The organism is Flavobacterium bizetiae, from assembly GCF_024271895.1.
Classification (GTDB): Bacteria; Bacteroidota; Bacteroidia; order Flavobacteriales; family Flavobacteriaceae; genus Flavobacterium; species Flavobacterium bizetiae.
In genome coordinates, this window is record NZ_CP091861.1 from 5383917 (window position 1) to 5441587 (window position 57671).

Consider the following 57671-nt stretch of genomic DNA (forward strand, 5'->3'; position numbering starts at 1 on the left):
ACCTATCCTTATTATGACGGATTCGAAATTGGACAAATCTGGGGTTTAACCAGCGACAGACTTCTTCAGGCTGATGACGTAATTACCAATAACGGTAAAACAGTAAATGGTGTTGATTACTCTAAAACAATGGTGGGTAACTTTAAATACGGAGCAGGAGATGTTCATTATGTAGATCTTGATGGTGACGGAGTTATCAGCCGTGGTGCAGGAACTGCAGACGATCACGGAGATTTGAAAAAAATTGGTAATTCAACGCCACGTTACAAATATGGTATTACATTAGGTGGAAAATACCGCGGATTTGATATTTCTGGTTTCTTTCAAGGAGTTGGAAAACGTGATTACTGGGCTGCTTCAGATGCTGTATTGCCATTCTATCGTGCGCCTCAGCAAATGTATGCTAACCAGGCTGATTACTGGACACCAGAAAATACTGGAGCTTACTGGCCAAATCCATATTATGGAAATGAGGCGAATACTCTTGGTTCAGGTACTTCAGGTTCAAACAACTTTGTTACATCAACAAGATATTTGCTAGACATGTCTTATTTACGTCTAAAAAATGTTACTCTTGGATATTCACTGTCAAAAGATTTAGTAAAAAGAGCGCGCTTAGAGAAAGTAAGAATTTATGCATCAGGCGAAAACTTAGTGACTTGGGCAGACAAACGTCTTCCTGTTGACCCTGAAATTGATGAAGCAGAAGTGTTCTGGGGAAGAGCTTATCCTTATACCAAAACAATCTCTTTTGGTGTTGAGCTTGCTTTTTAATACTAACCATTCAAAACTTTTAAAATGAAAAATTCAAATATAAAATCAAAATTTCTGCTGATGTTTGCTACAGCTGTAGTAGCAACAACGGCGGTTAGTTGTTCAGATTATTTAACAGATGATCCTGCAGATAAATTTACAAACGAAAACTTTTGGCAATCAGAAGATAATGTAAAAACATTTTCATGGCTTAATTATGATACTTTTTATGGCTACGGAAATGGTACAACAATCGGACTTTCTTTTTTCTATTATCACGGAAGTGATTACAAAGTAGACGATAACTTATCAGCATTTACTTTTTATCAAATGCCGGTTACTGCTGCTACCACAAATGTTTACTCATGGAATGAATATTATACGCTTATTCGTCGTTGTAATTTGATGTTGGAAAAAATACCAACAGTGAGCATGTCTGCAGAGAAAAAGAACCACTATATTGGGGTTGCGAAATTCTTTAGAGCTTATACGTACTTTCGTTTAGTGCAAAAAATGGGAGATGTTCCGTATACTGACAAATATTTAGTTCAGGGAGATCCTGCAGTTTATGCTCCGGCAATGCCAAGAGCAGAAATTATGGATAAAGTAATTGCAGACTTAGAAGAAGCTGCAAACTTAATGCTTGTTTCAGACGATAAAAATGCTACTGTAAATAAATACACGGCTTATGCTGCTTTAAGTAATGCCTGTATTTATGAAGGAACGTATAGAAAATACCATTTAGGTCAGGATGGCAGCGCTTATCTTAACAAAGCAAAAGTAGCTTCATTAGCGGTAATGAACAATCCGGTTTATAAATTAAACGCCGACTGGAAATCACTTTACAATTCAGTTGAATTACTTGGTAATAGCGAAGTGATACTTACAAAACGTTATTTAACAAACGTATTGATGCACTCTTTACAAAACTATACCAATACATCTACAATTCAGTACGGTTTAACAAAATGGGCTGCTGATAGTTATGTAACGACAAACGGATTACCAATTCAACAAGTTGGAAACGCTCAGTATACTGGTGATGATAACGTAACTAAAACTTTTGCGAACAGAGATCCGCGTTTTGGAAAAACTGTAAACCCTGCAAACTACGGTTACAAAGGAAAACCTTTTGGTACTACGGCTTTAGTTTCGATGTCAGGATATGTATTCGAATTGTACAACAATCCTGCTACAACTGGTCCTGATGTTACAACAGGAGGACGTAACTATACTGATGCGCCAGTATTTACATTAAGCGAAGTATACTTAAACTATGCTGAGGCTTGTGCTGAATTGGGTACTGCAACAAATAATGATCTTGATATCTCGATCAATAAAGTACGTGCACGTGCAGGAATTGCAGCTTTGACCACTGACGGAAACAATGCTTCTGCCGGAAGTGTAGTAATCAACGATCCTAGAAGAACTTCAGCATTAGAACAAATCTCTGGTGTTGTAAGTCCGCTTATTTGGGAAGTACGTCGTGAGCGTCAAATCGAATTCATGAGCTGGACGACTTTAAGACAAGCCGATATTTACCGTTGGAAAAAAGGAGATTATCTTGATACTTCAAAAAATCCTGATGTAAATCTTGGAGCCAGAATTGGTACTCCGGTAGGATCACAAACGGTAGTAGATGGTAACGGATATGTGAAAATTTATCCTTCAAGTGCAAGAAACTTTGAAGCAAAACATTACTTAATGAATATCCCAACAAATGATATTGATTTGTATAAAGCTCAAGGTGTTACATTAAAACAAAACCCAGGTTGGTAATGCTTAGTTGCTAAACCAAAAAATAATACACTACCTCTGGGGATCAAAACCAGAGGTAGTATTTTAAAATTATTTCTTTGTAAAAAAGACAAACAATAATTGGACAAAAATAAAATTGCGGTCTAAAAATCATAGACCAAATCCTTCAAGAATACCACACAAACATCATCCAATCAAAAAAATCAGGCAATCCAATCAAATAATACTATAATTTTATTGAGTCAATTTTTGTCTTCTCACTACTAAACTGTAATTTAAAATGATAAAATTCATAGCAAAAAGTGTCTTTATAGCAGCTTCTATAATATACACACCGTCTTATTCTAACTCATTTCAAAAAACTGCAAAAAATAACATTCACGAAATTAAAGCTTCGACAATTAAAACCGGAGCCGATAATTACGAAAAATACCTGCCTTTATTAAAAGATAAAAAAGTAGGCATCGTTACCAATCAAACCGGAATTTTATCTGATAAAACTCATTTGGTAGATTTTTTATTAGAAAAAAAAGTGGCCGTACAAACCATTTTTGCACCAGAACACGGCTTTAGAGGAACAGCAGATGCCGGAGAACATGTGGTAGACGGAAAAGACCCAAAAACAGGATTACCCATCATTTCTCTTTACGGAGACAATAAAAAACCAAAAGCAGCACAATTGGCCGGAATCGATGTTATGATATTCGATTTGCAGGATGTTGGTGCACGTTTTTATACGTATATTTCTTCTTTGCATTATGTGATGGAAGCTTGTGCAGAAAACGGAATTCCGCTTATAGTTTTGGACAGACCTAACCCAAATGGCGGCATTGTAGACGGACCACTTTTAGAAAAAGAATTTACCAGTTTTGTAGGCATGCACCCTATTCCGTTGCTTCACGGTCTGACAATTGGAGAATATTCGAAAATGATCAACGGCGAAAAATGGCTTAAAAATGCGGTACAATGCAAACTAACTGTGATTCCTTGTGTAGATTACAAACGAGATATGCCTTATAGTTTACTCGCAAAACCATCTCCTAATTTACCTAATGACCAATCGATTAACTTATACGCAAGTTTATGCCTTTTTGAAGGAACAAACGTAAGTATGGGACGCGGAACCGAAAAACAATTTCAGATTTATGGTTCTCCTTTTTTAACGAAAACCAATTTTACTTTTACTCCAAAACCAAATTTTGGAGCCAAAGATCCGCTTTATAACGGAAAAGAATGTTTTGGAGAAGATTTAACTTCGTACCCAAAACTCACTCAATTAGAACTTAAATGGCTCATAAAAGCCTATCAAAATACAAGTGATAAAACGAAATTCTTCAATCCGTTTTTTACCAAACTTGCCGGAACAAAAAAATTACAACAACAAATTGAAAGCGGAGTTTCAGAAAATGAAATAAGAAAGAGCTGGCAGAAAGATTTAGAAACCTTCAAAAAAATGAGAAAAACTTACCTTCTCTATTAAACAATTGTTATTACACATAATTCTATGTTTGTTTTAAATAAGTGAAACGCCTTTTTTAAAGTAATAAACTGTGTTGCTATGTGTTTAAAAAAATGCCCAACGAGTAAAAATAGAACCAACTAAATTGCAAAATATCGAAACCGGTTATTCGAACAACTTTGGTTTCAAAAATCAAAAAAAGAAAAATGAAAAATAAAAATCCTGAAACTGAACAAGAATCTTTGTACAAAGACTTGGATCAAATGAGCGTGAAAGAACTTCTTACGAATATCAATACAGAGGACAAAAAAGTACCGCATATTATCGACGAGCAAATTCCTAAAATCGAAAAACTGGTTAAAGCCATTGTAAAAAAAATGCAATTGGGCGGTCGATTATTTTATATTGGAGCCGGAACTTCCGGACGAATTGGAATTCTTGATGCGTCAGAATGTCCGCCAACTTTTGGTGTACCGCACGATATGATTATCGGAATTATTGCCGGTGGAGATACTGCCATTAGAAAAGCCGTAGAAAATGCCGAAGACGATACTGAACAAGCCTGGAAAGACCTTGCCAAATTTGAAATCTCCAGCTTAGATTTTATTATCGGGATCGCAGCTTCCGGAAACACACCTTATGTTTTAGGCGCTTTGCAAAAAGCCAAAGAACACAATATTAAAACAGGAAGTATTTCCTGCATTAGCAACGGACTTATCGCTCAGGAAGCCGATTATCCAATTGAATTAATCGTAGGGCCTGAATTCCTTACCGGAAGTACAAGAATGAAAGCCGGAACAGCCCAAAAACTAACTTTAAATATGATCTCTACTTCGGTAATGATTAAATTAGGAAAAGTAAAAGGCAACAAAATGGTCGACATGCAGCTTTCTAACGAAAAACTGGTAAAACGCGGTATCAAAATGATTATGGAAGAGCTTGGAATTGAATATGATTTAGCCGAAGAATTACTGCAAAAACACAAAAGCGTAAGAGCCGTATTATTGTCGCAAACCAAAAACATGGAAAACTAAAATTTTTAATAGATTTATAGTCTTAAAATTTTAATTTATAAATTTCGAAATGCAACGAAAATCTGGCGGGTTTTAGAAACGGGTCAGATTTAATGAACATAACAAACCAAAACCACCCAACTATACAATGACACCAAGTACCATACTCCTTCTTATCATCATTTATTTCGGAACATTATTTTATATCTCGCACAGAGTGAGCAGAAAAGATGGCGGAAATGATGCTTTTTTTACCGCCAATAAAAACTCAAAATGGTATCTGGTTGCTTTTGGGATGATAGGAACTGCTCTTTCCGGAGTTACTTTTATATCAGTTCCCGGAGAAGTTGGTGCCCCAAGTGGTGAACAATTCAAATATTTTCAGTTTGTTTTGGGTAATGCAATAGGATTTATAGTAATTACAAAATTATTATTGCCTTTGTATTATCGTATGAATCTAACGTCGATTTACGGTTATATCGAGCAAAGAATGGGCTTTTACAGCTATAAAACTGCCGCTTCTATTTTCCTGATCAGCAGAACCGTTAGTTCGGCATTCAGACTTTATTTAGTGGTTATTGTATTGCAGCGTTTTGTATTTGATTTTTATAATATTCCGTTTGCTTTTACAGTCCTGATTTCTCTTGTACTTATTTTTTCGTATACCTACAGAGGCGGACTTAAAACGATTATTATTACAGATACTTTGCAAACGTTTTTTCTGGTAACATCGGTTTTTCTTACCATTTATTTCATTTGCGATCGTATGGATTTAAGTGCTATTGGCGCTTTCGAAGAAGTAAAAAACAGCAATTATTCTAAAATATTTTTCTTTGATGATTTTCTGGGAAGCAAATTTCATTTTGTAAAACAAATATTAGGCGGAATGTTTGTAACCATTGCCATGACAGGACTTGATCAGGATTTAATGCAAAAAAACCTGAGCTGTAAAAACATTGGCGAGGCACAAAAAAACATGTTCACCTTTACAGGAATCTTTGTTGTAATCAACATTTTCTTTTTAAGTGTTGGAGCTTTGCTTTATATCTATGCCAACAAAAACGGCATCGCGATCCCAACAGATTTAGTTACAGGAAAACCAAGAACCGATTTACTTTTTCCGGAAATCGCGCTGAACCATTTGGCTACAATTCCTGCCATTGTATTTTTGTTAGGAATCATAGCAGCAACATTTGCCACAACAGATTCGGCATTAACAGCATTAACGACTTCTTTTTGCGTTGACTTTTTAGGCATGGACAAAGCCGAAAATAGCCAGAAAAATACCGTTCGAACAAGACATATCGTGCACATTAGTTTCTCGGCATTGATTTTCTTTGTGATCCTTATTTTCAACTCGATCAACGATAGTTCTGTAGTGGGTATGATCTTCAAAGTGGCTTCGTATACTTATGGTCCGTTATTAGGATTATATGCTTTTGGATTGTTCCAGAAATCAAGACACGTAAAAGACAAATTTGTTCCCGTAATTTGCTTATTATCGCCTTTTTTTACGTATTTAATAAACGAAAACTCAGCAGCATTATTTGCAGGATATGTTTTTGATAATGAATTAATTGTACTTAACGGCCTTATCACTTATTTAGGATTATATCTGACAAGTTCACGCAGTACAGAAAAAATAAGTTTTTAAAACCACCTTGAAAACACAACCCTATTGATTAATCAATTGGCACTTTAATTAAGTTTCAATTGCCCAAAAAATAATAAACATGAAAGATTACATCATAAAAATCAGCCTTTGCGCTTCATTTTTATTTTTAATCACCAATTGTGGCGTTTCTAAAAAAGACAATACAGTTAAAGATTTAAAAACAGATCCTGTTACAAAAGATACGGTAGTTTACGTTGCTCCCAAAACATCAGAGAAAAAGACTTTTTTTAAAGACTCTGACAAAGAAACTGCCTGGGTCGACAGCATTTACAGTAAAATGTCACTTCGTGAAAAAGTAGGTCAGTTGTTTATGATTTCGGCTTATTCTAATAAAGATTCTGTACACGTAAACGAAGTCAAAAAATTAGTTCAGGAATATAAAGTTGGAGGAGTAATCTTTTTTCAGGGCGGTCCGGTTCGTCAGGCCAAACTAACCAATTTATATCAGTCGAAAGCAAAAGTGCCTTTGTTCGTAGGAATTGATGCCGAATGGGGATTGGCCATGCGATTAGATTCTACTTACCGATATCCTTGGAATATGACTTTGGGCGCGATTCAGGATTTAAAACTAATTGAAAACGTTGGACGAAACATGGCCAACGAAAACAAGCGAATCGGAATTCATTTTAACTTCGCTCCTGTTTTGGATATCAATACCAATCCTAAAAATCCAATTATCGGGAACCGTTCTTTTGGTGAAGACAAAGTTAATGTAAGCGAAAAAGCAATTGCTTTAATGAAAGGCGTACAAAGCCAAGGCGTTTTTAGTACCGGAAAACATTTCCCGGGACACGGAGACACCGCAACCGATTCTCACCATGCTTTGCCTTTGGTTAATTTTTCGAAAGAAAGACTGGAGCAAATAGAATTATATCCGTACAAAAGAATATTCGATGAAGGTTTAGTATCTGTTATGGTTGGACATCTTAATATTCCGAGTTTAGAACCAACTCCAAACCTGCCTTCTTCGGCTTCTTATAATGTGGTTACAAACCTGCTTCAGAAAGAATTAGGTTTCGAAGGTTTGATTTTTACCGATGGTTTGGCGATGAAAGGCGCCAGCAATTTTAAAGGTCCAGGAGATTTAGAAATTGCCGTAATTCTTGCCGGAAATGATGTTTTACTTTGTCCGGAAAATGTTCCCGTAGCCGTTCAAAAATTAGAAGCAGCTTATACTGAAAATGTAATTACTGAGGAACGTCTTGCACATTCGGTAAAAAAGATATTGCATTATAAATTCAAGGCCGGATTAAACAAATACAAGCCAATAGACATGGCGAATATTTACAATGATCTTAATCCGTCGCAAAATGATGCCTTGCATTATAAATTATACGAAAACGCCGTTACTGTTCTAAAAAATGAAAAGGAAATATTGCCTATCAAAAACTTAGAGAAGAAAATTGCTTACGTAAAATTGGGCGATGATACGAACAGTGCTTTCATTTCTACATTAAAAAAATATACCGAAATAACCGAAGTTAAAGACACCAATCTTGATAGCCTGAATAAGGAATTGAAAAAGTTTGACAAGGTGATTATCAGTTTTCATAAAGTAAATAAACCTTGGGAAAAGCAAGAATTTACATTAACCGAAATGCTTTGGCTAAAAGAAATTGCAAAGCGTAACGACGTAATTCTCGACATCTTTGCCAAACCTTATTCGTTATTGTCCATTAATAATTTTGATGATATAGAAGGTTTAGTGGTTTCTTATCAAAACTCAGATATCAGTCAGGTAGTTTCTGCTGAATTGCTTTTTGGAGCCATCGAAGCCAAAGGAAAACTGCCGGTATCGATCAATAATTTTTTCAAAGTAAATGAAGGATTATCTACAGAAAAATTAAATCGTCTGGCTTTTACCGCTCCTGAAAACGTGAATATGAATCCGGCGATTTTATCAAAAATTGATGCCGTGGCACAAAAAGCAATCGACGGAAAAATGGCGCCGGGAATGCAGGTTTTAGTAGCCCGAAAAGGAAGTGTTATTTTTCAGAAATCGTACGGAAATCAAACTTATGATAACGGTAAAAAAGTAAGCAATACAGATCTTTATGATGTTGCTTCGATCTCAAAAATGATTTCGACATTGCCAAATGTGATGCAATTGTACGATAAAGAAAAAGTAAATCTGGACACGAAACTAAAAGATATGGTGCCGTTTTTTGCTAAAACAAATAAAGAAAACATCATTTTCAAAGATTTGTTAACGCATTACGCGGGACTTCAGGCCTGGATTCCTTTCTATAAAGCAACTTTAGACCAACAAGGAAAACCTTCTGAAAAATACTATCGTAAAGTTGCCGGATCGAACTTTACAACAAAAGTAGCAGACAGCCTTTATATTCGAAATGATTATCACGACACCATCATGAAAATCATTGCCGATAGTCCTTTATCCCTTAAAAAAGAATACAAATACAGCGACTTTACTTTTATCATTTTAAAAGAATATCTGGAAAGAAAAACGCATAAAAAGCTGGAAGATCTGAGCAGGCAAAATTTTTACAGCACACTCGGGATGAACAATACACTATACAATCCGTTAGACAGATTTGATAAAAACAATATTGCCCCAACTGAGATTGATACGTATTTCAGACATCAGGTTATTCAGGGTTATGTGCACGATATGGCAGCAGCTATGGAAGGCGGAGTTGCCGGTCACGCCGGAATTTTTTCTAACGCGATGGATGTTGCCAAAATGATGCAATTGTATTTGCAAAAAGGAAATTACGGTAATAAAGAATATTTCTCGCCACAAACATTTGATGCTTTCAATACTTGTTATTATGCAGATAAAGGTGTTCAGAGAGGTTTAGGTTTTGATAAAAGAATAGGCAAAGACGGTCCAACTTGTGCTTGCGTATCTCCTTCTAGTTTTGGTCACACAGGATTTACAGGAAACATCGCCTGGGTTGATCCCAAAACAGAAATTGTTTATGTATTTTTATCCAACAGAACCTATCCCGGACTAAATGGCGACGAGAATAAACTAGCCAAAGGAAAAATTAGAGAAGAAATTCAGCAAATTATTCAGGAAGCGATAATGATAAAATAAATCAATTTAACCATATAAGAAATTTAAGAGCATATTAGTTTTGCTAATTTTTTAAATGAACTTATATTCCTTATATGGTTAAAAAAATTATAGCCAAAGAAGAATAATTCTATTTATAAAAAAACAATATCATGAACGCAAATCTGGAATCACTGTATAAAATTGCCCAAAAACCATCGCGAACCATTATCGGATTAATGTCTGGTACTTCATTAGATGGTTTGGATGTGGCTTTATGCGAAATTTCAGGTTCAGGCGAAAATACTCAGGTTGAATTAATTCAATTTGATACCGTTGATTATTCTGAAGAAGTAAAAACAGAAATCCGAAGTGTATTTGCAAAACAAACAATCGATTTTCAGCATTTGGTTTTACTAAATGAATGGATTGGGATTCTTCATGCTAATATTATTCTGGATCGTTTGAACCATTGGAAAATTCCGGCAGAAAAAATTGATTTGGTGGCTTCGCACGGGCAAACCGTTTTTCATGCGCCGAAGATTTTACATCAGCAGGAAAAATTTCCAAATGCCACTTTGCAAATTGGCGATGGAGATCATATTGCTGTAAAAACCGGAATTATAACCGTTTCCGACTTTAGGCAAAAACATCTTGCTGCTGGAGGCGAAGGAGCGCCATTGGCCGTTTACGGAGATTATTTTTTGTTTAGCAAAAAAGATGAAAACCGCATTATGCTTAATATGGGCGGTATTGCCAATTTTACTTATTTATCATCAACACACAATCCCGAAGAAGTTTTTGTGACCGATACCGGAACCGGAAATACCTTGATTGATGCTTTTACCCGACTTTATTTTCCGGATAAATCGTATGATAAAGATGCCGAAATTGCGAAACAAGGCAACGTAAATCCTGCTCTTTTAGAGGCTTTAAAGGCTGATGAATTCTTTTCGAAACCATTCCCGAAAACTACAGGTCCGGAACTTTTTAGTATCGATTATGTTCGAAAAGCGCAAACTCAAAGCCAAACTGAAAACATTACTATTGAAGATTTACTCGCCACATTAACGAAATTCAGTGCTGAAACTATTGCCGATGCCATACATTCGGCCATCAACAATACCACTTATTCTCCCGAAACTTTTACTGTTTACATGTCTGGCGGAGGTGCTCACAATCCATTATTAGTGGGCTGGTTAAAAGAACTATTGCCTTGTACATTTAAAAACACCGATGTTTTAGGAATTTCCGGCGATGCAAAAGAGGCCATATTATTTGCCATTTTAGCCAATGAAACCGTTTCTGGAGGCACTTCAGATTTTGGCCCAAGAAAAAGAATTCCATCTGTATCGATGGGGAAAATTTCTTTTCCGAACTAAAAATAAAACCTAATACAATTTTCTCTTTCAGATAAATTAACGAAACCAAAAAACAACCCCAACCAATGACAAAAGAACGTTTAATTTCACTAGATGTATTTAGAGGATTTACTATTTTATTGATGACAATCGTCAATAATCCCGGAAGCTGGGCCTCGATATATCCGCCTTTAGAACATGCTGAATGGCACGGCTGTACTCCTACCGATTTAGTATTTCCATTTTTTGTTTTTATAATGGGAACTGCGATTCCGTTTGCAATGCCGGTAAAACATTTTGATGCAGCTGTTTTTAATAAAATTATAGTTCGGTCGTTACGTATTTTTTGTTTAGGATTTTTTCTGGCTTTTTTCAGCCGATTCCAATTATTTGGTTTAGAAGGAATTCCTTTATTGATTTTGAGATTATTGATCACTTTTGCAGTGGCTTATGCTTTATTAGGAAACTTTAGTTTAAAAGTAAAAACCTATCTCGCAGTAGGAATATTTGCGATTTTAATATCCTTAGCCTACAGCGGAATCGAAGCTTTTGAAGACGTAAGAATCCCGGGCGTTTTACAACGAATAGGAATTGTATATTTCTTTACTTCTATTTTATATTTAAAAACAAACCTGAAAACACAACTTATCGTTGCAGCTTCTATATTAGTGATTTACTGGCTTTTGATGGCTTTTGTTCCGGTTCCGGGATTTGGTCCTGCCAATTTCGACAAAGGAACAAATTTGGCTGCGTGGTTAGACAATTTACTTTTAAACGGACATTTATGGGCTTCTAGCAAAACCTGGGATCCTGAAGGAATTCTGAGCACTTTGCCTGCTATAGGAACCGGAATTGTAGGGATGTTTATTGGACAAATATTAAATCTTCAGATTACCAAAATCGAGATTGTAAAGAAATTAGCCATCGCCGGAGTTTCTTTATTGATTCTGGGCTTACTTTGGAATACTTTTTTCCCAATTAATAAATCTCTTTGGACAAGTTCGTATGTTTTGTACACGGCAGGAATCGCCACAATATGTTTAACGATATTGTACTACATAATAGATGTTTCCAATTATACCAAATGGACAAAACTGTTTTTAATCTGGGGGGTAAATCCTATGATTGTGTTTTTCTTTTCAGGAATAATCCCGAGAGTTTTAGGGTCGATTAAAATTCAGAATCCTGAAATGGCTTCGGAAGAAATCAGTTTACAAACTTCTATTTACAAATTCGGGATTGCGCCTTGTTTCGAAAATCCTTTGAATGCATCTTTGGCTTATGCACTTTCTTATGCTGTTTTTTGGTCTTGCATATTATGGGTTTTCTATAAAAAGAAATTAATTTTTAAGGTGTAAGATTGGTACAATAAAAAATGTTCGCCACTAATTGCACGAATTTGCACGAATTTTTTATGACAATGATTGTCCTAGCCCCGATAGAAGTGGAAATCCTTTGTGTCCGCCGCGGCGGACACAAAAGATTGGAACGAATTGCTTCGCCAGTTCGCACTTTCAGGCTCGGGTGCGGGATTAGCTCCTAAAAAAACATATTGTTATAAATATATCGCTCCGCTGGAGCTTTAGATCAGGGATTTGTATACTGCTATAAATATGGCGCTCCTCTGGAGCTTGATTCACTAAAGAAATAGTCCCAGCGGGACGGTATATTTATAGAAATTTTATATTGATTATGAAGAAGAGCCCCAGCGGGGTGACATATTATCAATATGAAGAAAATAATACATGGAGTTATAATAAAGCTTTGAACAATGTATTTATTGCTTATTTAGCTCCTAATTTTTATTAAAAAAAACAACATGAGATTAAGGCAATTTATTTTTGGATTTCTTTTTATCGCACTTCTATTTTCTTGTTCAACTAAGAGAAAAGACAATCACTTCATAAAATCAAATGCTGATGAGGTTTTGGTGCGCCAGGATTTTAAAAAATATTTTGACGATTGCAATGCCGATGGCGCTATTGCGATTTATGACAATAAAAACCATAAATGGATTGTATCTGATACCGTTGCCACAAGAAAAGAAACATTGCCTGCTTCTACATTTAAGATTATTAACTTGCTTATTGCTCTGGAAACCAAAACAATTTTGAGTGAGAATGATATTGTAAAATGGCCCGGAAGTACCGATACGATAAAATACGATTATCGCTCCAATATTTACCACGATATATCTGTAAAAGAAGCTTTTGAAGTTTCGGCAGGATGGGCGTTTATCGAATTAGCAAAGAAAATTGGGAAGGATAATTACAAAAAATATTTAAAACGTTGCCATTACGGAAATCTTGATCTTTCGCAAACAGATCCGGACTTTTGGAATTTTGGTGCTTTTGGAATTTCACCTGTCAATCAGGTTGAGTTCCTGAAGAATTTTTATGACGAAAAATTGCCTTTCTCTAAACGCAACATCGACATTGTAAAAAAGGTAATGATAACGGAACAGAATCAAGAGTATACCATTCTTGCAAAAACAGGCTGGACCAGAGATAATGGCATCAATACTGGCTGGTGGGTAGGCTATCTCGAAAATAAAAACGGAACGTATTTTTTTGCCACGCGCCTATTGCAGGATCGAAAACAAAATAGTGCTAGTTTTGGCAATTGCCGAAAAGAGATTACAAAATCTGTATTTAGGGATTTGAATATAATGCAGTAAAAAGGAGTTCATCACTTTGTTTTGTTCCATCGGAACATTTTGTTGGTAGCCCAATAAATGCGGTATTTTTTCACGTTCCTTAGGAACGTTTGATTTTATAAATAATCATTGGTAAAAACATAGACATTTTCTCAAACGTCCAAATGGGACGATGTTTCTCACGATACATTTTTTTTCTACCGATGAGGTGTCCCGATGGAACACAATCTAAAAAACTAAAACTTTCGTTTTTGATAAGGTGTTCCTTCGCCATCTTCGCAATGACTTTTAAGACTTAACAGAAACATTGCCCAATTGTAATTGCACCATTGATAAAACTCTGTTAATTCTCGCCAATCAAAATGTTTGAGAACGACTGCCGTAACTCCGTCTTTTTCGGTCAGGTCGAATGAAATTTTTGTACCAATCCATTCCGGGTCAGAATCGACACATTCCCACAATATTCTTTTGTTGGGAGACAATTCTACTATCTTCATTTTTGTGGTATCATTATCGCCGAAATCAAACTCATTGACAAAGCCAACTTCCGGTTTTACAATGAGTTCTGTTGTCCAGACATCATGAAGTCCTTCTTGTGTGGTTAATGTTTTATAAACAGCTGCAATAGGTGATTTAATATAATTGATGTGCTCTATTTTTTCCATTTTCATGACTTTTTAGATTGGCAAATTCAAAGTTAATGAAAATTATATCGCTCCGACAATGGTGCTAATTTTGAAAATTTCACATGTAAATTTGCTTTGTTTAGGTATAAAAACGGGATTACTCTAAACCTAAATTGAGCAATCTAGTGCGCTTTTTTGATTATTATGAGGATTTATTTAAGTAACTTTAAATGAATTATAATAGCAAAGGCTATTTGAAAACAATTCTACCAAAGACAAAGTTGTACTTGCAATCGACTGTTTAAAATAAAAACATTATGAAAATGACTGTAGAAATAACATCGCCATACGATCAGAGTTTTATTAAAGAATTACCCTTAATAGGCAAAAATGAGATCGACAAAATACTGAATACTGCCCAAAACTTATTTATAGATCAATCGAAATGGATTCCGGCTTATAAGCGAATCGAAATACTGGAAAAAACAGCTGCAATAATGGCGGACCGAATCGAAGATTTATTAGTAACAGCGGTAAGCGAGGGCGGAAAACCTTATCAGGATTCTAAAGCTGAGGTACTTCGCGCCATAAAAGGCGTAAAATTAGCAGCAGAACATATCTCTCAATTAAAAGGCGAACAAATACCTATGGCACTTACTGATGCTTCTTTAAACAGAGTCGCTTTTACGTCAAAAGAGCCTATTGGAATTGTGGTGGCGGTGAGTGCTTTTAATCATCCGTTGAATTTAGCCGTTCATCAAATCGCTACGGCCTTTGCTGCAGGTTGTCCTGTAATTTTTAAACCTGCAACGGCAACGCCTTTGTCGAGTTTGGCGCTTCGTGAAATTTTAAAAGAAGCCGGATTACCTGAAGGATGGCTTCAGATAATATTATGCGACAATGAAGCCGCAGAATTATTGGTGACCGACCCAAGAGTTAATTTTTTCTCGTTTATAGGTTCTGCAAAAGTAGGCTGGTATCTGAAAAGTAAATTATCTCCGGGTACAAGATGCGCTTTAGAACATGGCGGAGCTGCTCCGGTTATTGTAGAAAGTGATGCTGATTTTAACGAAATGATTCCTGATCTGGTAAAAGGAGGTTTTTATCACGCCGGACAAGTTTGCGTTTCGGTTCAGCGAATTTATGTCAATCAGAAGATCGTTGAGCGTTTTATTGAAGCTTTTGCAGCAGCAACAACTAAATTAGTTACAGGAAATCCTTTGGATCAAAAAACTGATGTAGGTCCGCTTATTTCGCCTAAAGAAGTGAATCGCGTCGAAAAATGGGTAAATGAAGCGATTAAAAAAGGAGCTAAATTAATAACCGGCGGAAAAAGAATTTCTGACACTTTCTTTCAGCCCACCGTTTTATTTAATCCATCTGAAGATTCCAAAGTTTCTACTACCGAAATTTTTGGTCCCGTCGTTTGTATTTATTCTTTTACAAACCGCGATGAAGCCATAAAAAGAGCCAATGCGCTGAATGTTCATTTTCAGGCTGCCGTATTTACAAAAAATATAGATATTGCTTTAGAAACCGTTAAAAAACTAAATGCTACAGCGGTTATGGTGAATGATCATACGGCTTTTAGAGTCGATTGGATGCCATTTGGAGGTCGTGATGCTTCAGGAATTGGTATGGGAGGAATTTCATACGCCATAAACGAAATGACGAGAGAAAAACTAACCGTTTTTAAAAGCAAATTAATTTAAGTTTTAAATAAATTGATTGTAGTTATTAAACACATCGCTATGTGCATTTTAAATAAGTGAAACTCCTATTTTTAGTCAACAAAAATCTATGTCTATGTGTTTAAAAATATTTAAGCCAAAATAAAAATATGAATACAAACAAAGCAGAACAAAACATCGAAACCACCAAAAAAGTATTACCCATTATTTTGGCGACTTCGATCTTTATGCAAATGCTCGATTCTACCATTCTTAATACCTCGATAACGGCTATTGCCAAAGACCTGCACGAATCGCCGCTTGATATGCAAAATGCGATTATTAGTTATGTATTAACTCTTGCGCTTTTTATGCCGGTTAGCGGTTTTTTATCGGATAAATTTGGAACTAAGAAAGTCTTTATTTTTGCTTTACTGTTATTTAGCATCGGATCCTTATTTTGTTCGCTTTCGCAGAATTTAACTCATCTGATTTTTTCGCGTGTTATTCAGGGTATTGGAGGAAGTTTAATGACACCCGTTGGAAAACTGGCACTCATTAGAACATTTCCTAAAAAAGAATTATTAAAGGCAATGAATTTTGCTATTATCCCTGCCTTAATTGGTCCCGTTTTAGGTCCTTTGGTTGGAGGTTATATGGTCGACTATTTATCCTGGCATTGGATTTTCCTGATCAATATTCCGTTTGGGATTATTGGTATTCTATTAAGTTTAAAATACATGCCGGATTATAAATCGCCTATCATTGATTTTGATTTAAAAGGTTTCCTGATTTTTGCTTCGGCTTCGCTCCTATTATCGATTTCCTTAGAATTATTTGGCAATACCGTTCGTCTAACGCCCGTTTTATTGGTATTGATGTCCGGATTTTTAATGTTGTATTGGTATTATCGTCATGCCGTGACAGACAATAATCCTCTTTTTCCTTTAAATTTATTTCAGGTAAGAACTTTTCGTGTGGGTATTGTAGGCAATCTTGCGACGCGTTTGGGTTTTAGTTCGATTCCGTTGTTGTTGCCTATGATGATTCAGATTGCTTACGGACAATCGGCGGTAACTTCAGGGTGGATTGTCGCACCAATGGCTCTTACTGCCATGTTTGGGAAATCGGCCGTCATTAAAATTCTAAATACTTACGGTTATAGAAAAACCTTAATGGTGAATACTTTTATTATTGGAGTTTTAATTTGCGCATTGGCCATCCCTTCAATTCATACTTCTTTCTATTGGTACGTTCCTATTATTTCGGTTTTAGGATTCTTTAATTCGATACAATTTACCTCAATGAATTCTATTTCTATTGCCGATTTAAGGGTGTATCATACCAGTAGTGGCAATTCGTTAGTTTCTGTAAATCAACAATTAGCCATTGGTTTCGGAATTGCTTTTGGACTTTTGGTACTTAAAATTTTTCAGGGTGACGTAAAGCTTATTCATAACGAAATTCACAATGCTTTTCGATATACATTTCTGGTCGTAGGATTTCTGACTATTCTTTCAGGTTTAGTTTTTAGAAGACTTCATGATAAAGATGGTGACAATTTAAAATCAGCTAATTAATAAAAAATACAAAGCCCAATCTAATACGATTGGGCTTTATTATTTCCTGAAATTTAGAATTATTTAATTCCAGCCTCCGCCAAGTGCGCGGTATAAATTGACAACAGCATGCAGCTTTTGACTTTGATCGTCAATTCCTCTTAATTGTGCGTTCAGTAAATTTTGTTCGGCTGTTAAGACATCTGTATAATTGGTTGTCGAATTGTTCAATAATTCTTTATTAAACTCAACCGCTTTCAATAAAGCTTCTAGTTGTTTTTTTCTTTTTTCTTCTTTTAAAGCCGCGTTATCGTATTTAGACAATGCATTCGAAACTTCTTCGCTGGCTTTTAACATCGAAAATTCGAAATTATAAAGGGCTTCTTTTTGTAAAGATAATGCGGTTGCTAATCTTCCTTTGTTAATTCCTTTATTGAAAATAGGCTGCGCAAGTCCTCCGGCGATATTACCAAAAAGTCCTCCGTTGGTAAACCAGTCTTTTAATCCGAAACTTGAAAAACCTGCTGCTCCGCTAATCGTTAAAGCAGGATAAAAATAGGCTCTCGCTACATTACTTTCTTCAAATGCTGCTCTAAAATTATATTCGGCTTGTTGTACATCCGGTCTGTTTGCCAAAAGCTGCATCGGAACTCCAATTTTAAGATCGTATGTAAGCTGTTGTTTTTCGAGAGAACTTCGTTCGATTTTAGTGGGAGATTTTGCGAGAAGTACACATAAAGCATGTTCGGTTTCAGTTATCTTTTGTTCGATATCCGGAATCGCTAATTCTGCTTCATAAAAGTTGGCTTCACTCTGAACAACTGCAACTCCATTAATAATCGAATTTTCAAAAAGAACTTTGATTGTCTCAGCATCGGTTTCTCTGTTTTTAGCAGTCTTTTTAAGTACTTTTAATTGTTCATCAAGTACCAATAATTCATAATACGAATTAGCAATATTAGCGATCAATTGGGTTTGAACGGCACGTTTCGAAGCGTCTGTAGCCAATAAATTAGCGATTGCACTTTTCTTAGCACTTTTTAATTTACCCCAAACGTCGATTTCCCATCCCGCAGAAATTCCTAAATCGTATTGTGTCGATTGATCGAAAAGTCCAAACCCTTGCGGGAAAGCCAACCTGGATTCCTTAACCGAAACATTCCCGTTTACCGAAGGCAGAAAAGCCGCTTTACTCAACTTAACATTCACCGCAGATTGATTGATTCGTTCAACAGCAATCTTTAGATCCAGGTTCGCCGCCAATCCGTCAGAAATTAATTGTTGCAAGGCAGGATCGCTAAATAATTCCGACCATTTCATAGTGGCTATAGTGGTTGTATCGGTGCTTTCTTTTTCTCGATACGTTACTGATGTTTCGGGTTTGGCATAGGGTTTCGTGATCTTGCACGAAGTCCATATACTGGCAGTAATCAGTATTATGGCTATTATTTTATAATTGTATTTATTCATTTTAATATGTTTATTTCTTTTATTTAACTGGCTGGAATTTAACCGCAAAGAGCGCTAAGGTTTATTCGCAAAGTCCGCAAAGTTGGAATCCTTTTAATCTTTATAATCTGTGGCAAAAAAATTTAACCGCAAAGCACGCAAAGGTTTTACGCAAAGGCCGCTAAGTTTATTTTAATCTGAAAATTTCAGGCAAAGCTCACAAAGCTAGTTCAACGCAAAGCTTTGCGAACTTTGTGTTTTTATATAACCATCCACATAAAAAACTTTGCGTGCTTTGCGGTAAAATAATCGCAAAACGATCCTCTCTGAACCTTTGTCGATCCGTACCTTTGAACCTTTACTAATCAATTATTCTCGGTTCGTGATCCGGTACTTTTACTCCGCCCACTTTTTCCTGCAAAGACTGAAAAATGATAAATAGAACCGGAATTACAAAAACCCCAAATAAAGTTCCAATCAACATTCCGCCAACTGCCGCTGTACCAATAGATCTGTTGCTTAAAGCTCCTGCACCAGTAGCTATCATTAACGGAATCAATCCGAAGATAAAAGCAAACGAAGTCATTAAAATAGGTCGTAATCGGGCTTTCGCACCAAACAAAGCCGACTGAACAAGACCTCTTCCGCTTAAGCGATGTAACAAAGCAAACTCTACTATAAGAATGGCATTTTTTGCCAAAAGACCAATCAGCATAATCAAACTAATCTGAAGGAAAATATTATTGTCGACTCCAAACAAATTCGCAAATATAAAAGCTCCAGCAAGTCCTATTGGTAAGGATAACAATACCGAAAATGGCAAAATATAACTCTTGTACTGCGCACTCAATAAGAAGTAAATAAAGATCAGACAAAGTCCGAAGATTAAGGTGGTCTGGCTTCCGCTTGAAAGTTCTTCTTTAGTTAAACCGGAAAATTCATAAGCATAACCTCGGTCTAAAGTCTGCGCTGCCACTTCTTCAATTGCTTTGATGGCGTCTCCTGAGCTGTAACCGGCATTTGGCGCGCCCGTAACCGTTGTTGAAGTAAAAAGATTAAAACGGTTTATAAATTCCGGACCGTATGTTTTCTTCAAGGTTACAAATTCTGATATTGGTGCCATTGCTCCTTTATCTGTTCGAACAAAAACTTTATTGATGTCGCTTTCTTTGGCTCTGTAATTCGCGTGAGATTGTAACATTACCCTGTATTGTTTTCCGAATTTATTGATGTCTGAGGCGTAGATTCCTCCAAAATATCCCTGAAGCGTATTCAATACCGTTTTTACGCTAACGCCAGCCTCTTTACATTTTGCCACATTTACATTCACTTCCATTTCCGGGAACGTAATATTAAACGGATTGGTTGCATACATAATTTCTGGTCGCTTATTAATCGCTGCCATAAACTTTGCAATATTCTTATCAAAATCCTGATAACTTCCTCCGGTTCGATCCTGCAACTGAACTTCGAATCCGTTGTTGTTTCCAAATCCCTGTAAGGTTGGTGAGGCAAAGAAAATAATACTTGCCCCTTTTATGTGCGCTGTTTTTTCGAACAATTTAGCCACAACCGAATTAACATCCTGATCTTTTCCTTTTCTTTCTTTCCAAGGTTTTAATCTAATGAATAAAGCTCCGTAAGAACCTCCATTTCCGTGAATTAAATCCATTCCTGATAAGGTAGACGAAAGTTCTATTTCGGGAATACTTCTGGCGATACTGTCGATTTCTTTTGTGATTTGTTCGGTACGTTCTAATGTCGAAGAAGCTGGTAAAACTACATTTCCGTAAATCGCTCCTCCATCTTCATTTGGCACAAAACCTGTAGGCGTAGTTTTGATTAAAGCGTAAAATATTATTCCAAAAACTGCTATGGCCACTAATGAAATCCATTTTCTGCGAATCAGGAATCGGACTGATCCAATATACTTGCGGGTTATGGCATCAAAAGCAACATTAAAACTGGCATAGAATTTTGGTAAAAATCCATTATTGTGATTTGATTTTTCAGGATCATGTGGTTTTAATAAAATAGCACAAAGCGCAGGACTTAAAGTCAAAGCATTCACCGCCGAAATTAAAATGGCTACAGCCAATGTTAATCCGAATTGTTTGTAAAATACTCCTGCCGAACCTGTAATAAAAGTTACCGGAACAAATACTGCTGACATAATGAGGGTAATCGAAATAATCGCACCGCTAATTTCACTCATGGCATGAATAGTCGCTTTCTTGGCCGATTTTGCGCCTTGATCGAGTTTCGCATGAACGGCTTCGACCACGACAATGGCATCATCGACGACAATACCAATGGCTAAAACCAAAGCAAAAAGTGTCAATAAATTGATGGTAAATCCAAATAATTTCAGGAAAAAGAAGGTACCTATAATCGAAACCGGAACTGCAATTGCAGGAATTAATGTGGATCTAAAATCTTGCAGAAAAACAAACACCACAATAAAAACCAGAATAAAAGCTTCAATAATAGTATAAATTACCTTTTCTATCGAAGCGTCAAGAAAATCATTTGCATTTAAAAACGTATGATATTCTACTCCAGGCGGAAAATCTTTGGAAGCCTTTTTTAAGATATCTTCGCAGGCAATAATTAATTCTCTGGCATTTGATCCTGAAATCTGACTGATTTGTCCTCCCGAAGAAACTTTACCTTGTGTAATAAGCGAAGACGTATAATCTAAAGCCCCAAACTCAATATCGGCGACATCTTTTAATCGCAATAGACTTCCTTGCTTATCACTTCTTAATACGATGTTTTCAAACTCTTCCGGATTTTCAAGTCGGCCTGTGAATTTCAAGGAATATTGAACTGATTCTTTACTGTTTTCTCCAATTTTTCCAGGTGCTGCTTCAATGTTTTGTTCTTGCAAGGCTGCAATAATATCATCCGGAACTAAGCCTTGGTTTGCCATTGCATCCGGTTTTAACCAAATACGCATCGAATATTCGCGACTGCTGTAAATCTCGGCTCCACCAACTCCTGCAACACGCTTGAGCTCAGGCATAATATTGATCCTTAAATAATTATCAAGGAATTTTTCGTCGTATTTTCCGTCGTTGCTGTACAGCAAGAAACTCAAAGCTGTACTGCTCAATTGTTTACTGGTTGTAATACCGGCTTTAATTACTTCATTGGGCAATAAACTGGTGGCTTTGGCTACCCGGTTTTGCACGTTTACGGCTGCCATATCCGGATTGGTTCCCTGCTTAAAAAATATGGTTATGGCCGCGCTACCATTACTGCTGGCGGTTGAGGTCATATAACTCATGTTCTCAACACCGTTTATTTGTTCTTCTAATGGGATAATGACACTTTTTAAAACCACATTGGCGCTGGCTCCCTGATACGAGGCGTTTACAACAACTGTTGGCGGGGCAATTTCAGGATATTGTGATATGGGCAGAGAGGCTAATCCCAGCAATCCCAAAATCACTATTATGATCGATATTACAGTCGATAATACCGGATTTTCTATAAATTTTCTAAACATGATTTTTTATTTTTTTGAGGAAGAAATCGCTGCAATTTTTACTCCGTCTCTTAAATTTCCTATTCCTTCTGTCACGATAATATCTCCCGCTTTTACTCCTTCGGTAATGAGATAGTCTTTTTCGGTTGCTGTGTTTCTTATTTTTATTTCGGTGTTGTGCACGACGTTTTGTGCATCTACGGTAAAAACAAAAAAACGTCCCTGCAATTCGAAGACTGCTTTTTTAGGAACCAGAATTGCGGCTGCAAACTGTGTTGGAATAACAATTGTAGCACTTGCTCCGCTCCAAAGTTTACCTTCAGGATTTGGAAAAATGGCTTTAAAATTGGCTGATCCTGTACCTGCATTTAAAACTCCGCTCAACGTTTGAATTTTTCCTTTTGATAAATAAGTATTTCCATCGGCGGTAACGAGAGAAACATCGGGCATATTTTTTAATTTATCTTTTAATTGATTGCCTGAAAACTGATCTAAAAAGGAATTTAATTGTTGCTGACTTAAAGAGAAATAGGCAAAAATATTTTTGGTATTGGCAACTGTTGTTAAAGGATCAGGTGCCGAACTGCTGACCAAACTTCCTATTTTAAACGGCAAACTTCCCACTACTCCATTAATTGGACTTACAATATTGGTAAAGGCAAGTTTTGATTTTGCCGAAGATAAATCAGCATTTGCCTGACTTAACTCGGCTCTTTTTACACGTTCTGTATTTTTGGCTGAGGTTAATTCGTAGTTGTTTATAATTTTCTTTTCTGCTAAAGCAGCGGTTCTTTTGGTCTGAATAACGGCTGTTTCCAAACTGGCTTCGGCGGCGAGAACTGCTGCTTTTTTGTTGTTTACTTCCTGTAAATAACTATTGGCATCGATTTTAAACAACGCTTGTCCTTTGGCTACAGCCGAACCTTCCTCAACATAAACCTGCTCTATATATCCGTCTACTTTTGAGCGTATTTCTACGGTTTGCTCACCTTCTAAAATGGTGGGATATTCTACCGAAACATCGGCTTTTTGAGTCTTTAGCGTAAGCGTAGGATAGGATACCGGAGTTTCTGCTTGTTCTGTTTTTTTAGTCTCGCACGAAACTATCAAAAGTGTTCCTGCAAAGAGGATTGCTATTATTTTTTTCATTGTTTATTTTCTTTTATAAATCATTAAAGGAGAACCTGCTTCTCCCCACATTAGGGTTTGTACATATTTAGTTAACTGGCTTGTGGCCAAAACAAGGATTTCTTCGGGTATGGAGGAATTGGCTTTAAGCACTACTTTTTGATTGATGAATGCCGAAAATGCTATTCTTCTTATTCTTTCTGTCCACAAAAGATTGATATAATTTCCAGTTGCAGCATACACTACTATTGCTCCATGTGGCGCTAGTAATGAACTGATTAACACATAAGCCCAAAGGGGAACGATGGCATCATTTGAACAAAGAATTACGACATCTTTTCCTGTAAACTGAGTCCAGTCTATAGCGCTCATGGCTGAACGGAAGGCTTTTTCCTGTAATAGAAAATCGTCTATAAGAAAGGGCACGATATCGAATTTTATAACATCATTTTCATCGGGTTTGTAGAATCGTAAATCGAGTGTTTGTATGCCTGAGGCTTCTATTTTATTTATTATTTCCATAGTTGGATGATTAAAAAATTGAGGTATTTACTGCATTTTATTTTGTTGAATGGGGCTAATTTTTAGGCATAGGTATCCCCGGCCCAACCTGAATACTATTTTTTGTAGCGGGTTGAGTATGTTTTAATATTTAGCTAAAGTTTTGAGATTTTTAAAATCTACTGTAGAGAGGATGTCTTATTTATAGGTTTTCATCAATACATTCCAATACGGAACAATATTAACAGGTAAAGTCATCCTATCGTATAAGTTAAGGGGAGGTGATCGTAATTCTGGTACCATAATCTACAATTTGCATTAATAAATTCTGTAACTCGCAAGTTTGATTGCTTTTACGGCAATAATATCTCGCAATGGGCTTTGATAAGAAGGACAAAATTAATAATTTTGCATAATAAAACAACTAAATACTTGTTTTATTAATTTATGACTACAAATAAGATTTTAATGTTGCTCAAAATGCGAGGTTCTCTTACGGCTCTCGAGATTGCGCATGAGCTTAAAATAACGAAGGAAGGCGTTAGACAACAACTGGTTAAGCTTGTCGAGGAAGAACTTATTCATCCGCTGGAAGAATCTAAAGGTGTGGGAAGACCGCAAAAAACATTTAGTCTTACAGCCAATGGAAATGCGAAATTTCCGGATACGCATGCTGAATTGACTTTAAAACTAATTAACATTATTAGCTCGATGGGCAAAAACACCCTGGATGATGTTATTAATGTTTATGAAGAAGTAGGGAAAAAGAAGTATCATGAAGAAATTGACACGATCGACAATTTAGAACAAAAGATAGAAAAACTTGTCGAAATAAGAACTCGTGAAGGTTATATGGCCGAATATTCTAAGAATGACGATGGTTATCTTTTAGTAGAAAACCACTGCCCTATTTGTGCCGCTGCAACAATTTGTCAGGGCTTTTGCTCGTCTGAATTAAACACATTCCGGTCTGTGTTAGGAAACGAAGTAAACATAAATCGCATTAGTCATATTATTGCCGGAGAAAGAAGATGTGCGTATCAGATTACGGCAAATTAATCTGATTTTAGATATAGAACATTAAATAGAAAAAGCCTGTAAAACACTAATTTTACAGGCTTTTTCAGTCAACAATTAAATATAATTAAATTCTAAGATAATACAAGATTAATCTGGGTTTGCCAGGATTTTATACAACTCGGCATTCGAAATATAATACTGATTTTCGATGCTAATCTGTGATAGTTTTGCACTTACCAGATTGTTTTCTCTCGAATTGATCAGGAATATGGAGCTTTCGCCAAAGGAAAACAATTTCTCCTCTGAGTTAAGCATGGTCACGTAATCTTTGACCAGATTATCAATAACGTTTTTTTGTCTTTTTAAGGAAGCAATTTCTGTTTGCTGCGCTTTTATTTTATTCTTTAATTCTAATCTTTGCTGATCGATATCAAACTTTAAATCCTGAATTTTAAGTTTGGCAAGTTTAAGTCCTCCTCTTTCTTTTCGTAAAAAAATCGGAATACTAAAATCAATATTGAACTTATAATCATCGGCATTAAAAGAATTAAAATAAGACGGTTCTGAAATATAATTATACCCCACATTCAGCTTTGGCAATAATGAATTTGCTTTGAGTTGTCTGTTGATTTCGAGCATCGACATTTTAGTTTCCAGCGCCTGAATTTTAGGATGTGCCTCAAATGTTTCTGAGTTGACCATCATCGTTGAGGTTTTTAATGTTTCTTCTAATGTCTGAATTAAATTCTGTTCCGGTTTGACATTATCTTCTAATTCAACGGGTACATTTTCGATCCATAAATAATTAGAAAGATTAAGTTTGGCTTTGGCCAGTTTCAGGTTTCCGTTTTCTACATTCAGTTCCCTGTTTCTTACCGTAATTCCGGCTTCGACACTATCTATTGCTGGCGAATCGCCCAATTCTATCAATTTTTTTACGCCATTAAAACGTGTACTGGCAAAACCGAGATAACTTTTATAAAGTTCGGCTTCGTTGTAACTTTTTCTCCATTCAAAATAAGCTTCACTGGCTTTGTACAAAACTTCGATGGCTCGCAGTTTTCGCTGTGCATCGCTTAGTTTCAACTGCAATTTTCCTTCGCGTACATCTGCCATTCTCTGGTTGATGAACATTCCCTGTCCTAAAGCTACGCTGATTCCCAGAGAGGTTAATCCGGCTTCAGGCGTACGATTTTGCGGATTGTAATATTGTCCGTCTGTTTCGTCAAAACCGGCTTTAATTTCGACACCATACCAGGTTGGAATTTTAAAACTGCTGTTTAATAATGAATAATATTCGGTTCCTTTAAATTCTTTTTTATTGTAATCTACTTCAATTTTCGGATCAAATCCTCCACGGGCCACCATAAGCATTGCCTGAGCGCTGCTTACTTCAAGATTGGCTTGTTTTACCAATGGATGGTATTTTTTTACGTATCCTAAAAACTCGCTATAACTTAATTCTTCTTTATTAAAATCCTGACTATAGCCTTTTACGATGCTTAATAAGAATAAAAAAGAAAACAATTTTATAACGGTTCTCATCTTATTTCTTCTCCTTTCCATTTGTTGCTTTTTCATCTGTCTTATAATAATTTGGAGGAAAACCATTCAGGTTACGCCATATTTCGTACCATACCGATACGGTTTCTAACAGGGCTATACTTTGTGCACCGGCACCTATGCTGAGTTCTTTTGGCCATTTTTCTTCTTTGTTTCCATCGGGAGCAATTAGTACTCTGTATTTCCCGTTAGGACTTATAAAATTTTCGATGGCTACAATTTTACCTCCAAAAGTTCCGTAAGACAATCCCGGCCATCCTGAAAATACGATTCTTGGCCATCCGTCAAACCAAACACGTACATCTGCACCGCGATGCACCAACGGAAGATCGATAGGATCTACATAAGTTTCTACTGCTATGTCATAAGTGGCAGGCATAATGCTTACAATTGGCGTTCCTTCTTTTATAGTTTCGCCAAGCCCCGTTAATAAAGCACGGTTTACATAACCGCTTTGAGGTGCTGTGATGTAGTACATTCCGTTTCTTATGCTGTAATTGGCATATTGATTCTCTAACTTATTGACCTGAGCTTCTGTATCATATTGTGTACTTAAAGCGGTAAACTTATCACTTCTTGATTTCGAAATTTTCTCAGAATACTCCGCTTTGATTCTATTGATCTCGACTTTAGCATTTATCAATTCATTTTTACTGCTCAAAAATTTATTTTGCTGTGTAATAATATAAGCTTCGGATTCCTGCAATTTTAATCGTTTTTGCTCGACATCGGTCATTGGTTTTAGGCCTTCTTTGTTAAGTGCAGTAGAACGATTAAATTGTGTTTGGGCGATTCTTAATTGTGTTTTTACAGCTTCAAGATCCATACTGTCGCTTTTAATTTTCAGCTGGGCTTGTTTTATTTTATTTTGTGCTTGTTGTAATTTTAATTCTCTTTCGGCATTCAGCGAGGTCGCCTGATCGTTAAGGGAGGTTACTTTGTCGCCATAAGATTCTACAGCCAATTTTTTAGCATCGACCTGTTCTTTGGTATTCCCCACTAAATTGGGATCTAAGTAATCTTCTTTAGTCTCTGAAATAAAAAGAATTGTATCTCCTTTTTTTACAAAATCACCTTCTTTTACAAACCATTTTTCTACCCTTCCGGCAATAGCGTTATGCACGGTTTGTGGCCTTTGATCCGGTTTTAAAGTTGTTACAGATCCGCTTCCTGAAATATTTTGTGTCCAGGGCAGGAATAAGCAGGCAACGCCAAACAATAAAAATCCTACAATGACTCTGTTTAAAATTTTATAATGAGGTCTGCGGGCAACGCTGGTTATCGAAGCGTATTTTCCCGGAGTAATAAGTACATGATTATCTTTAGATATATTGAGCATGATTAAAGCTTTATGTCGTTAATAATTTTTCCGTCATCGATCGTGATCATACGGTCGCATTTGTTCATCCAGATATCATTTTTAGAAGTCAGGATAACCGTCCAGTTATGTTCATCAGAAAGTAAAAAATCAACAATTTTACCTGAAGTCATTTCGTCCATTTTATCAACGGGATCTTCGAGGAATAATATATTCGGTTTGTTTACAATGCTTCGTGCCAAAAGAATTTTTTGAACATCTGAAGCCGAAAGCTCACGTCCGCCCGGATGAATCTGATTTTCAAGTCCGTTAGGAAAAGTTTTAATGTACGGCGTAAGGCAAACATTGTCTAAAGCCCATTTTAGTTCATCATTATCAATAGTTTCGTTTCCAAAAAGAATATTTTCTCTGATGGTTCCGGCAAAAAGCGTATCACCTTGCAAAAATGTACCTGCTTGCGCTCTGTATGTATTTTCGTCGAGACGATTCATATAATTGTCCGTGATGTACATTGTACCGCTTTCTGGTTCCAGTAAACCTGAAAGTAAGCGTAACAGCGTACTTTTTCCGGCTCCGTTTGGTCCTCTTAAAATAATTTTTTCGCCCTGAGATATTTTCAGGTTAATGTTTTTAAGGGATTTTTTGTTGTGATCGGGATAATTGTAAGCAACACTTTCGGTTTCGATATTAATACCGGTATCGTTTACGGCTGAGGTTTGCGGAATACCTGAAATCTCCATATCTGTAACCTGACCAATTTTTTCTACAGAAGTCAATACATCATAAAAAGATTCTAATCCAAAAATTATTTTTTCTACCGAATTGATCAGCAATACGATCACAATTTCAGCTGCCACAAACTGCCCGATATTCATTTGATGGTGAATTACCAGAAAACCACCAATAGACAAAAGGGCAGCCGTAACAATAACTTTAAAAATAGTGAGCTGAATGTATTGTTTTTTCATTACCTGAAAATGCTTCTCACGATAGTTGATGTATTGGCTCACATAACCGTCGTTTCTGTTTAATGCATATTCGAAACCGCCTTTTCTTCTAAAACTTTCACGATTGCGTGCAATTTCCTGGATCCAGGCTGCTACTTTATACTTAAACTTAGATTCGTTCAGACTTGTTTCTAAACCGTCTTTGTACGAAAACTTAAAAATCACATAAAGGATAACGATAAATAAAAGTCCGATTACGGTAAAAAAGGAATGGTACAAAACCAGCAATATGATACCAAAACCTACTTGCAAAAAGGCAGCACAAAAATCCAGCAGCAGTTTTGCGGTTCCTTTTTGAACCATAAGCGTATCAAAAAAGCGGTTGGCTTTTTCTGGCGCGTACTCAGAATACATTTCTTTGAACTTAATTAAAGGCATTCTGTAAGCGAATTCAAATGAGGTGCGTACAAAAATTCTTTGTTGCAGATTCTCCACAATTCGAAGTTGTAAAATGATTAGTACTCCGCCAAAACCAACTCCAACGGTTACTAAAAATACCAATACTACCCACGAAACACTTAGTTGTCCGCTTTGAATAAAATTAATGATGGCCTGAATTCCTAAAGGCAGGGAAAGATTTACGAGACCCGCAAAAGCGGCGTAAAATATAATTTGATATACGTCGCGCTTATCAAGTGCCAGTAAATTATAAAAACGTTTTAATGGTGTCATGAATTTATATATAAATACAAGATTAATAGATAGAAAATTATGTACGATAAATACCGTATTAAGGATGCTAGATTTTCATTTAAATCTACAAAAAAAAAGTGAAATATTTACACAATCATCTCAGGAGGAGGCAAATAAATCTTGCCATGAAATGCAAATAAAAAGACGGGGTTGTCTGTATAATTTTTTGCTTTTGATGCGATCTGCAAATATAATCCCGGTAAAAAAGCGTCGAACGGAACCAGATATTCTAATAAAACAATTCCTTTTGCCAGTTTAGCGGTTTTAGTATCTTTTGTTTCATAGTCATCTAATTCTTCCGCAATTCTGTCGCATTTAAATATTTTTTTCAAGAAATTGCAGGTAATCCCTTTTACAGAATCTACCTCGGTATTATTATTTATGATCTGGCTGAAACTACTGGATATATTAATGCTGCTCATTAAAAAATAGCCAATTAGCAACGCCTGAAGGCATTTACACAAAAAACTATTTTTAATTTTATTCAACATCTATTAAAATACTATTACAAAAAAGAACTCTTGATCTCCATTTTTTTCTCTTGAAAACCAGTTCAGATTCAAGGTTCTTTTTCTAAAAAAACAATAATCGCGCAATTTAAATCTAAATTTTCGCTGCCACATTAGAGGAACATTAGAATTTCAAGACACTCAAACAAAACACTAATTATCAGTTATTTAAAAAACGTAGAATCTTTTATTTATTTGCTTTTTTTCGAAAACTTACTTTTTTATAAAAAAAAAGATACAAGATTTAAACTCCAATTTTCATGTAAAACCTGCGTTGTACAATGATTTCTAAATGCAAAAACCGCTTTTTTCAACAATAGGAAAAAGCGGTTTTTACCAGAAAATGATATCTTTTATTTTTTAGATAAAACTTCCATAATCTTAGTATAGATTTCGGTATTTTGGTAAACACCCGTAAAACTTTGCGCTCCCGGACCATAAGCAAAAACCGGAACCGGAACGGCTGTATGATCGTTGGTACTAAAACTTCCGTGTACGTAACCTTTTTCTATACTTCCGTCGATTAACGAAAGTCCACCCGTTTCGTGATCTGCGGTAACGATCAAAAGGGTTTCCGGATTTTTATCTACAAATTCCATGGCTTGTCCTACCACTTTGTCAAAATCAAGCATTTCGCGAACCACATATTCTACATTATTTTGGTGTCCGCCATAATCGATTTGTGCACCTTCGGCCATGATAAAAAACGGATTTTTAGTTTTGGTAAAAGTTGAGGTGGCTTTCGCTAAAGATTTCGTTAGAAAATCTCCTCTTCCGTTTTTCATAGAAACCACCGAAGCATCATCCAAAACAATAAATTTGAAGTTTTTGATCGTATCAAGTGAACTGAATTTATCCGAAAAAGTATAACCTTTTTGCATTAAAACTTTCGACAAGTCTTTACCATCCTTTCTCGTTGTAAATTCTTTTGTTCCACCCCCAATTAAAATATCTGATGGATTTGATAAAAAGTCTTCGGCAATAGGTTCGCTGTAACTTCTCTCCGGCTGCTGTGCATAAAAACAGGCTGGCGTAGCATCGGTAATATTTCCGGCAGAAATTATGGCCGTTTTAAAGTTTCTTTTTGCTAATTGCTGTGTGATCAATTCCAGAGGTTTTCCGCTTTCGTCAACACTTATAAAACGATTATTGGTTTTATGTCCCGTTGCCATTGCTGTTGCTCCTGCAGCCGAATCGGTAATATAACTGTCTGACGATTTAGTAATCGAAAGTCCTTGTGTTGGAATATTAAACAAACTCAACTGACCTTTGTTTGCGGTGTAACCCGAATAAATTTGCGTTAATCCCATTCCGTCACCAATTAAAAGAATAACGTTTTTAGGTTGTTTTTTAGAAAATGTCAATCCGTTTCTGGGAACGTATGCCTGATGAAATTCCGTATTTTGATAAAAAGTCGATTTGATATTATTGATGAAATGCGTTAATTCCGGTACATTATCGGTACCAATAAAATCAACTTTTAAATTCATCAATGTCATCCAGGTATTTACATTATCCTGCGTAGCCCAAAAACGTACTTTTTTGTTCTGATCGTGTACTTTTTTTATGATGGCCTGCACTTTTTCGGCGTCAGCCTGAGTCATTACACCTTTACCATTCCAGATGGTGATTTGTTTTAAATCCTCGCTAATCATTTCGACGCGCGATAATTGTTCCGGAGTATAATTTTCGTTTAATCTTCCGTCAAAATAAATAAAGTCCGGATAGTCTTTCCAGTTTGTTGGCGAAGGTCTGTTTCCTGAAATGACCACTTTTATATTTTTATTCGAAATTAAATCAGGATATGTTTTTAATTGTTGCGCAATTAATTTTAAAGTCGGCTCAGCTTCTGTTTTGATATCGATCATTAAAATTAAAGGTTTATTACTTGGGTAAGCTTTTCCTCCTAAAGATTTTAATTTATTAGAAAGCGGATCCAGATACTGGCTTTTAAGTGTATTCTGAGGTGTAATTTCTTTTGAAGTATGCGCCACAAAAAGTTCATTATTTACAATAAAAACATCGGCTTCGATAACACCGGTTTCGTTAGAATACGCTTCGTAAAAAGGAAGTTTACTCGCATAATCATTGTGCGAATGAATGTTAGATGAACTGTATTCCTGTGCTTGCGCAAACAAGAAAAACTGGAGGCAAAAAAGGGTGATTATTTTTTTCATTGGAAAAATTGGGTTTGTTTATTTTCTAAAGTTGTAGGTGACTTATCTCATTTTTGTCATTTCGAGGAACGAGAAATCTCACTAGAAATTCCGCAAAAAATGTCGATAATCTTTGTCGAATTCCGAGTGCGATTTCTCCCTTCGGTCGAAATGACAAGATTGTGCGTAATTCCAATCTTTGTAGAATTTCTCGCGAAGATTTCTCCTTCGTCGAAATGACAATATTGGGGTTATTTTTCATATTATTAAAGCTCCAGCGGAGCGACATATTTATAGCAATTATTACGTTCTCTCACATTAAGCTCCAGCGGAGCGATATATATGTCACCCCGATGGGCTTTTTTTATCTTAAAATTGAATTGCTATAGATATATCGTCCCGCTGGGACTTACTTTAATTACTCGTTTAAATTGTTTACCAACGATTAAAAATCATTTTAATCTTATTATCCCGATAGCTATCGGGAGTGGCTAAAACAATCAAACAAACCAGCCTTTTCCTAAAAAAAGACTGGTTTATTATTATATAAAATTCATTTGTTTTTTTCTTACCACTGCAAGCTCCGACAAGCTTGCAGAGTAGAAAAAACTAAACAAACAAAATGAAACTACAAACTACCAACCTTTATTTTGCGTAAGCGCTCCTTTGCTCACTGCGATTTCATCCGGTGGTATTGGCCAAACGTGGTGAATTGCAGGATTAAAATTACGGGCAGGATAGATTACGGTTCCGTTATAATGGTGTAATGGTTTTGCGTAAGTTGCCTGAGCATCGCCCCAACGCACTAAATCGAAATGACGGTCTGTCCATTCTCCGGCCAATTCGCAACGTCTTTCTCTTTTTAAATCGGTTAATGTTGCTCCTGCAAGATTTCCTAAACCTGCACGACGACGGATCATATTAATTTCGGTATCAGCATTCAGGCCTTTCATTAATTTGGCTTCTGCCAACATCAAAATCACATCGGCATAACGTAAAAGAGGCACGTTTAAAGCTGTCGAAGGTTTGTCTCCATTCGCATTTACATAACGAATGTCGATTCCGCCAGAAGTTGTTTTAGGGTAACCAAACGGCTCCATATATTTATTAAACTGATATCCGGTTCTGTTACTAGAACTTACCTGATATTTCCCTTCGTTGAAAGTTACTAACTCACCAAAATACATGAATTTATCTCCTTTTTGTAAAATTGTAGCGCTACGTCTTTTATCTGCCGGATCATAAGTATCGAACAATTCTTTGGTAGGATAAAAATTTCCCCAACCGTTGTAAACTCCCCAACCTTTATCCTCTAAACAAACTCCGGGGAAAATAGAACCTAAAGAAGTATTTTCGGCACTTGAAGTTACAGACCAGATATATTCTGTAGACCAGTTATTTTTAATTTTAAATACATCTTCAAAATTGTCTAATAACTTATGTTTTCCGCTGTTTACGATCATATTGGCATATTTAATCGCATTGTCCCAATCTTTTGCATACAAATATGTACGCACTAAATATCCCCATGCAGCTGTTTTATGAGCACGTCCGTAATTGTCTGGCGTAAGCTCATTAAAATAAGGCAATAAATCTGCTGCTTTAACTAAATCTGCTGCGATATAGGCGTAGTTTTCAGCTACGTTTTTAGCTCTTGGCACGTAAACATTCGTAGGGTCATCACGATCCTGAATTGGAATTCCGGCGCGATCATCACCATAATGGTAAGCCAATTCTAAGTGCATTACAGCATGATTAAAATAAGCCTCACCCAACATCATATTTTTAGTTTTATCATCTAAATTAATCTTTGGGATATTGCGAATTACGTCGTTGCAACGTTTCATAATTTCGTAGTGAATTCTCCAGATATCTTTGGTATCAGATTCGGCACCATCAACAATAAAATTCTTGATACGTTCTGCATTTTGTCTTGGTTTTGTACCAATATCGTCACTCGCATTATTCAGCCAGAAAAAACCACGACCGTACATATTATCATCAGAATATAAAGCATAAATAGCGTTTACTCCTGCTTTTGCATCTGCCGGAGTTTTCCAGAAATTGGCGCTTGAAGGTGCTCCTTGCGGAATCAAATCAAGTTCGCTTTCGCAAGCTGTAGTACTTAATAAAAGCACAAAACTCAATACTAAAAGACTTAAATTTTTCATTTTATTTGTTTTATATTTTTTAAAAAGTTGCGTTTACACCTGTCATATAAATACGGGAAAGAGGATATTTCCCTAAGTCCATACCAAAGTTTTTAAGCCCAACTTCCGGATCCATTCCTGAATAATTTGTGATTGTAAAAAGGTTTTGTCCTGAGATAAAAAATCTAAGTTTCGCCTTTCCGTGCAGCCATTGGTCATTTACTGTATATCCTATAGAAAGGTTTCTTAATCTTACGAAAGAAGCATCTTCGATATAAAAATCAGAGATTCTACCAAAGTTATTGTTGTTATCTGTTGCCGAAAGTACCGGAATACTAGTATTGGTATTCGTTGGCGACCAGGCATTTTTAGACTCTGCCAATAAATTATATCCAGGGAAAGAACCGTTTAAACCCGTATGTTTTACAGCATTAAAAACACTATTTCCGGCTGCTCCGCTAAAAAAGATATTCATGTCGAAACCTTTGTATCTAAAGTTCGTGTTTAAACTAAAAGTCGTTTTAGGAAAAGGATTTCCAAGTACTACTCTATCGTTGTTATTGATCACTCCGTCTCCGTTTACATCTTTAAATTTAATATCTCCCGCAACTGCATTTGGCTGATATACTTCGCCTTTTGCATTTACATACGCTTTTGCTTCAGCATTACTCTGAAATAATCCGTCTGTAGAATATCCGTAAAAAGCACCAACCGGACTTCCTACCTGATAGATATTCGCCAATGGTAAACTACGAACTCTGCCTAAATTTAAAGGTTCAAGCGAAGTCAAATCGTCTTTGATCGAAACAATTTTATTACTCAAAAATGCGGCATTTGCTGTAATATCAAATTTAAAATCTCCGCGTGTTTTTTGGTACATCAAACTCAATTCAAGACCTTTGTTTTCTACATCTCCAGAGTTTACAATTCTGCCTTTTGGAGTTCCTGAAACACCCGGAAGCTGATCACGAACCAACATGTCTTTGTTTGTTTTTACGTAAGCATCTACAGATCCTGATAAAGCATTATTGAATAAGCTAAAGTCTAATCCTAAATTGGTTTGCTCAGAGCTTTCCCATCTTAAATTTGGGTTTGATAATTCGCTTTCTGAATATCCGTAATTAATTGTTGGAGTTGATCCTACTAAAGCTTGTGTCTGGTTTAACGGTACACTAAATTGGTATGGCCCAAGGTTTCCTAAGTTTCCTATTTGTCCCCAGCTTCCGCGTAATTTTAAGTTGCTGATGATTGGGTTAATGCCTTTCATGAATCCTTCTTCAGAAATTAACCAACCTGCAGAAACAGATGGATACACTTTCCAACGATTTGCTGAAGTTAATTTTGAAGTTCCGTCACGACGTACAATTCCTGAAATCAAATACTTTTGGTTAAAGTCGTAATTCAGCCTTCCTACGTACGAAGAGATAATTTCTTCGGCCATACCAGCTTCTATTTGCTGAACCAGTTTCGCGTTTAGCAAATAACGTTGTGATGCATCTTCGCTGTCAAAACCTGTTCCCTGTACCGTATAAAAATCTCTTTTGGTTTGTTGATAGGTATATCCTGCCAAAGCTTTGAAGTTATGCTTGCCTAATGATTTTTCATAAGAAACCGTTTGCTCACTTAACAAATCTGTTGTTGTTGAGTTGGTTAAAGTCAATCTGTTGAAATCGAATATTTTTCCCGGTTCTGTAATTTTAGTAGCAAAATCAGTCGCGTTGTTTTGTATTCTGGTATAACCCCAGTTTGATTTTATTTTTAAACCATCGATAATTTCCCATTCAGCATACGGATTAATTAAAACCGTCGAAACAGGATTTCTGTTGTCTAATCTTTTTAAATAGGCCACCGGATTAATTACGTCTCCGTAAGAACCAATGTATTTTTCAGGAACTCCACCAAATTGTCCTGAACCGTCTTCTCTGTAAATAGTAGCATTGGGCGGATAAAAAATCGCTGCCAAAATTGCTCCTGTATATCCACTTGTAGTATTGGCCGCCTGACCATCAGTTAAGGAATAAGAAAAATTTTCTCCAAAGGTAAAATTAGGCGCCAGTTTAAAAGAAGAGTTCGCTCTTGCCGTATATCTTGTTCCGTAAGTATTCAATAAAATACCTTCGTTTTTTCTATAACTTCCTGATAAAAAGAAATTCGATTTCTCTGTTTTTCCGTTTACAGAAATCGATAAATCCTGTATTTCGCCTGTACGGAAAATTTCATCCATCCAGTTTGTTTTTGTTGTTCTTGCCGTTGGTTCAAAAGCAGGATCAAAAGCAGGAATTCTTGGCATTCCGGCATTATCTCTCGCCGTGTTCATCGCATCAGCATATCCAGCTGCATCCAGAACATCGAGTTTTTTAGCTACGCTCTGAAAACCTCCCTGATAATTTACATTCACATTGATATGGTCTGAAATTCCTTTTTTAGACGTAATTAAAATTACACCCCCAGAAGCTCTCGCACCATAAATTGCTGCCGAAGCCGCATCTTTTAGCACACTAATCGAAGCAATATCATTTGGGTTTAATGTATTTAAAGATCCGCTGTAGATGATTCCGTCAAGAACGATAAGAGGCGTTTCAGCATTCAAAGAACCAATACCACGAATGTTGATTGTTGGCTCAGCCGTAGGATCTCCACCATTGTTAATTACCGTAACACCCGCCACAGTACCCTGCAATAATTCGGCTGCACTATTATACGTTCTGCTCGAAGATTCTTTCATAGAAACAGTTCCAACAGCTCCTAAAACTTCGTTCTTTTTTACAGAACCATATCCCATAACTACCACTTCCTGTAGTTGTTTCATATCGGCCACTAACTTAACGCTTATGTTTTTATCTGAGCTTGTTACTTTTACTTCTTGCGTAACGTAACCTACATAAGAAAAAACAAGTATCGCCTGAGACGAATTGATTTCCATCTTGAAAGTTCCGTCAAAATCTGTTGTTGCTGTTGCATCAGAATCTTTGTCCCTAATACCAACACCAGGCAAAGGCATTCCGTCATCTCCGCCAAAAACAGTTCCTGAAAGGCTTATTTTTCCCTGATCAGCATCGGCCACTTTTTGATTTTTTTTGATGACAATATTATTGCTTACAATCTCATATTTAAGGAAAAAATTGCTGCAAATTTTATCTAATGCTTGTTCTAATGTTACGTTATTCAGTTTTAAACTAATCTTTTGATTGGTATTTACCTGATTCGTTTCGTACATAAAGTGTACATCTGCTTGTTTTTCGATTTTCTGAAAAACACTTTTTATACTTTCATTGTCTACTTTTAAGGTTACTCGCTTGCTGATGTTAACGTTTGCTGCTTTTATGCTGAAGCCAATAAAAAATAAGGCGACAAACAAAAGTGCTTTTGTTACTACCGATTTTTTAATGCTCTGACAGTTTACGACGTACCGCATTTGTTTTTTAGTCATGTTTTTGGAGTTTTAATTTGTGTTTGGATTACTGCTTGGTTTCTACGTAGATGATTGATTCGTTTTAAATGCTATAATTTGCATTTCTATATTTTTTTTATGCTTTGATTCTAATCTGATTTTCAAATTAATCTCTGTATTTTTTTCACGCAGATTTAGCAGATCGAGCAGATTTTTAATTTTTAATTCTCATTTTTTAATTCTTTTTATTCTCTTTTAAAGGTTTTTTTATTGAATGATATAAGTTCCTGCTTCGATTTTATAATTGGCATTGATAATATTGCACACTAAAGCCACAACCTGATTAACAGGTAATTCTTTAAAATAAGCGCTGATTTTTAGATTGTTGAGGTTCTTGTTTTCGATCTGAATAGCTACATTATAATTACGATTGATTGTAGCGATAACTTCCGGTAACGGAGCGTCTTCAAAAACAATGATATTTTTTCGCCATAGCGAAATAGAATTCATCGGAATATCTGTAAATGCCTGTAGCTTATTATTTTTCGATTTAAAAACTACTTTTTGTCCCGGAGTTACATACACATTTTCATCTGTAACGGTCGATTTTACATTTACTCTTCCGGTTAAAACCGAAACTTCTTGTGTAACATGATCCGGATAAGCCTGAACATTAAAACTGGTTCCTAATACTTTCGTGTCCATTTTATCGGTATGAATAATAAAAGGATGTTCTTTGTCTTTCGCCACATCAAAAAAAGCTTCACCGGTAAGGTATACTTCACGTGTTCCTCCTTTAAATTTTATGGGATATTTTAAATGACTTCCGGCATTCAGCCAAATTTGAGTTCCGTCGCTTAAGGTTATTTTTGCGCGTTCGCCTAATTTAGTAGCATATTCTTTAGAAACTGTTTTTGTAAATGACAGGTAAAAAAAACAGGATAAACCCATTAAAAAGATCAAAGAAGCTGCCATAGCCCAATTTCGAGGAAAAAGAAAAATAACCGAATTTGTTTTTTTAATTTGTCTGATTTCTTTTTTCAATTTCGAATGATCAGATTGTATCAGTAAAGCAGGATCTAAAATTTCTTCGGGATGATCGTACCAGTTATTCCATAATTCTTCTCCTTTTTCAGATGGCTTTCCTTCTAAAAAAAGTTGTATATCTTGATGTAATTTTTCAGGCATTATAATTTGTTTATCTCTTTAATAGTATGTCTCGGGATTGTTCTTTTTAGGTAGGCGCTTAAGGTTACGCTTTTGTTAAGAAAAGAAAACCGCATCTTAATTCAGGTCTCCTAATAATTGAACTCGCCCAAATAGTTTCGCATAAATTTTAGCGCATAAGCAATATGATACTTTACGGTTTCGTGCGAGACATTTAGCTCTTCGGCTATTTCTTTGTTTGAATAATGTTTGATCCGACTTAGAATAAAAACTTCTTTGGATTTTTTAGGCAGCAATAAAGTCGCTTTATCTACCGCTTCCTGAAGTTCTTCGTAATAAATAGAGTCTTCGGTGGCATTGGTACTGTTATGATCGTTGCTGCTTCTGTCTGAGACTTCTTTTATATATTGATCGGTAATCTTGTGGGATTTGATATAATCTAAGGTTACATATCGAACGGAGGTATAGATATAAGCCGAGAATTTCTTTTGGATCACCAAAGTCTTTCGGCGTTCCCAAATGGTGGTGAAAACTTCCTGAACAATTTCTTCAGATACGGGAACAGATTTCATTCTCATATAAACAAAGCGAACCAACAGATCCCGATACCGAAAATACAATTCATCAAACGCTTTATCCTTTCCTTGTTTCAATAATTCAACAAGCTGTTCATCTGTAAATCCTTTATACATGATGCATTTCTTTTGGATTATTTAGCCAATGAACGGTGGTTATTAAAACCCGAATTTCGATTCTGTTTTTGCGATGTATTCTTAATTTAAAAAATGACATATACTACAAGTGTGTTGTTTATAATATGTCTCCAAAATTAGAAATGAGGGTAGGTCTGCAAGGTTACGTTTACATTAATAAAAACGTCCCATTATAAAACATTGTATTAACATTTCGTCTCTGATATGTTATGAACCAGACATTTGTATGATATCGCTGAACAAAAAGTATTTTTAGCTGTTTTTAATCTCTTGAGATAAAAGAAAAAACTATCTTTTTTGATTCTTTTATAAAAATTGGGAAGCAGTCAAAAAATAATGAATTAATATCATCTTCCCTAAAAATGATCTTTTCTATTTTAATTTAATGAGTTCCTTTTAAAATATAATCCACATTAAAAAAATATTTTAATAATTAGTTCGAATTCTTATAATTATTTAAAAATTATAGTAAGTTTGTAAGAGACACGTAATTATAGAAGCGATGAGTTTAAAAGATTTATTAGACAATAGTAAAGATAAAAGTCTTTCAGGCCAAAAGTGGCATATGCTAAGACAATCTATAACGAAACGTTTGCTTTCCGGCGGTAACTCTACAATCGCTGAGTTAAGTACTGAATTACAATCTAGTGTTCCCACGGTAACCAAAGCGGTAAATGAATTATTGACTGAAGGTTACGTTATCGACATGGGGAAAATCACCAATAGCGGCGGACGAAGACCTTCCTTATATAGTATTAACCCAACTTGTGCTTATTTTTTGGGTGTTGAGGTAGGCATCAGCAGCATGTCTATTGGGTTACAAAACATCAAAAACGAACTGGTTAGCGTAGAATTAGGTACTTCTTTCATCTTAGAAAATACACAGAAATCATTATTAAAGTTTTGCGAATTAATCAATTCATTTATCGAAGACAGTTCTGTAGATAAAAAATTAATTGTAGGCGTTTGCATCAACTTTTCTGGCCGAATCAATTCGATGGAAGGTTTTAGTTATAACTATTTCTTTAGTGAAAACAGGCCTTTAAACGAAATCATTTCAGAACAATTAGATCTTCCTGTTCATTTAGAAAACGATACACGCGCAATGGCTTTTGGCGAATATTGCGAAGGTGTGGTAGACGACGAACAGAATATCATTTTTGTCAATTATAGCTGGGGAGTCGCCATTGGAATGATTACAGACGGCAAACTATATTACGGAAAATCAGGATATTCAGGAGAATTTGGTCATAGTACCATTTTTAATAATGATATCATGTGCCAATGTGGAAAACTAGGTTGTCTGGAAACCGAAATTTCAGGCTGGTCGTTAATCAACCAATTTAAAGAAGCCGTAAAAGAGGGAAAACAATCTAAAGTTACCCTTGACGAAAGTTCCTCTACACTACAACATAATGCCATAATTGCCGGAGCCGTAAATCTCGAAGATACACTTTGTGTTGATCTGGTGACGCAACAAAGCGAAAAAATGGGACGTTATTTATCTATTTTATTAAATATCTTCAACCCTGATCTACTGGTAATTGGCGGAGATTTCGCACAATTGGGTGACTATGCCTTACTTCCTATTCAATCTGCATTAAAAAAATATTCACTAGGTTTAGTAAACCGTGATATGAAGCTTAAAAAGTCTGCTTTAGGCCGTCGTGCGGGCGTTATTGGCGCTTGTTGCGTAATCAAAGAAAAGATGTTATTCCCGTTAATTAATAACTAAATTTTCCAACCCTTCCTTAATTATTAAAATATTTTAATAACTAATATTGTTATTTTAAAATATTTTATATCTTTACCTCATGATAATAAATTAATTTATCGTTAAAGTTCTGGTAACATTTATTCGCAATGTAAAATTTCATTGTTAAATGACCGACAAAATGACAAACTTATTTACAAATTACTTATAATAAGCAAAATTCATTTTAATCAGCACTTGGCTCAAATATTTATTAAATCGGGAATTCTAAAAAATAAAAAGGCAAACAGTAAAGGAGTAAAAAGAAATCCTCTCTAAAAAGAGTACAACAAAAAGAATACAAGTTTTATATATGAAGTAAAGATTAAAGATCAACTATAATATCAATTCAAACCATTGCATAAAATATTTGTTTTTAGTCATAAAAAAGCCAGCGAATGCTTGCAACATTGCTGGCTGGTTCCCTCGCAGGAACAATGACTTGAAAATTAATAAACAGACCTTTAACAAAGTTATTATTAACCAAACCATTACAAAAGTATGAAATTATTGCCTAAAAGTAAACCTATAAATTGTAGGTTTACTCCTAAACACGGAAAAGTTTTAAAACTAACCTCCACGTTGCTTTTAGTTTTTACAATGCAGTTAACCGCTGCGAAAACAGAAAAAAGTACTACACTAACCTATAAAAATCCCTCAAAAAATAAATTTGATCAAAAGAAAGTAACGGGTCAGGTTACGAACGAAAAAGGAGAAGCTTTGCCTGGTGTAAACATTGTGGCTAAAGGAACCAATTTTAGTGCTCAAACAGATTTTGACGGAAAATTTACGATCGATGTACCGGATAATGTAACAACATTAATCGTTTCTTATATAGGTCTTCAGGAACAAGAAGTAACGATTGGAACTTCTCCTCTTAATATTGTTCTTAAAGAAATAGGACAACAAATGAACGAGGTAATTGTAGTAGGATACGGTTCTCAAAACAGAAGAACTTTAAGTACTGCAGTTTCTAAACTGGACAAAAAAGTATTAGAAAATGTACCTTACTCAAACGTAACACAATCTTTGCAAGGAAACGTAACCGGTTTGGTGGTAAAAACATCTTCTGGTCAGCCCGGAAAAGCTTCAAACATCCTGGTTCGTGGAGGTACCTCTATCGATAATCCTGCCGGTGCTACTCCTTTATATATAGTAGATGGTGTTATTCGTACTCAAATTGATGATATTAACTCTCTTGATATTGCTTCGCTTCAGGTTTTAAAAGATGCTGCTGCAACCTCAATCTACGGAGCACGTGCTTCTAATGGTGTTATTATTATTACTACTAATACAGGTAAAGCCGGTAAAATGAAAGTTACTTATAGTGTTTCGACTCAAAGCAGCACAATTGGTAAAAAATATAATTTTATGGATGGCGGAGATTATATCAAATTTCAACGTCAGGGTCTTTATAATGCGGCAGAACTTGCCGGACTTTCTACTACAACAGGTATCGCAAGATTGGGTCAGTTAACGGGTGCAACTCCGGCTGGTACAGGAAATAACCTTCAAAACAATACTGCGTTTGCTACTTTATCAAAATCTAATTTATCAACTGAAACTATTAGTACGCTTCAGGCAAAAGGATGGCAGGAATTACAAGATCCTTTAAATCCTAATAGTACAATTATGTACAAAAGCACAGACTGGAACGATGTTTTGTTTCAGACTGCGATGACGCAAAGCCATACACTTGGTTTTAGCGGAGGTAATGATACCGGAGTTTTCGATTTAAGTTTAGGATATTTAAAAGGTGATGGTATTACCATATTTACAGGATACCAAAGGTTTACAAGTAAATTGAATGCTTCATTAAAAGTAGCCGACAATTTTACGATTAATGGTCGTATGTTATTTTCTAAAGCAAGCAACAATCAGGTCGTTGCCAATAGTGTTGTTTTCAACCGATATTTAGGAAACTCGCCAACTACAAAAATGTATTTAGAAGACGGAACATTAGCTCCGGGTCAAAATAACATTAACGGAAATCCTTTGTACCAAATGGGTAAAATGAAAGGAATCAACGAAAACAATAAACTACAAATGAGCGTTGATGGTGAATTAAGACTTGCCAAAGATTTTACCTTTACACCTTCGATGTCGCTTTACAGCGAAAACGAAAATGACAACACTTTTCAGCAGGCATTTTTAAGCGGAAGCAGTGGTTTGGTAGACAATACGCGTACAGCGACAAGATTAAGCAATCAAATTTCGCAAGTACAATACGAAGGTGTTTTTGCTTATAAAAAAGATTGGGAAAGCATTGGTAATTTTGATGCCAAATTGGGAGCATCGAAATACGATCGTACTATAAAATCGTTTAATGCATCAGGAAAAGGAAGCCCATCAGATTTGGCACAGACTTTAGACTCTTCTCCTATTCCGGTTTCGGTTTACAGCAACAATACAAAGTTGGTTTTAAATAGTATTTTCGGACGTTTAAATTACGATTACAAAAACCGATATTTTGCAACAGCATCTTTCCGTTATGATGGTTCATCAAGTTTAGGACCTGATAACAGATACGGTTTCTTCCCTGGAATTTCTGCGGGATGGAACATGCAGGAAGAAAAATTCTGGGCAGCAACAATGCCTAAATTCTTTTCATCACTTAAACTTAGAGGAAGTTATGGTGTAAATGGTAACTTAGGAACTTTAGGAGATTTTCAGGCTGGCGGATTGTATTCAGGATCAACAAATAGTATCGCCAACAGCTACAACGGACAATCGGCAATTATCAACTCACAAATTGCAAATCCGGGTTTAAAATGGGAACAATCTGAAACGGTAAATGGTGGTTTCGATTTAGGTTTTCACGAAGATAAAATCAGAATTATTGGGGATTTCTATAACAAATTGACTTCTGATTTATTAACAAATTTAACGCTTCCTTCTAATAGCGGTTTCTCGACAGTTTTAACCAATCTTGGAGGATTAAGAAGTAAAGGTTTCGAATTAGAAATTCAAGCTAATATCTACAATCAAAACGACTGGAAAATTAATGTTGGAGCAAACGTTTCTCACAATACTAACACAATCGAAAAACTTCCATCAAACGGAAATTTAAACAATAGAATTGGCGGAACTGAAATTTTCGATCAAAATAGTGGTACTTATCAATATGTTGGAGGTTTACAAGAAGGACAAAAAATTGGAAATTTCTACGCACACAAACAATTATACATTCTTTCTACTCAGGCAGAAGCAGATGCTTACAACTTAAAAGTTCGTGATACTTATGTAACCAAAACTGCTGTTGGAGGTGGAAATCCTGAAGGTAAAAAATTCGCAGGAGATGCTGTTTTTGAAGATACTGACAACAATGGTGTAATCGACAGCAGAGACAGAAAGTATATGGGTAATATGTTCCCAACATTTGTGGGAGGTTTCAATTTCGATGCTTCATACAAAGGATTCTCTTTAACAGTAAGAACAGATTACTCTTTAGGAGCTACAATTTACAACGAAGCAAGAGCACGTTTCTTAGGTCAGTTTCAGGGTAACTACGGATTATTGGCAGAAAGCGGGCAATCATGGCAAAAAGAAGGTGACATTACAGATGTACCTCGCTACCGTTGGGCAGATCAAACGAATCAAAATAACTTGTTTAGATCAGAAGCTAGTGGAGCTGCTTACAACACCAATATGTTTCAGGGAAATAGCCGTTACTACGAAAGCGGAGATTACTTATGCATTAGAGAAATTACCTTTAGCTATAATTTCCCAAAAGCATGGGTTGAAAAAGCTAAGTTAGCCTCACTTCGTATGTACGTAACCGGAAGTAACTTATACTACTTTACCAAATACAGCGGTTTGAGCCCGGAAGTACAAGGTATCGACGGAGGATCTAGTTTAGGATTATCTGCAGCAGGTTCAACAGGAACTTATCCTGTTCCCAGAAATATTATCCTTGGTTTAAATATCAGTTTGTAAATTTTAATACTAAAATCATGAAAAAGAAATTTCTTCTCTATACACTACTTTTCACTAGTCTTTCTCTATTCAATTCCTGTCAGGATGATTTAGAACTAACTTCTGATAGTATCATTACATCTGATAGTTTTTGGAAAACAGAAGATGATGCCAAAGCTGGCGTAAACGGAATGTATGTAAACTTTAGAATCCAGACACAACAAAATTATTACTTGTTGGGGGGAGCCAGAAGTGCCGAAATTACAGGAGGTGTTCAGTCGCCATTAACATTAGCCAATTATTACAATAACCTGCTTACGCCACAAAATATCGACGTAGACTGGGCTGGATTATATACCGTAATACATTCGGCAAACTTAGTTTTAAAGTATGTACCGCAAATTACTTTTAGTCCAACAACAGTAAACGAGCAAAAACGATACATTGCACAAGCCTATTCAATGCGTGCTTTATGCTATTTTATCATGGCGCGTTCGTGGGGAGGTGTTCCAATTGTAACAGATCCTACTGAAAATGCCAATCAGTCACAATACATTATTCCGCGTAATACAATTGAGGAAACATTTGCTTTCATCAAAAAAGATATTGATGCTGCAATTGCAAGTTTTCCGGATGCTACAAATAACAAAACACAACTAGCGCTTCCGTCAGTTTATGCTTTAAAAGCCGATGTAAATTTATGGACAGCAAAACAATTGGGCGGAGGAACAACAGATTTAAATACTGCTTTAGCTGCTATTGATGCCATCGGAACTCCAACTTTATTGCCTAATTTTAAAGATGTTTTTGCTTACGATAAAAAAGCAAATGCTGAGGTTGTATTTGCTGTTCGTTATTCTCTGGCAGATTTACCATCGAATTTAGCAGACAACTGGAATCAGTTTATGTTTGTAGGTCCAAGTGATTTTGCACCACTAACTTCTGCAACCGCAACTGCAACTTTTGGAACATTAGGAACTGGTGCCGGAAATGCAGGAATTTCAAGAGTTCAGCCTGATATTACACGATTTAACTTTGCAACTACAGATACCAGAAAAGCAGCTACTTATTTGACTTTATACAACGGAGCAGTTCCTGTAGTAACAGGTTTGGTAAAATACAACGGAACTGTAGACGGAACATTAAGACGTTTTGTAAGTGATATTATCATTTACCGTTGGGCAGATATTTTATTGATGAAAGCAGAAATCAAAAATGCTTTAGGGCAAGATCCAAGTACAGAAATGAATTTGGTAATGAAAAGAGCAGATCCTTCGGCTTCGTTTACAAATGATTCTCCGGCAAACAATGATAATGTGATTTTAAATGAACGTTTGAAAGAATTGGCTTTTGAAGGAAAAGCATGGTGGGATTTAGTTCGTTTTAATAAAACAAATTTAGTTCCGTCGATGACTGCGGGCAAACAAGTTTTGTTTCCGATTTCTCAAAACACGATCAACTTTAATCCAAAAATTGTTCAAAATCCGCTTAGTAAATAAGATTAAAATTATAGTTTAAAATTAGACTGGGAACATAAAAATTCTCAGTCTAATTCAACAAAACACACAAACAACAAAAAAACATACTCATGAAAATTGAACATTTACAAGGTCTGATTTCTGCTCCCTTTACTCCTTTTGACAGTAACGGAAAATTAGACGTAAGCTTGATTCCGCCTTACTATGCATTTCTAAAAAGAAACGGAATCACAGGTGCTTTTATTAACGGATCAACCGGCGAAGGAGTTTCTATTACATTAGAAGAGAAAAAAGCCGTAGCACAAGCCTGGGCAGATTGTTCGAACCACGATGCCGATTTTAAAGTAATGGTTTTCCTTGGTGGAACTTGCCTTTCAGATTGTATCGATTTGGCGAAACACGCTTACGAAATTGGTTTGTATGCCGTTTCTCTAACCGGAGCTTTTTATTTCAAACCAAACAATGTAGATACACTTGCTGAAATCTGTATTAAAGTGGGAGAAAGCGTTCCAAATATGCCTTTCTATTATTACCATATTCCGGTATTAACAGGCGTAAACGTTGCCATGTATGATTTAGTAAGAGCATTAGACGGAAAACTTCCAAATTTTGCCGGAGTGAAATATACGCACGAAGATTTTATGGATTTTCAAAGTTGTATGAGCTACGAAAACGGAAAATTTGATATGCTTTGGGGACGTGACGAAAACATGTTATCAGCCTTAGTTCTTGGTGCAAAAGGTGCTGTTGGAAGTACGTTTAATTATGCCGCTCCATTGTATTATGATTTAATTAACGCATTTAATAATAATGATTTGGTTAAAGCGCGTCAGCTTCAGCAAAAATCAATTGACATGATTCGTTTTTTAGGCAAATATGGAGGAATCTCTGTTGGTAAAGCGTATATGAAATTGGTCGGTCATGATTTAGGCGAATTCAGATTACCGGTTAAAAACATGAGTGCAGAGCAATTTGAATTATTCAAAAAAGACGTTGCAGGTTTAAATTTTGATGCTTTCAAATCCAAATAAATCCGTTCGTTTTTAAAACAAACCCTATGAATAAGTCTTTTTCTTCCTTAATCCTTACTATTTTAATTATGTCTACAACAGTTGGTTTTTCGCAAAAAACAAAGATTACAAATGTCGAATGGAAAAAAGCAGCGCAATTGCAAAATGCTGACGGAAATCTTTCTTTAGGATTTGCAGGTCCAATAAACGGAATTAGCAATAATGTTTTGATTGTTGCCGGAGGAGCTAATTTTCAGGATAAAATGCCTTGGGAAGGAGGAAAAAAACATTATTCGAATGAAATTCATGTTTTAGAAAAAGCAGGCGATAATTTTCTTTGGAACAAAAAAGCAATACATAGATTACCGGAACCAATTGCCTATCCGGGAAATGTAAACACAAATTCAGGAATCGTTTACGTAGGCGGAGAAAATGAAAAAGGACTTTCGAATAAAGCTAATCTCTTAAATTGGAATGCTGATAAAAATGAAGTTGAAACAAAATCATTACCCAATTTCCCAATAGTAATTACCAATATTGCGCTTACACATTTACAGAATATAATTTATGCTATTGGTGGAGACGAAGCAAAACAATCTTCAGATTTAGTTTTTAGTCTTGATTTGAATGCCGAAAAACCAGAATGGAAGTTGTTGACCAAATTGCCTTTCGCTTTAGCGAATTCAGTTTCGGTAATTCAAAATGAAAAGATTTATGTTATTGGAGGAAGAACTAAAACGTCAACTGGAATTAGTGATTTGCACAACACAACTTTGGCTTTCGATCTAAAAAAACAAACCTGGGAAACCAAAGCCAATATCTCTGACGGAAAACAAACCACCAACTTTTCTGCCGGAGCCGGAGTTGCCATTGGTACTGAATATATTTTAATTCTTGGCGGAGATAACGGCACTACTTTTCATAAAATCGAAACCTATTTATCTCAAATTGCAAGCGCAACTTCTGAAGAAGAAAAAGCAAAACTTATCGCCGAAAAAAACATATTAAATACAACACACAAAGGTTTTTACAACAACATTTTACTATACAACACACACACCAATAAATGGTCAAAAATTGGCGAATTGCCTTTTCTTGCTCATGTTACCACAACCGCAACGATCTGGAATGATAAAATCGTTTTATCGAATGGAGAAATAAAACCCGGAATCCGTACTCCTGACGTAATGTTGGGAACTATTAAATAATTAATTCAACCGTTTACTAAACCTGACAGGTTTTAAAAACCTGTCAGGTTTAACAAAAATCAAAATAAATCTGCCGAATCTGCGAGAAAAAAATTAAACACTAATTGCACGAATTATCACGAATTAAAATCATTATAATCTTTATCCCGATAGCTATCGGGAGTGGCAAAAAAATTTAAACACATAGAAAAATAGGTTCAAAATCAAAGTAAAGGTGATTCTAAAAAAAACACATTTTTTTTCACATAGCGCTATGAGTTTTATTTCAAGTGAAACGCCTTTTCAAGCTATAAAAACTATGTCTCTATGTGTTTAAAAAAATAACCGATTAAACAAAAATAAGCATATCAAAATATGAAAAACTCTAAATATTATCCCTGGTTAGTCGTTGCGTTACTCTGGATTGTAGCGTTGCTCAACTATATGGACAGACAAATGCTGGCGACCATGAGACCATCAATGGAAGCCGACATTCCAGAACTGGTTTCGGGCGAAAACTTCGGGCGTTTAATGGCCATTTTCCTTTGGATTTATGCTTTAATGAGTCCCGTTTCCGGAATTATCGCCGACAAATTAAACCGAAAATGGTTAATTATTGGTAGTTTGTTTGTTTGGTCAGCCGTAACTTATGCAATGGGATATGCTACAACATTCAGCCAAATTTACTGGTTAAGAGCCGTTATGGGAGTGAGTGAAGCTTTGTATATTCCGGCTGGATTATCTTTAATCGCTGATTATCATCAGCAAAAAACAAGATCGCTGGCCATTGGTATTCACATGACAGGACTTTATGTAGGATCTGCTTTAGGAGGTTTTGGCGCTACAATTGCTGCAAAATTTTCATGGCATACTACTTTTCATCATTTTGGTATTGTGGGTATTGTCTATTCAATCATTTTGGTTTTCTTTTTATACGAGAAAAAAGTATCAACCAAAGTATTTGATCCTGAATTTAATAAAACCCACGAAAAAGATTCCCTTTTCAAAGGCCTGGCGCTATTGTTTACCAATATTTCATTTTGGGTGATTTTATTTTATTTCGCCATTATCAGTTTACCGGGTTGGGCAACAAAAAACTGGCTTCCTACCCTATTCTCGGACAACTTAAATATCTCAATGGATCAAGCCGGGCCTATAGCCACTATTACAATTTCAGTTTCATCTTTAATAGGCGTTATTTTCGGAGGAATTTTATCCGACAAATGGGTTCAAAAAAACATTAAAGGCCGTGTCTATACCAGCGCCATCGGACTAAGTTTAACCATTCCTGCCCTAATGCTGATTGGTTTTGGACATTCCTTATTTCACGTCGTTGGAGCTGTTTTATGTTTTGGTATCGGCTACGGAATGTTCGATGCGAATAATATGCCTATCATTTGTCAGTTTGTTTCATCAAAACATCGGGCAACCGCTTATGGCGTCCTCAATATGACAGGAGTTGGCTGTGGAGCGTTGGTCACATCATTACTCGGAAAATCAGCAGATTCAGGAACTTTAGGTTTTGGTTTTGCTTTAATGGCGGGAGTTGTCTTGCTTGCTTTACTCGTTCAGATTAGTTTTCTGCGTCCAAAAGTCAATGATTTTGCCGATGATTAAGATATAAAGTTCATTCCCCTTTTTACAATTTAAGAGTTAGTTGTTTTTTGGTTTTTCAATAAGCCCGGGCGGAGCTATGCGTTCTGCCCAGCTTATAATCGCCACATTTTTAATAATAGTTCTAAGAAAAAATGAGAACAAAAAATCGAAATGTTTTTATAATAATCCTGCTTCTTTCCCTGATTTTTAATCTTGAAATGAAAGCGCAAACAAAAATTGCTTGTATTGGAGATTCGGTTACGGCGGGTTATCTTTTGAATAATCCTTCAACAGAATCTTATCCTTCACAACTTCAGGTTTTGATGGGCAATCAATATGAAGTCAAAAATTTTGGACATAGCGGAGCAACACTTTTAAAGAAAGGAAGTACGCCTTATTTTAAAACCGAAAAATGTGCCGAAGCCATCGCTTATCGTCCGGATATTGCGATTATTCATTTGGGATTAAACGATACAGATCCCAGAAACTGGCCCAATTATAAAGAAGATTTTGATGCCGATTATTCGTGGCTAATAGACACTTTGAAAAAGCAGAATCCGAAAGTTAAAATCTACATCTGCAAAATGACGCCGATATTCAATGAACATACGCGTTTTAAATCGGGAACAAGCGATTGGTTTTGGCAAATTCAGGAACATATTTCGGCAATTGCAAAGGCGAATAATGTTGGTTTAATTGATCTTCACGAAAAATTATACGATCGTCCTGATCTTTTTCCGGATGCTTTACATCCCACAAAAGAAGGCGCAACTATTCTTGCACAGACGGTTTACAGCAATATTACACAAGATTTTGGTGGATTAAAATTGTCTCCCATTTTTAGTGATAATATGGTGCTTCAAAGAAATCAACCCATTGTAATTTATGGGACTTCAAATGGCGGAGACAAAATCGAAGTCACTTTCAATAATCACAAAGAAACTGCCATTACAAACGAATTCGGAAAATGGAAAGCAATTTTTCCAGCAATGAAATCAGGCGGAACACGTCAAATTACAATTTCAACAAAAGAAAAAAGTATCGTTCTAAAAAATATTCTGATTGGAGATGTTTGGTTTTGCTCCGGACAATCGAATATGGCATTTCCACTTCAGAAATCAGAAAACGGAATCGATAAGGTTAAAAAAGCGATCAAAAACGCCAATCTTCGTTTATTCAATTTTGAAGCCATTGCTGAAACCGATGAAAAAGCCTGGGATTCTATTACTTTAGAAAAAACGAATCGATTACAATTCTTCTCCGGAAAATGGAAAATAAGCGATTCTATAAGTGCCTCAGCTTTTTCGGCAATAGCCTATTATTTCGGAGAAAATATTGCTCGTGAAGAAAATGTTCCAATCGGTTTAATACAAGTTGCCGTTGGCGGATCACCCATAGAATCCTGGATCGATCGCTATACTTTAGAACATGATGATAAAGTTGTTGATGTATTAACCAACTGGCGAAAATCAGATTTTATGATGCCGTGGGTAAGATCGCGTGCCGATGAAAACTTAAAAAATGCCAAAAATCCAAAACAACGACATCCTTACGAACCAAGTTATAATTATGAAGCCGGAGTAACTCATTTTACCGATTTCCCTATAAAAGGAATTATTTGGTATCAGGGCGAAAGTAACGCGCATAACATCGAATTATACGAACATTTAATGCCAGTATTGGTGCAAAGCTGGCGCAAAGCCTGGGGAACTTCCCTACCGTTTTATTATGTTCAATTGTCAGGAACAGATCGTCCAACCTGGCCGTCCTTTAGAGATGCACAAACCAAAATCCAGAAAAATATCGCCAATAGCGGCATGGCGATTAGTATGGATTATGGTGATGCTACAAATGTTCATCCTATTCAAAAAAAGCAGGTTGGAGATCGTCTGGCGCTTTTAGCCTTAAAATATACTTACGGAAAAAACATAATCGCAAACGGACCATCGCCAGAAAAAGCAATACAAAAAAGAGATCAAATTCTAATTTCTTTTTCGAATGCAAAACAATTATCGACAGCCAATAAAAAAGAACTAACAGGTTTTGAATTGGTAACCGAAAAAGGAACAAGAATCGAAACAAAGGCAACAATCCTAAAAGATGAGGTTTCCATTCTTATTCCAAAAGACGAGAAAATCAAAACCGTTTTATATGCCTGGAAACCGTACACAACAGCAAATCTGGTTAATGAAGCGAATTTGCCGTGTTCGACTTTTCAAATGGATTTAAGTAATAAAAATTAAAACACAGATTTCACGAATTAGCACTAATTAAAATCTTAAAAATCATTTTTCTTGAATTGCCTCCAGCTTCAGCTGGAGATTGAAAAATGTACAACAAATATGGCTTTAGCCAAAAACAATGCGGTGAATTTTGGCTAAAGCCAATCTCTACTTCATTTTAATACTACAGCTGAAGCTGTAGCCTATGCAACAATAAAAAGACATGATCTGCTTACAAAAAAATAAGAAATCAACACTTAGCCAATATAAAAACTAAGTCAAAAACATATAAAAAATGAGTTATTCAAATACTGATCTAATACAATTAAAAGATTTTTATCAGCACCAATTATTACAGGATACCGTTCCTTTTTGGTTTCCGCAATCTATAGACAACGTTCACGGCGGTTATTTATTAATGCGTGATCAAAATGGAAATTTAATCGACGATGATAAATCGGTTTGGTTTCAAGGAAGAACGGCCTGGTTGTTATCGACACTTTATAATACAATTGAGCCAAAACAAGAATGGCTGGACGGAGCTAAATCCGGAATTGACTTCATAAATCAGCATTGTTTTGATACTGACGGAAGAATGTTTTTTCACGTAACCCGCAACGGAAATCCGATTCGTAAACGTCGCTATTATTTCTCTGAAACCTTTGCAACTATTGCGATGAGCGCTTACGCGAAAGCTAGCGGAGACGAAATAATTGCAGAACAAGCACGCCATTTATTTGGAGAATGCATCAAATATTCGAGCACGCCGGGATTATTAGAACCCAAATACACCAATGAACGCCCGTCGAAAGGAATTGGCTCTCCGATGATCATGATCAATACAGCGCAACAAGTGAGAGAAACAATCGGAGATCCGCGTTGCGAGGAGTGGATTACCAAATGGATTGCCGAAATCGAACGTGATTTTGTAAAAGACGACATCAAATGTGTAATGGAACAAGTGACTCCAAATGGCGATATTATTGATCATATCGATGGAAGAACATTAAATCCGGGTCATGCCATTGAAGGCGCATGGTTCATATTACACGAAGCAAAATACAGAAATAATGATCCGCATTTAATTGCATTGGGTTGCAAAATGCTGGATTATATGTGGGAACGCGGTTGGGATAAAGAACATGGCGGAATTTTATATTTCTGCGATGTCTACGGAAAACCTGTTCAGGAATATTGGCAGGATATGAAATTCTGGTGGCCACATAACGAAGTGATTATCGCAACACTATTGGCTTACACCATGACCGGAAACGAAAAATATGCAAAATGGCATAAAATGATTCATGATTATGCGTATAGTAAATTTCACGATAAAGAAAACGGAGAATGGTTTGGGTACCTGCACAGAGACGGAAGCGTGGCACAAACTGCAAAAGGAAATTTGTACAAAGGGCCTTTTCATTTACCGCGACAAGAATGGTATTGCACACAAATATTAAACGAATATCTTGAGAAAACAGTCAAACATGAAAATCAAAGTTTGTAAAACGTTGTGCCATTAGGCACAAAATATCGGTAGAAAAAATAGATTCAGATTGGATGTGCCGTTAGGCACAACAGGTTGGTAAAAAACAAAAATAGCCACAACAACCAGCGTGCCGTAGGTACGCAACAAAACGTATCCTTGCGTACCTACGGCACGCTATGGAATCTTTAATCTAATTTTTTCTACCAACCTGTTGTACCTAACGGCACAATAAATGACATAATGCTGTGAGAAAATCATAATCGATATTTTGAGTTTTTTGAAACAATATATCGGTAAAAAAATCAGATTGTTTGGGATGTATTGTTACGCACAAAAGGTAGATAGAAAAAATTTTGTTCAATTTATGTATTGTGCCGTTAGGCACAACAGGTTGGTAAAAAACAAAAAATGTCCACAACAACCAGCGTGCCATAGGTACGCAACAAAACGTATTCTTGCGTACCTACGGCACGCTATGGAATCTTTAATCTAATTTTTTCTACCAACCTGTTGTACCTAACGGCACAATATTACATGTTATCATAAAACTTGTGTTCCATCAAGTCGTTCGTTATTAAACCTTATGCTTATTAACCAATTTTAACCAAAATAAAAACTATGAAAAATTTATTACGCTTATTTTGTTCGTGTTTTATGTCTTTATATGGTATGAATATACAGGCACAAAGTGGTAAGGTTTTGAACCTCGATGGAATTTCAACTTTTATGACGGTCGCAGATCATCCTGATTTAGACTTCGGCGCAAGCCAAAACAAAACAATCACCTGTTGGATAAAAACAACGACTTCTACAGGAACTCCCAGAATATTTGCGAAACGAAACGGAGCTTCAGGAAACGGTTACGAATTTTGGACAGGAAACGGAACCAATGCCGGAAAATTTGCCATGAACATGAGCGGAACCGGAACTCCAAACAATATTAGTACGGCAGGATATTCGGCTAATTCTATTGCCGACGGAACCTGGCATCATATCGCTTTGGTTATAGATGCGTCGAGTAATCGCACGATGTACGGTTATATCGATGGCGTTTTGACCAATACCGGAAAAACATTTACATCGGTCACTTCTGATTTTTCGAATGCTTTAAATTTTGTTATTGGAGCAACTTCTGATGCTTCAAACAGTTATAAATGGGCAGGACAAATTGATAATGTTCGGGTTTGGAATAAAGCTATGACAGCAACTGAATTACAAACCGATATGACCGCCGTTGTCAATGCTCCAACAACTGATCTTCTGGCAGCTTGGAATTTCGAAAACATAAGCGGTACTTCAGTTCCTGATGTTTCGGGTAATAACCATCCCGGTACTTTGATTGGATCGCCAACAACTTCGAATGCTTTCCCGATGATTTTATCTTTAGATGGAATTAATGATTATATGTCTGTAGCAAATCATGCCGATTTTAATATCGCAGCGGGTCAAAGTTTAACGATTACCTGCAAAATTAAAACCTCAGATTTTGGAAAACGCATTTTAAGCAAACGTCCAAATGGTGCAGGAATTGGATATGAATTTATCAATAATACTTCGGCTGGCGGAGGGCAATTTGGCGTTAATTTAACCACAAGCGCCGGAGCTGCGGGACCTCCATACGGAACATCCAATATCGCAAATAACATTTGGCATCATTTGGCTATGGTTGTGGATGTTGCTTCAACAAGCTGTAAAATTTATGTTGATGGCGTTTTACAACAAACCAAAACAACAACCAATATTGGCGGAACCAATACGGTTTCAAACACCGGGGATTTATTATTTGGAACACTCAGCAATTTTGCTTCTTATATGAATGCACAATTAGACGACATTCGTTTTTGGAATAAAGCCATCACTGCCGCAGAAATCGTAAACGATAAAACAGCTATTGTAAATGGTCCACAAACCAACTTAATCGCGGCTTGGGATTTCGAAAATATAAGCGATACAACTGTTCCGGATATTTCAGGAAACAATCATCCGGGAACTTTAAATAACGGAGCGATGGTAATTGCGCAAACCAACGAAATGCAGATTAATTCGGTTTCATTAATTCAAACCGAATTACCAACCGGAATTGGAGATACCAATCAACGCATTATTGCCGTAAAAGCTTCTGTAAGCGGCACAATAAATCCGCTTACTGTTAGTGCTTTAAAATTTACAATGTCAGGAACTACGAATGTTTCTGATGTTACGAATATCAAAATTTACTCCAGCGGAAGTGCAGCAATTTTCAATTTAGCTACCGCCACTTTGTTTGGAAACGTTTCTCCGTCGAGCGGAAATTTAGTTGTAAACGGATCAAAAGTATTAGTAAACGGAGATAATTATTTCTGGATTACGTATGATATTTCGGCTACAGCCAATGAAGGAAATTTACTCGATGCGACTTGCGAATCTATTATTGCTAATGGCATTACTTATACTACAACCTCTAATACCGTTTCTGGAAATCGCGTTATTTTATTAGCGAATACACTCTTGTTTACACCCGGAGATGCAGGTTCTGCAAGTTATCGTATTCCGGCGATTATTACCGCTGCCGATGGTTCATTGGTAACGGTAACAGATAAAAGATGGAACGGCGCCGGAGATCTATCTGCCAAAATAGATCCTGTAGTTCGTCGCAGTACAGATAACGGAAAAACATGGTCTGCTCCTATCGTTATTGCCAATTTTGGTGCTTCAACCGGAGCGGGCGATGCAGCTTTGGTTTTGGATAAAACTACTGGTGAATTATTATGTTTGGTTTCTGCTGAAAAAGGCTTTTTTGCTTCTACAAATTCGGCTCCAGCCAAAGTTTTAGTGATTCATAGTACAGATAATGGCATAACATGGGGAACTCCGGTTGACATTACAAATCAGATTTACGGACCAAATCCGGGTTGGAAAGGTTTATTTGTAGCTTCGGGAAGAGCGCATCAATTGCGTGACGGAAAAATTGTGGCCGCGATTGCTGTTCGCGAAAATGTTTCAGGAACAGAACGCATCAGCAATTATATGATTACAAGTGCTGATCACGGAATCACCTGGACAGCATCGACCGGAAGAGCAGAAATTGACGGAGACGAAGCCAAAGTTGTAGAATTAAACAACGGCAATATTATGATGAGTATACGTAATCCGGGAACGCGTCGTTTTAATGTTTCGACAGACAAAGGTGCGACTTGGGGAACGGCTTACAATCAAGCGAGTATTACGGATCCCAATT

35 protein-coding genes (2 of these 35 cut by a window edge) are annotated in these 57671 nt (G+C 36.1%); 21 read left to right on the forward strand and 14 right to left on the reverse strand.

Annotated features, from left to right (window positions below; all coding sequences use genetic code 11):
* From L0669_RS22090 to L0669_RS22130, 9 genes are all read left to right on the forward strand, one after another.
* On the forward strand, positions 1–774 hold the final stretch of the coding sequence (locus L0669_RS22090; RefSeq protein ID WP_263759998.1) for a SusC/RagA family TonB-linked outer membrane protein. It extends 2514 nt beyond the left edge of the window; 774 of the gene's 3288 nt are visible here — the last part of the coding sequence; its start codon lies beyond the left edge, outside the window; it ends in the stop codon at positions 772–774.
* A 24-nt stretch (positions 775–798) separates the two neighbouring features.
* Entirely contained in the window at positions 799–2532 is a 1734-nt protein-coding gene (locus tag L0669_RS22095) for a RagB/SusD family nutrient uptake outer membrane protein (RefSeq protein ID WP_263759999.1), read from the forward strand.
* Between the two features lie 259 nt (positions 2533–2791).
* Positions 2792–3991, forward strand: a complete 1200-nt coding sequence (locus L0669_RS22100; RefSeq protein ID WP_263760000.1) for an exo-beta-N-acetylmuramidase NamZ family protein — start codon at positions 2792–2794, stop codon at positions 3989–3991.
* A 146-nt stretch (positions 3992–4137) separates the two neighbouring features.
* Complete coding sequence (murQ, locus tag L0669_RS22105; RefSeq protein WP_425250484.1) at positions 4138–5004, forward strand: N-acetylmuramic acid 6-phosphate etherase; 867 nt, start codon at positions 4138–4140, stop codon at positions 5002–5004.
* A gap of 127 nt (positions 5005–5131) precedes the next feature.
* Entirely contained in the window at positions 5132–6637 is a 1506-nt protein-coding gene (locus L0669_RS22110; protein WP_263760002.1) for a sodium:solute symporter, read from the forward strand.
* Between the two features lie 79 nt (positions 6638–6716).
* The gene (locus L0669_RS22115) at positions 6717–9719 is read left to right on the forward strand and encodes a serine hydrolase domain-containing protein (protein ID WP_263760003.1); all 3003 of its coding nucleotides are present in this window, start codon (positions 6717–6719) and stop codon (positions 9717–9719) included.
* A gap of 131 nt (positions 9720–9850) precedes the next feature.
* Entirely contained in the window at positions 9851–11059 is a 1209-nt protein-coding gene (locus L0669_RS22120; protein WP_263760004.1) for an anhydro-N-acetylmuramic acid kinase, read from the forward strand.
* Between the two features lie 65 nt (positions 11060–11124).
* The gene (locus L0669_RS22125) at positions 11125–12396 is read left to right on the forward strand and encodes an acyltransferase family protein (protein WP_263760005.1); all 1272 of its coding nucleotides are present in this window, start codon (positions 11125–11127) and stop codon (positions 12394–12396) included.
* A gap of 461 nt (positions 12397–12857) precedes the next feature.
* On the forward strand, positions 12858–13715 hold the full coding sequence (locus L0669_RS22130; RefSeq protein ID WP_263760006.1) for a penicillin-binding transpeptidase domain-containing protein: 858 nt from the start codon (positions 12858–12860) through the stop codon (positions 13713–13715).
* Between the two features lie 215 nt (positions 13716–13930).
* On the opposite strand, the gene L0669_RS22135 is transcribed toward L0669_RS22130, so the two are convergent.
* Positions 13931–14359 carry an SRPBCC family protein gene (locus tag L0669_RS22135; RefSeq protein ID WP_263760007.1) on the reverse strand — a complete coding sequence of 143 codons (429 nt, stop codon included), beginning with the start codon at positions 14357–14359 and terminating at the stop codon, positions 13931–13933.
* 284 nt (positions 14360–14643) lie between these two features.
* Here L0669_RS22135 and L0669_RS22140 point away from each other — a divergent pair, with 284 nt between their 5' ends.
* Positions 14644–16032, forward strand: a complete 1389-nt coding sequence (locus tag L0669_RS22140) for an aldehyde dehydrogenase family protein (RefSeq protein ID WP_263760008.1) — start codon at positions 14644–14646, stop codon at positions 16030–16032.
* A gap of 128 nt (positions 16033–16160) precedes the next feature.
* Positions 16161–17570, forward strand: coding sequence for an MFS transporter (locus L0669_RS22145; protein ID WP_263760009.1), 1410 nt, complete (start codon positions 16161–16163; stop codon positions 17568–17570).
* Between the two features lie 63 nt (positions 17571–17633).
* Here the strand turns inward: L0669_RS22145 and L0669_RS22150 are convergent, their stop codons facing one another.
* From L0669_RS22150 to L0669_RS22165, 4 genes are all read right to left on the reverse strand, one after another.
* Positions 17634–19019, reverse strand: a complete 1386-nt coding sequence (locus L0669_RS22150; protein ID WP_263760010.1) for an efflux transporter outer membrane subunit — start codon at positions 19017–19019, stop codon at positions 17634–17636.
* A 340-nt stretch (positions 19020–19359) separates the two neighbouring features.
* Complete coding sequence (locus L0669_RS22155; protein ID WP_263760011.1) at positions 19360–22509, reverse strand: efflux RND transporter permease subunit; 3150 nt, start codon at positions 22507–22509, stop codon at positions 19360–19362.
* A 6-nt stretch (positions 22510–22515) separates the two neighbouring features.
* A complete protein-coding gene (locus tag L0669_RS22160) occupies positions 22516–23637 on the reverse strand; it encodes an efflux RND transporter periplasmic adaptor subunit (protein ID WP_263760012.1) in 1122 nt (373 codons plus the stop codon).
* 3 nt (positions 23638–23640) lie between these two features.
* A complete protein-coding gene (locus L0669_RS22165; protein ID WP_263760013.1) occupies positions 23641–24138 on the reverse strand; it encodes a DUF2480 family protein in 498 nt (165 codons plus the stop codon).
* 426 nt (positions 24139–24564) lie between these two features.
* Between L0669_RS22165 and L0669_RS22170 the strand changes: the two genes are divergently transcribed.
* Positions 24565–25176 (forward strand): helix-turn-helix transcriptional regulator, encoded by a 612-nt coding sequence (locus L0669_RS22170; protein WP_263760014.1) that lies wholly within the window; start codon positions 24565–24567, stop codon positions 25174–25176.
* Between the two features lie 108 nt (positions 25177–25284).
* Here L0669_RS22170 and L0669_RS22175 read toward each other — a convergent pair whose 3' ends face one another.
* From L0669_RS22175 to L0669_RS22215, 9 genes are all read right to left on the reverse strand, one after another.
* Complete coding sequence (locus tag L0669_RS22175; RefSeq protein ID WP_263760015.1) at positions 25285–26703, reverse strand: TolC family protein; 1419 nt, start codon at positions 26701–26703, stop codon at positions 25285–25287.
* A complete protein-coding gene (locus tag L0669_RS22180; RefSeq protein WP_263760016.1) occupies positions 26684–28039 on the reverse strand; it encodes an HlyD family secretion protein in 1356 nt (451 codons plus the stop codon). Before L0669_RS22180 ends, L0669_RS22175 begins: the two co-directional genes overlap by 20 nt.
* Before the next feature lie 2 nt (positions 28040–28041).
* Positions 28042–29697 (reverse strand): peptidase domain-containing ABC transporter, encoded by a 1656-nt coding sequence (locus L0669_RS22185; protein WP_173969552.1) that lies wholly within the window; start codon positions 29695–29697, stop codon positions 28042–28044.
* Between the two features lie 107 nt (positions 29698–29804).
* Entirely contained in the window at positions 29805–30140 is a 336-nt protein-coding gene (locus L0669_RS22190; RefSeq protein WP_263760017.1) for a hypothetical protein, read from the reverse strand.
* A gap of 440 nt (positions 30141–30580) precedes the next feature.
* A complete protein-coding gene (locus L0669_RS22195) occupies positions 30581–32404 on the reverse strand; it encodes an alkaline phosphatase (RefSeq protein WP_263760018.1) in 1824 nt (607 codons plus the stop codon).
* A gap of 614 nt (positions 32405–33018) precedes the next feature.
* The gene (locus L0669_RS22200; protein WP_173969555.1) at positions 33019–34554 is read right to left on the reverse strand and encodes a RagB/SusD family nutrient uptake outer membrane protein; all 1536 of its coding nucleotides are present in this window, start codon (positions 34552–34554) and stop codon (positions 33019–33021) included.
* 19 nt (positions 34555–34573) lie between these two features.
* Positions 34574–37963, reverse strand: coding sequence for a SusC/RagA family TonB-linked outer membrane protein (locus L0669_RS22205; RefSeq protein ID WP_263760019.1), 3390 nt, complete (start codon positions 37961–37963; stop codon positions 34574–34576).
* A gap of 228 nt (positions 37964–38191) precedes the next feature.
* Entirely contained in the window at positions 38192–39112 is a 921-nt protein-coding gene (locus L0669_RS22210; RefSeq protein WP_263760020.1) for a FecR family protein, read from the reverse strand.
* A 110-nt stretch (positions 39113–39222) separates the two neighbouring features.
* The gene (locus L0669_RS22215) at positions 39223–39783 is read right to left on the reverse strand and encodes an RNA polymerase sigma-70 factor (RefSeq protein WP_263760021.1); all 561 of its coding nucleotides are present in this window, start codon (positions 39781–39783) and stop codon (positions 39223–39225) included.
* Positions 39784–40306: 523 nt separating this feature from the next.
* Here L0669_RS22215 and L0669_RS22220 point away from each other — a divergent pair.
* The 9 genes from L0669_RS22220 to L0669_RS22260 all read left to right on the forward strand — a co-directional run.
* Positions 40307–41539, forward strand: a complete 1233-nt coding sequence (locus tag L0669_RS22220) for an ROK family transcriptional regulator (protein WP_263760022.1) — start codon at positions 40307–40309, stop codon at positions 41537–41539.
* 519 nt (positions 41540–42058) lie between these two features.
* On the forward strand, positions 42059–45493 hold the full coding sequence (locus L0669_RS22225) for a SusC/RagA family TonB-linked outer membrane protein (RefSeq protein ID WP_263760023.1): 3435 nt from the start codon (positions 42059–42061) through the stop codon (positions 45491–45493).
* Positions 45494–45510: 17 nt separating this feature from the next.
* Complete coding sequence (locus L0669_RS22230; protein WP_263760024.1) at positions 45511–46971, forward strand: RagB/SusD family nutrient uptake outer membrane protein; 1461 nt, start codon at positions 45511–45513, stop codon at positions 46969–46971.
* Positions 46972–47060: 89 nt separating this feature from the next.
* Positions 47061–47981 (forward strand): dihydrodipicolinate synthase family protein, encoded by a 921-nt coding sequence (locus L0669_RS22235; RefSeq protein WP_263760025.1) that lies wholly within the window; start codon positions 47061–47063, stop codon positions 47979–47981.
* Between the two features lie 26 nt (positions 47982–48007).
* On the forward strand, positions 48008–49168 hold the full coding sequence (locus L0669_RS22240; RefSeq protein ID WP_263760026.1) for a galactose oxidase: 1161 nt from the start codon (positions 48008–48010) through the stop codon (positions 49166–49168).
* Between the two features lie 354 nt (positions 49169–49522).
* On the forward strand, positions 49523–50764 hold the full coding sequence (locus tag L0669_RS22245) for an MFS transporter (protein WP_263760027.1): 1242 nt from the start codon (positions 49523–49525) through the stop codon (positions 50762–50764).
* 131 nt (positions 50765–50895) lie between these two features.
* Positions 50896–52986 carry a GDSL-type esterase/lipase family protein gene (locus L0669_RS22250; protein ID WP_263760028.1) on the forward strand — a complete coding sequence of 697 codons (2091 nt, stop codon included), beginning with the start codon at positions 50896–50898 and terminating at the stop codon, positions 52984–52986.
* Positions 52987–53260: 274 nt separating this feature from the next.
* Positions 53261–54472, forward strand: a complete 1212-nt coding sequence (locus tag L0669_RS22255; protein WP_263760029.1) for an AGE family epimerase/isomerase — start codon at positions 53261–53263, stop codon at positions 54470–54472.
* Positions 54473–55072: 600 nt separating this feature from the next.
* On the forward strand, positions 55073–57671 hold the 5' portion of the coding sequence (locus L0669_RS22260; RefSeq protein ID WP_263760030.1) for a LamG-like jellyroll fold domain-containing protein. Its footprint extends 605 nt past the window's final position; 2599 of the gene's 3204 nt are visible here — the first part of the coding sequence; the start codon lies at positions 55073–55075; its stop codon lies off the right edge, out of view.

Excerpts from the sequence above, each read along its gene's own strand:
- L0669_RS22095 (WP_263759999.1), top strand. The coding sequence starts at position 799 with ATGAAAAATTCAAATATAAAATCAAAATTTCTGCTGATGTTTGCTACA.
- L0669_RS22100 (WP_263760000.1), top strand. The coding sequence starts at position 2,792 with ATGATAAAATTCATAGCAAAAAGTGTCTTTATAGCAGCTTCTATAATA.
- L0669_RS22110 (WP_263760002.1), top strand. The coding sequence starts at position 5,132 with ATGACACCAAGTACCATACTCCTTCTTATCATCATTTATTTCGGAACA.
- L0669_RS22115 (WP_263760003.1), top strand. The coding sequence starts at position 6,717 with ATGAAAGATTACATCATAAAAATCAGCCTTTGCGCTTCATTTTTATTT.
- L0669_RS22120 (WP_263760004.1), top strand. The coding sequence starts at position 9,851 with ATGAACGCAAATCTGGAATCACTGTATAAAATTGCCCAAAAACCATCG.
- L0669_RS22125 (WP_263760005.1), top strand. The coding sequence starts at position 11,125 with ATGACAAAAGAACGTTTAATTTCACTAGATGTATTTAGAGGATTTACT.
- L0669_RS22130 (WP_263760006.1), top strand. The coding sequence starts at position 12,858 with ATGAGATTAAGGCAATTTATTTTTGGATTTCTTTTTATCGCACTTCTA.
- L0669_RS22135 (WP_263760007.1), bottom strand. The coding sequence starts at position 14,359 with ATGGAAAAAATAGAGCACATCAATTATATTAAATCACCTATTGCAGCT.
- L0669_RS22140 (WP_263760008.1), top strand. The coding sequence starts at position 14,644 with ATGACTGTAGAAATAACATCGCCATACGATCAGAGTTTTATTAAAGAA.
- L0669_RS22145 (WP_263760009.1), top strand. The coding sequence starts at position 16,161 with ATGAATACAAACAAAGCAGAACAAAACATCGAAACCACCAAAAAAGTA.
- L0669_RS22150 (WP_263760010.1), bottom strand. The coding sequence starts at position 19,019 with ATGAATAAATACAATTATAAAATAATAGCCATAATACTGATTACTGCC.
- L0669_RS22155 (WP_263760011.1), bottom strand. The coding sequence starts at position 22,509 with ATGTTTAGAAAATTTATAGAAAATCCGGTATTATCGACTGTAATATCG.
- L0669_RS22160 (WP_263760012.1), bottom strand. The coding sequence starts at position 23,637 with ATGAAAAAAATAATAGCAATCCTCTTTGCAGGAACACTTTTGATAGTT.
- L0669_RS22165 (WP_263760013.1), bottom strand. The coding sequence starts at position 24,138 with ATGGAAATAATAAATAAAATAGAAGCCTCAGGCATACAAACACTCGAT.
- L0669_RS22170 (WP_263760014.1), top strand. The coding sequence starts at position 24,565 with ATGACTACAAATAAGATTTTAATGTTGCTCAAAATGCGAGGTTCTCTT.
- L0669_RS22175 (WP_263760015.1), bottom strand. The coding sequence starts at position 26,703 with ATGGAAAGGAGAAGAAATAAGATGAGAACCGTTATAAAATTGTTTTCT.
- L0669_RS22180 (WP_263760016.1), bottom strand. The coding sequence starts at position 28,039 with ATGCTCAATATATCTAAAGATAATCATGTACTTATTACTCCGGGAAAA.
- L0669_RS22185 (WP_173969552.1), bottom strand. The coding sequence starts at position 29,697 with ATGACACCATTAAAACGTTTTTATAATTTACTGGCACTTGATAAGCGC.
- L0669_RS22190 (WP_263760017.1), bottom strand. The coding sequence starts at position 30,140 with ATGAGCAGCATTAATATATCCAGTAGTTTCAGCCAGATCATAAATAAT.
- L0669_RS22195 (WP_263760018.1), bottom strand. The coding sequence starts at position 32,404 with ATGAAAAAAATAATCACCCTTTTTTGCCTCCAGTTTTTCTTGTTTGCG.
- L0669_RS22200 (WP_173969555.1), bottom strand. The coding sequence starts at position 34,554 with ATGAAAAATTTAAGTCTTTTAGTATTGAGTTTTGTGCTTTTATTAAGT.
- L0669_RS22205 (WP_263760019.1), bottom strand. The coding sequence starts at position 37,963 with ATGACTAAAAAACAAATGCGGTACGTCGTAAACTGTCAGAGCATTAAA.
- L0669_RS22210 (WP_263760020.1), bottom strand. The coding sequence starts at position 39,112 with ATGCCTGAAAAATTACATCAAGATATACAACTTTTTTTAGAAGGAAAG.
- L0669_RS22215 (WP_263760021.1), bottom strand. The coding sequence starts at position 39,783 with ATGTATAAAGGATTTACAGATGAACAGCTTGTTGAATTATTGAAACAA.
- L0669_RS22220 (WP_263760022.1), top strand. The coding sequence starts at position 40,307 with ATGAGTTTAAAAGATTTATTAGACAATAGTAAAGATAAAAGTCTTTCA.
- L0669_RS22225 (WP_263760023.1), top strand. The coding sequence starts at position 42,059 with ATGAAATTATTGCCTAAAAGTAAACCTATAAATTGTAGGTTTACTCCT.
- L0669_RS22230 (WP_263760024.1), top strand. The coding sequence starts at position 45,511 with ATGAAAAAGAAATTTCTTCTCTATACACTACTTTTCACTAGTCTTTCT.
- L0669_RS22235 (WP_263760025.1), top strand. The coding sequence starts at position 47,061 with ATGAAAATTGAACATTTACAAGGTCTGATTTCTGCTCCCTTTACTCCT.
- L0669_RS22240 (WP_263760026.1), top strand. The coding sequence starts at position 48,008 with ATGAATAAGTCTTTTTCTTCCTTAATCCTTACTATTTTAATTATGTCT.
- L0669_RS22245 (WP_263760027.1), top strand. The coding sequence starts at position 49,523 with ATGAAAAACTCTAAATATTATCCCTGGTTAGTCGTTGCGTTACTCTGG.
- L0669_RS22250 (WP_263760028.1), top strand. The coding sequence starts at position 50,896 with ATGAGAACAAAAAATCGAAATGTTTTTATAATAATCCTGCTTCTTTCC.
- L0669_RS22255 (WP_263760029.1), top strand. The coding sequence starts at position 53,261 with ATGAGTTATTCAAATACTGATCTAATACAATTAAAAGATTTTTATCAG.